The 57,355-nt window shown below is 73.5% G+C and carries 48 protein-coding genes (1 of these 48 running past the window's edge); 16 read left to right on the forward strand and 32 right to left on the reverse strand.

Going from position 1 to position 57,355, the window contains the following annotated elements; translation table 11 throughout:
- From ACFC1R_RS15755 to infC, 5 genes are all read right to left on the reverse strand, one after another.
- On the reverse strand, positions 1 to 504 hold the 5' portion of the coding sequence (locus ACFC1R_RS15755) for an ATP-binding protein (protein ID WP_375938765.1). It extends 609 nt beyond the left edge of the window; the window shows 504 of its 1,113 coding nt (coding positions 1–504); it begins with the start codon at positions 502 to 504; its stop codon lies off the left edge, out of view.
- A 143-nt stretch (positions 505 to 647) separates the two neighbouring features.
- Complete coding sequence (locus tag ACFC1R_RS15760) at positions 648 to 1,514, reverse strand: TrmH family RNA methyltransferase (protein ID WP_375938766.1); 867 nt, start codon at positions 1,512 to 1,514, stop codon at positions 648 to 650.
- 113 nt (positions 1,515 to 1,627) lie between these two features.
- On the reverse strand, positions 1,628 to 2,014 hold the full coding sequence (rplT, locus tag ACFC1R_RS15765) for a 50S ribosomal protein L20 (protein ID WP_375938768.1): 387 nt from the start codon (positions 2,012 to 2,014) through the stop codon (positions 1,628 to 1,630).
- Between the two features lie 114 nt (positions 2,015 to 2,128).
- Positions 2,129 to 2,323, reverse strand: a complete 195-nt coding sequence (gene rpmI / locus ACFC1R_RS15770; RefSeq protein WP_045302606.1) for a 50S ribosomal protein L35 — start codon at positions 2,321 to 2,323, stop codon at positions 2,129 to 2,131.
- A gap of 143 nt (positions 2,324 to 2,466) precedes the next feature.
- Positions 2,467 to 3,186 carry a translation initiation factor IF-3 gene (gene infC, locus ACFC1R_RS15775; protein WP_375938853.1) on the reverse strand — a complete coding sequence of 240 codons (720 nt, stop codon included), beginning with the start codon at positions 3,184 to 3,186 and terminating at the stop codon, positions 2,467 to 2,469.
- Positions 3,187 to 3,667: 481 nt separating this feature from the next.
- Between infC and ACFC1R_RS15780 the strand changes: the two genes are divergently transcribed.
- Positions 3,668 to 4,033, forward strand: coding sequence for a DUF1844 domain-containing protein (locus tag ACFC1R_RS15780; RefSeq protein ID WP_375938770.1), 366 nt, complete (start codon positions 3,668 to 3,670; stop codon positions 4,031 to 4,033).
- 215 nt (positions 4,034 to 4,248) lie between these two features.
- Here ACFC1R_RS15780 and ACFC1R_RS15785 read toward each other — a convergent pair whose 3' ends face one another.
- Positions 4,249 to 4,998: an SseB family protein gene (locus tag ACFC1R_RS15785; RefSeq protein WP_375938772.1), complete on the reverse strand. Its 750-nt coding sequence runs from the start codon at positions 4,996 to 4,998 to the stop codon at positions 4,249 to 4,251.
- Positions 4,999 to 5,417: 419 nt separating this feature from the next.
- Here ACFC1R_RS15785 and ACFC1R_RS15790 point away from each other — a divergent pair, with 419 nt between their 5' ends.
- Positions 5,418 to 6,641 carry an amino acid deaminase/aldolase gene (locus tag ACFC1R_RS15790; RefSeq protein ID WP_375938774.1) on the forward strand — a complete coding sequence of 408 codons (1,224 nt, stop codon included), beginning with the start codon at positions 5,418 to 5,420 and terminating at the stop codon, positions 6,639 to 6,641.
- A 104-nt stretch (positions 6,642 to 6,745) separates the two neighbouring features.
- Positions 6,746 to 7,147, forward strand: a complete 402-nt coding sequence (locus ACFC1R_RS15795; RefSeq protein ID WP_375938776.1) for a hypothetical protein — start codon at positions 6,746 to 6,748, stop codon at positions 7,145 to 7,147.
- Between the two features lie 340 nt (positions 7,148 to 7,487).
- Here ACFC1R_RS15795 and ACFC1R_RS15800 read toward each other — a convergent pair whose 3' ends face one another.
- A complete protein-coding gene (locus ACFC1R_RS15800; RefSeq protein WP_375938778.1) occupies positions 7,488 to 8,642 on the reverse strand; it encodes a DUF2510 domain-containing protein in 1,155 nt (384 codons plus the stop codon).
- Between the two features lie 187 nt (positions 8,643 to 8,829).
- Between ACFC1R_RS15800 and ACFC1R_RS15805 the strand changes: the two genes are divergently transcribed.
- From ACFC1R_RS15805 to ACFC1R_RS15820, 4 genes are all read left to right on the forward strand, one after another.
- On the forward strand, positions 8,830 to 9,567 hold the full coding sequence (locus ACFC1R_RS15805; RefSeq protein WP_375938780.1) for a gamma-glutamyl-gamma-aminobutyrate hydrolase family protein: 738 nt from the start codon (positions 8,830 to 8,832) through the stop codon (positions 9,565 to 9,567).
- Positions 9,568 to 9,764: 197 nt separating this feature from the next.
- Positions 9,765 to 10,826, forward strand: coding sequence for a cation diffusion facilitator family transporter (locus ACFC1R_RS15810; protein ID WP_375938782.1), 1,062 nt, complete (start codon positions 9,765 to 9,767; stop codon positions 10,824 to 10,826).
- A gap of 81 nt (positions 10,827 to 10,907) precedes the next feature.
- Complete coding sequence (locus tag ACFC1R_RS15815) at positions 10,908 to 11,807, forward strand: 5'-3' exonuclease H3TH domain-containing protein (protein ID WP_375938855.1); 900 nt, start codon at positions 10,908 to 10,910, stop codon at positions 11,805 to 11,807.
- A 167-nt stretch (positions 11,808 to 11,974) separates the two neighbouring features.
- Entirely contained in the window at positions 11,975 to 13,012 is a 1,038-nt protein-coding gene (locus ACFC1R_RS15820; RefSeq protein ID WP_375938784.1) for a sphingomyelin phosphodiesterase, read from the forward strand.
- A gap of 476 nt (positions 13,013 to 13,488) precedes the next feature.
- On the opposite strand, the gene ACFC1R_RS15825 is transcribed toward ACFC1R_RS15820, so the two are convergent.
- The gene (locus ACFC1R_RS15825; protein ID WP_375938786.1) at positions 13,489 to 16,356 is read right to left on the reverse strand and encodes a DEAD/DEAH box helicase; all 2,868 of its coding nucleotides are present in this window, start codon (positions 16,354 to 16,356) and stop codon (positions 13,489 to 13,491) included.
- A gap of 461 nt (positions 16,357 to 16,817) precedes the next feature.
- Here ACFC1R_RS15825 and ACFC1R_RS15830 point away from each other — a divergent pair, with 461 nt between their 5' ends.
- Positions 16,818 to 17,195 carry a hypothetical protein gene (locus ACFC1R_RS15830; RefSeq protein WP_375938788.1) on the forward strand — a complete coding sequence of 126 codons (378 nt, stop codon included), beginning with the start codon at positions 16,818 to 16,820 and terminating at the stop codon, positions 17,193 to 17,195.
- A 13-nt stretch (positions 17,196 to 17,208) separates the two neighbouring features.
- Complete coding sequence (locus ACFC1R_RS15835; RefSeq protein ID WP_375938790.1) at positions 17,209 to 17,538, forward strand: ArsR/SmtB family transcription factor; 330 nt, start codon at positions 17,209 to 17,211, stop codon at positions 17,536 to 17,538.
- A gap of 98 nt (positions 17,539 to 17,636) precedes the next feature.
- Here ACFC1R_RS15835 and ACFC1R_RS15840 read toward each other — a convergent pair whose 3' ends face one another.
- The 3 genes from ACFC1R_RS15840 to ACFC1R_RS15850 all read right to left on the reverse strand — a co-directional run bounded on the left by ACFC1R_RS15840 (position 17,637) and on the right by ACFC1R_RS15850 (position 20,647).
- On the reverse strand, positions 17,637 to 17,993 hold the full coding sequence (locus ACFC1R_RS15840; RefSeq protein ID WP_375938792.1) for a winged helix-turn-helix transcriptional regulator: 357 nt from the start codon (positions 17,991 to 17,993) through the stop codon (positions 17,637 to 17,639).
- 141 nt (positions 17,994 to 18,134) lie between these two features.
- On the reverse strand, positions 18,135 to 19,145 hold the full coding sequence (locus ACFC1R_RS15845; protein ID WP_375938857.1) for a zinc-binding alcohol dehydrogenase family protein: 1,011 nt from the start codon (positions 19,143 to 19,145) through the stop codon (positions 18,135 to 18,137).
- A 335-nt stretch (positions 19,146 to 19,480) separates the two neighbouring features.
- The gene (locus tag ACFC1R_RS15850) at positions 19,481 to 20,647 is read right to left on the reverse strand and encodes an aminotransferase class V-fold PLP-dependent enzyme (RefSeq protein WP_375938794.1); all 1,167 of its coding nucleotides are present in this window, start codon (positions 20,645 to 20,647) and stop codon (positions 19,481 to 19,483) included.
- Between the two features lie 205 nt (positions 20,648 to 20,852).
- On the opposite strand from ACFC1R_RS15850, the gene ACFC1R_RS15855 reads away from it, so the two are divergent.
- The gene (locus ACFC1R_RS15855) at positions 20,853 to 23,270 is read left to right on the forward strand and encodes an immune inhibitor A domain-containing protein (protein WP_375938796.1); all 2,418 of its coding nucleotides are present in this window, start codon (positions 20,853 to 20,855) and stop codon (positions 23,268 to 23,270) included.
- A 123-nt stretch (positions 23,271 to 23,393) separates the two neighbouring features.
- Positions 23,394 to 24,440 carry a phosphotransferase family protein gene (locus ACFC1R_RS15860; RefSeq protein ID WP_375938798.1) on the forward strand — a complete coding sequence of 349 codons (1,047 nt, stop codon included), beginning with the start codon at positions 23,394 to 23,396 and terminating at the stop codon, positions 24,438 to 24,440.
- A 37-nt stretch (positions 24,441 to 24,477) separates the two neighbouring features.
- On the opposite strand, the gene ACFC1R_RS15865 is transcribed toward ACFC1R_RS15860, so the two are convergent.
- The gene (locus ACFC1R_RS15865; RefSeq protein ID WP_375938800.1) at positions 24,478 to 25,227 is read right to left on the reverse strand and encodes a TetR family transcriptional regulator; all 750 of its coding nucleotides are present in this window, start codon (positions 25,225 to 25,227) and stop codon (positions 24,478 to 24,480) included.
- A 99-nt stretch (positions 25,228 to 25,326) separates the two neighbouring features.
- Here ACFC1R_RS15865 and ACFC1R_RS15870 point away from each other — a divergent pair, with 99 nt between their 5' ends.
- Positions 25,327 to 26,820, forward strand: coding sequence for an FAD-dependent monooxygenase (locus ACFC1R_RS15870; RefSeq protein WP_375938802.1), 1,494 nt, complete (start codon positions 25,327 to 25,329; stop codon positions 26,818 to 26,820).
- A 167-nt stretch (positions 26,821 to 26,987) separates the two neighbouring features.
- Positions 26,988 to 29,261 carry a helix-turn-helix domain-containing protein gene (locus ACFC1R_RS15875; RefSeq protein ID WP_375938804.1) on the forward strand — a complete coding sequence of 758 codons (2,274 nt, stop codon included), beginning with the start codon at positions 26,988 to 26,990 and terminating at the stop codon, positions 29,259 to 29,261.
- Between the two features lie 490 nt (positions 29,262 to 29,751).
- Here the strand turns inward: ACFC1R_RS15875 and ACFC1R_RS15880 are convergent, their stop codons facing one another.
- The 7 genes from ACFC1R_RS15880 to ACFC1R_RS15910 form a co-directional block, all read right to left on the reverse strand.
- On the reverse strand, positions 29,752 to 31,560 hold the full coding sequence (locus ACFC1R_RS15880) for a glycoside hydrolase family 36 protein (RefSeq protein ID WP_375938806.1): 1,809 nt from the start codon (positions 31,558 to 31,560) through the stop codon (positions 29,752 to 29,754).
- 114 nt (positions 31,561 to 31,674) lie between these two features.
- Entirely contained in the window at positions 31,675 to 34,062 is a 2,388-nt protein-coding gene (locus ACFC1R_RS15885) for a collagenase (RefSeq protein ID WP_375938808.1), read from the reverse strand.
- 125 nt (positions 34,063 to 34,187) lie between these two features.
- Complete coding sequence (locus ACFC1R_RS15890; RefSeq protein ID WP_375938810.1) at positions 34,188 to 35,192, reverse strand: ABC transporter ATP-binding protein; 1,005 nt, start codon at positions 35,190 to 35,192, stop codon at positions 34,188 to 34,190.
- Positions 35,192 to 36,169, reverse strand: coding sequence for an ABC transporter ATP-binding protein (locus ACFC1R_RS15895; RefSeq protein ID WP_375938812.1), 978 nt, complete (start codon positions 36,167 to 36,169; stop codon positions 35,192 to 35,194). Before ACFC1R_RS15895 ends, ACFC1R_RS15890 begins: the two co-directional genes overlap by 1 nt.
- Positions 36,166 to 37,155 (reverse strand): ABC transporter permease, encoded by a 990-nt coding sequence (locus ACFC1R_RS15900; protein ID WP_375938814.1) that lies wholly within the window; start codon positions 37,153 to 37,155, stop codon positions 36,166 to 36,168. The genes ACFC1R_RS15895 and ACFC1R_RS15900 overlap by 4 nt, the downstream gene beginning before the upstream one ends.
- A complete protein-coding gene (locus ACFC1R_RS15905) occupies positions 37,152 to 38,252 on the reverse strand; it encodes an ABC transporter permease (protein ID WP_375938816.1) in 1,101 nt (366 codons plus the stop codon). The genes ACFC1R_RS15900 and ACFC1R_RS15905 overlap by 4 nt, the downstream gene beginning before the upstream one ends.
- 15 nt (positions 38,253 to 38,267) lie before the next feature.
- Positions 38,268 to 40,007 (reverse strand): ABC transporter substrate-binding protein, encoded by a 1,740-nt coding sequence (locus tag ACFC1R_RS15910; RefSeq protein ID WP_375938818.1) that lies wholly within the window; start codon positions 40,005 to 40,007, stop codon positions 38,268 to 38,270.
- 236 nt (positions 40,008 to 40,243) lie between these two features.
- On the opposite strand from ACFC1R_RS15910, the gene ACFC1R_RS15915 reads away from it, so the two are divergent.
- A complete protein-coding gene (locus ACFC1R_RS15915) occupies positions 40,244 to 41,692 on the forward strand; it encodes an aminopeptidase P family protein (protein ID WP_375938820.1) in 1,449 nt (482 codons plus the stop codon).
- Between the two features lie 79 nt (positions 41,693 to 41,771).
- Here ACFC1R_RS15915 and ACFC1R_RS15920 read toward each other — a convergent pair whose 3' ends face one another.
- The 3 genes from ACFC1R_RS15920 to ACFC1R_RS15930 all read right to left on the reverse strand — a co-directional run bounded on the left by ACFC1R_RS15920 (position 41,772) and on the right by ACFC1R_RS15930 (position 44,923).
- On the reverse strand, positions 41,772 to 42,812 hold the full coding sequence (locus ACFC1R_RS15920) for a nitronate monooxygenase (RefSeq protein ID WP_375938822.1): 1,041 nt from the start codon (positions 42,810 to 42,812) through the stop codon (positions 41,772 to 41,774).
- 141 nt (positions 42,813 to 42,953) lie between these two features.
- Positions 42,954 to 43,586 (reverse strand): response regulator, encoded by a 633-nt coding sequence (locus tag ACFC1R_RS15925; RefSeq protein ID WP_375938824.1) that lies wholly within the window; start codon positions 43,584 to 43,586, stop codon positions 42,954 to 42,956.
- Positions 43,583 to 44,923 (reverse strand): sensor histidine kinase, encoded by a 1,341-nt coding sequence (locus tag ACFC1R_RS15930; protein WP_375938826.1) that lies wholly within the window; start codon positions 44,921 to 44,923, stop codon positions 43,583 to 43,585. The genes ACFC1R_RS15925 and ACFC1R_RS15930 overlap by 4 nt, the downstream gene beginning before the upstream one ends.
- Positions 44,924 to 45,100: 177 nt before the next feature.
- Here ACFC1R_RS15930 and ACFC1R_RS15935 point away from each other — a divergent pair, with 177 nt between their 5' ends.
- Together ACFC1R_RS15935 and ACFC1R_RS15940 are read left to right on the forward strand one after the other, a co-directional pair.
- The gene (locus ACFC1R_RS15935; protein WP_375938828.1) at positions 45,101 to 46,174 is read left to right on the forward strand and encodes an FtsX-like permease family protein; all 1,074 of its coding nucleotides are present in this window, start codon (positions 45,101 to 45,103) and stop codon (positions 46,172 to 46,174) included.
- A gap of 133 nt (positions 46,175 to 46,307) precedes the next feature.
- A complete protein-coding gene (locus ACFC1R_RS15940; RefSeq protein WP_375938830.1) occupies positions 46,308 to 47,003 on the forward strand; it encodes an ABC transporter ATP-binding protein in 696 nt (231 codons plus the stop codon).
- Positions 47,004 to 47,010: 7 nt separating this feature from the next.
- Here the strand turns inward: ACFC1R_RS15940 and ACFC1R_RS15945 are convergent, their stop codons facing one another.
- The 10 genes from ACFC1R_RS15945 to ACFC1R_RS15990 all read right to left on the reverse strand — a co-directional run bounded on the left by ACFC1R_RS15945 (position 47,011) and on the right by ACFC1R_RS15990 (position 57,225).
- Positions 47,011 to 47,619, reverse strand: a complete 609-nt coding sequence (locus ACFC1R_RS15945) for a Uma2 family endonuclease (protein ID WP_375938832.1) — start codon at positions 47,617 to 47,619, stop codon at positions 47,011 to 47,013.
- Between the two features lie 88 nt (positions 47,620 to 47,707).
- On the reverse strand, positions 47,708 to 48,418 hold the full coding sequence (locus tag ACFC1R_RS15950) for a GntR family transcriptional regulator (RefSeq protein WP_375938834.1): 711 nt from the start codon (positions 48,416 to 48,418) through the stop codon (positions 47,708 to 47,710).
- A gap of 45 nt (positions 48,419 to 48,463) precedes the next feature.
- On the reverse strand, positions 48,464 to 49,396 hold the full coding sequence (locus ACFC1R_RS15955; RefSeq protein WP_375938836.1) for an ornithine cyclodeaminase family protein: 933 nt from the start codon (positions 49,394 to 49,396) through the stop codon (positions 48,464 to 48,466).
- On the reverse strand, positions 49,393 to 50,451 hold the full coding sequence (locus ACFC1R_RS15960) for a proline racemase family protein (protein WP_375938838.1): 1,059 nt from the start codon (positions 50,449 to 50,451) through the stop codon (positions 49,393 to 49,395). Before ACFC1R_RS15960 ends, ACFC1R_RS15955 begins: the two co-directional genes overlap by 4 nt.
- Complete coding sequence (locus ACFC1R_RS15965; protein WP_375938840.1) at positions 50,448 to 51,827, reverse strand: aldehyde dehydrogenase family protein; 1,380 nt, start codon at positions 51,825 to 51,827, stop codon at positions 50,448 to 50,450. The genes ACFC1R_RS15960 and ACFC1R_RS15965 overlap by 4 nt, the downstream gene beginning before the upstream one ends.
- 134 nt (positions 51,828 to 51,961) lie before the next feature.
- Entirely contained in the window at positions 51,962 to 52,966 is a 1,005-nt protein-coding gene (locus ACFC1R_RS15970; RefSeq protein ID WP_375938842.1) for a proline racemase family protein, read from the reverse strand.
- A gap of 34 nt (positions 52,967 to 53,000) precedes the next feature.
- Positions 53,001 to 53,864 (reverse strand): dihydrodipicolinate synthase family protein, encoded by an 864-nt coding sequence (locus ACFC1R_RS15975; RefSeq protein ID WP_375938859.1) that lies wholly within the window; start codon positions 53,862 to 53,864, stop codon positions 53,001 to 53,003.
- Between the two features lie 221 nt (positions 53,865 to 54,085).
- Complete coding sequence (locus tag ACFC1R_RS15980; RefSeq protein ID WP_375938844.1) at positions 54,086 to 55,540, reverse strand: NAD(P)/FAD-dependent oxidoreductase; 1,455 nt, start codon at positions 55,538 to 55,540, stop codon at positions 54,086 to 54,088.
- Entirely contained in the window at positions 55,521 to 55,835 is a 315-nt protein-coding gene (locus ACFC1R_RS15985; protein ID WP_375938846.1) for a (2Fe-2S)-binding protein, read from the reverse strand. Before ACFC1R_RS15985 ends, ACFC1R_RS15980 begins: the two co-directional genes overlap by 20 nt.
- Positions 55,836 to 55,881: 46 nt before the next feature.
- Positions 55,882 to 57,225: an NAD(P)/FAD-dependent oxidoreductase gene (locus ACFC1R_RS15990; RefSeq protein WP_375938848.1), complete on the reverse strand. Its 1,344-nt coding sequence runs from the start codon at positions 57,223 to 57,225 to the stop codon at positions 55,882 to 55,884.
- Between the last annotated feature and the right edge of the window lie 130 nt (positions 57,226 to 57,355).

Genomic DNA, 57,355 nt, shown 5'->3' on the forward strand with positions numbered 1-57,355 from the left:
GGTCTCCAGCATCACCCGCTTCTGCCCGTCGGTGAACCGCTCCCACTTGGCCAGCAGCGTGGCGGTGAAGCCCTTGACGCTGGTGAGCGGCGAGCGCAGCTCGTGCGCGACGGTGGCGATCAGCTCGGCGTGGCTGCGTTCGGTGCGGCGGCGTGCCTCGGTGCCGCGCAGCGCGACCACCACCTGCCGGACCGGGCCGCAGGGCCGGTCGCGCACGTACCGGGCGGAGACCAGCACCTCGCGGCCGCCCGGCAGCAGCAGGTTGCGTTCGGGTTGGCCGGTGCGGATGGCCAGCCCGCCGTACGGGTCGGTCAGCTGCCACCAGCGGCGACCGTCCAGGTCCTCCAGCGGGAGCGCCTGCTCCAGCGGGGTGCCGAGGGCCGCGCGGATCCCGGTGAGCCGGGCGGCGGCCCGGTTGAAGCAGACCACCTCGCCCGCGGCGTCCGCGATCACCAAGCCGTCCGGCAGGTCGTCCGGGTTCACCTGGGACCCGCTGCCGACCATGGGCGTCCTCCCCGCTCAGAGCCTCCGGTGCCGGAGGCTGCCACGGCGGGCCCGGTCCGTGCTCCGCCGCCCGGTCCGCCGTGCGCTGGTGTCGGTGGCACTACCCACCGTGTCCGTTCCCCCACGGCCCGACCCTAGCGTCCCTACCCCTGTGCGCGACACCCTCCGGGCGAGCGCTGGGCACGAGCTGAGGCGTAGAGGCAGACGGCGGCGGCGGTGGCGAGGTTGAGGCTCTCGGCGTGCCCGTGGATGGGGACGCGCACCACCTCGTCGGCGAGTGCGCGGGTCTCCTCCGGCAGACCCCAGGCCTCGTTGCCGAACACCCAGGCGCCGGGCGCACCCAGGGTGCCCTCGTCCAGCTCCTGGTCGAGGTCGCGCTCCCCCGCGCCGTCGGCGGCCAGTACCCGCACGCCGGCCTCGCGCAGCCGGCCGACCGCCTCCTCGACCGGCACGCCGACCGCGAACGGCAGGTGGAACAGGCTGCCCACCGAGGCCCGGACGGCCTTCGGGTTGTACGGGTCCACCGAGGCGTCGGTGAGGATCACCGCGTCCGCCCCGGCCGCGTCGGCGGTCCGCAGGACGGTGCCCGCGTTCCCGGGGTCGCGCACGTGCGCGAGCACGGCGACCAGCTGCGGGCGGGCCTTCAGCACCTCCTCGAACGGGGTGTCGAGGAAGCGGCAGAGCGCGACGATGCCCTGCGGGGTCACGGTGTCGCAGATCTCGGCGATCACCTCGTCGGTGGCGGTGAGCACCGGCAGACCGGCCGCCCCGGCGGCGCCGACGATGTCAGCGTGCCGCTCGGCGGCCTCCTGGGTCAGATAGACCTCGACCACGGCGTGCTCGTCCGAGCCCGGCAGCTGCCCGTACGCGACCGCCTCCCGGACCGCCTGCGGGCCCTCGGCGAGGAAGCGGCGGTCCTTGCTGCGCTGGTTGCGCCGGGCCAGCTTGCGGGCGGCGACGACGCGCGGGGAGCGCAGGGAGGTGAGCAGGGGGGTGTCGGTGCTCTGCATGCTCTCGTTCTCTGTGGGCGGCTCTGCGGGTATGACCCTGGGAAGCACTCAGACCCGCAGGCAAGCCTGCGGGTCTGAGCGGATCAGCTACGGTGCCGAAGCTCCGGCCTGGATCAGGCGGCGACCTTGGGGGCGTTGACGTCCTCCGGCAGCGCCTTCTGGGCGACCTCGACCAGCGCGACGAACGCGACCTGGTCGTTGACGGCCAGCTCGGCCAGCATCTTGCGGTCGATCTCGACGCCGGCGGCCTTCAGACCCTGGACGAAGCGGTTGTAGGTCATGCCGTTGGCACGGGCCGCAGCGTTGATGCGCTGGATCCACAGCTGACGGAAGTCGCCCTTGCGCTTCTTACGGTCGTTGAAGTTGTAGACCAGCGAGTGGGTGACCTGCTCCTTGGCCTTGCGGTACAGGCGCGAGCGCTGGCCGCGGTAGCCGCTGGCGCGCTCCAGGATGACCCGGCGCTTCTTGTGGGCGTTGACTGCCCGCTTGACGCGTGCCACTTGATTACTCCTTGGGTTGGACCACGGACTACTTCACGTGGTCCGTCATTCGAATGGGTCGGGAAGGATCAGCTGGCCCACCGGTCCGCGGCTGCGGCCCAGGCGGGAGGGCGATCACTTGCCCAGAAGCTTCTTGATCTTCTTGGCGTCGGCCGGGGCCAGCTCGACCGTACCGGCCAGCTTGCGGGTCAGCGTCGAGGGCTTGTGCTCGAGCAGGTGGCGACGGCCGGCACGCTCGCGCAGCACCTTGCCGGAGCCGGTGATCTTGAAGCGCTTGCTGGCGCCGCTGTGGGTCTTTTGCTTCGGCATGTCGCCGTATCTCCTCGTCGGTCCGCCCACCGCCCGCGCTCCGGGGAGCGCGGGCGGCGAACTGGATGGATCACTGGTACGCAGGGCAGGCTGCCCCGGTACCTCGGTGGCCGGTCCGCCCGAACCGCCGTGAGCCCTGGGGCTCAGGCGTCCTGAGCGGCCTCGGCCGGCTGCTCGACCTCGGCGTCCTCGGCGTCGGCCTGCGCGGCCTCCGCCTCGGCAGCGGCGTTCTCGGCCTCGAGCGCAGCGTCGTCATCCGCCTCGCCGGCGTCGTTCGGACCGACGTTCCGGCCCTGACGCTCGGCCTTGCGGGCGTCCGCTGCGGCGCGGGCCTCGGCCATCGCCTCGGTCTTCTTCTTGTGCGGGCCGAGAACCATGATCATGTTACGGCCGTCCTGCTTGGCCGAGGACTCGACGAATCCCAGGTCCTGGACGTCGTTCGCGAGCCGCTGCAGCAGTCGGAAGCCCAGCTCGGGGCGGGACTGCTCACGACCGCGGAACATGATCGTGATCTTGACCTTGTCGCCCTGCTTGAGGAACCGGACGACGTGACCCTTCTTGGTGTCATAGTCGTGCGGGTCGATCTTCGGCCGGAGCTTCATCTCCTTGATGACCGTGTGCGCCTGGTTCTTGCGCGCCTCACGGGCCTTCATGGCCGACTCGTACTTGAACTTGCCGTAGTCCATGAGCTTGCACACCGGCGGCCGGGCGGTCGCCGCGACCTCGACAAGGTCAAGGTCGTACTCCTGCGCAAGCTCCAGCGCCTTGGCAAGCGGCACGATGCCGACCTGCTCGCCGCTGGGACCGACGAGTCGCACCTCGGGGACGCGAATCCGGTCGTTGATGCGGGGCTCGGTGCTGATGGGGCCTCCTCGGTTGCACCTTCTGCGATGCGGCCGTCGGACGGCGGTCGCACGTAGTGGACTCGACCACTGGGCGGGGCTTCATTCGTGCTGCGCTGCTTCGCGGTGCAAGCACCGCGGCACGAAAAAAGCCCCGCTCGGTACACAAGCGGGGCTCCACACAACCGGGAGCGGCACCCGTCTGGGACGGACGCTGCTGGCGACTTCCGGACCTTGCGGCCGGTGTCGCGGACCGGACCCTCCGACCGCGAGGCCGGACAGGTGGGAGACTTTCGCGGTTGCCCTCTCGGGCCTCCTGAGGTGGAGCCTCCTCTTGCTGGCCGGGAATCCTTGCGGGCTCCTGGCCGGTCAGTCTCGAAGCATACCAGCGTTTCGACCCCGGTACGTATTCCTGACCCGAGTCCATTCTGCTGGTCAGCGCTCCGGCGGCCCCTTGTACGCTCCCTGTGTACCTCTTCAGACCGGACGAAGTGAGCACCCCGTGAGCACCGACAGCAACCCGAACGACGAGGCCCTCGGCTTCGACGACCTCACCCGCGACATCGCCGAGGTCCCGGCCGTCGAGGTGATCACCACCGTCGCGGTGCACCTGATGAGCGCGGCCGCCGTCAAGTGCGGCCTCGCCGAGGGCGGCGACAAGGACAAGGACCTGGACGAGGCACGCAAGCTGATCACCGCGCTGGCCGGCCTGGTCACCGCCGGGGCTCCCGAGATCAGCAACTTCCACGCCGCCCCGCTGCGCGACGGGCTCCGCTCCCTGCAGCTGGCGTTCCGCGAGGCCTCCCTGGTCCCCGACGCCCCCGGCTCCGGCCCGGGCGAGAAGTTCACCGGTCCCGTCTACAGCTGACGGGCAGGCGGCCCGGCGGCGCCGGACCGGACCGCACCTCAGGGCGCGGGGAGCCGGGCCCCGGGGCGCGGGGAGTCCAGCAGACGGGTGCCCGCCCGGGCCGCCTGGCGGGCCGGGCGGCCGGTCGGCGCCGTTGCTCGGAACAGCCGAGTCGGCGCGGTCGGGCGGCGCAGTCGGTCCAGCCCCGCGCCCCGGAGTGCCGCCCCCGGGTGCCGCTACGAGACCTCGCGCTCGTACAGGGGCTGCCCGGTGGGCGTGCTGGTCGCCGGGAGCAGGGCCAGATCGAGCCCCTGGCCGAGCCTGACCCGGAGCAGGGCGTCACCGGCCAGGGCCGCGGCCAGCCGCTGCGCCAACTCCGCCACCTGCGCGTCCGGTTCGAGGGCGAGCGCCAGCACGGCGTCGGTCCCGGCGGCGGCCGAGGGGCGCAGCTCGGCGCGCAGGACTGCGGGTTCGGCGGCGAGCAGGGCCCGGACCGCCTGCCGGACCTCCGGGTCCTGCACGGGCGGCAGGTACGGACGGTTCTCCGCGACGGCCCGCAGCCGGGCACCGCTCAGCGGGTAACTGACCGGGCCCGCCGGGTCGATCAGCAGGGTGTCGGCGCGCTCGGAGTAGGCGACCATCGCGGCCTGCGGGGCAGCGACCGGGGCCGGGCGGGCGTCGGGGCGCCACCGGGCCATGGTCTCCAGCGAGGTGAAGGCCGGCAGGGCGCGGCGGCCGTCGGCGGCCTCGATCACCGGCACCGCCATGTCGCTGGTCTTCTCGTGCTTGAGCCCGTTGGCGTCGGTCTCCACCTCACCGAGCAGGGCGACGATCGGGACCATCAGCCGACTGGGCGTCAGGGCTTCGAGCACGCCGGGCTCGGCGGCCCGGTCCTCGGCCCACGCGGCCAGCGCGGCGCTGAGGCGGGGGTCGGCAGTGCCGTCGTCGTCGGCGAATCCGGGGTTCGGGATGTTCTTGCGGTCCACCCGGTCGAGCCTATGCCACCTTATGACCGCGCTGCTCGGCCGCGCTGCTCGGCCGCGCTGTCCGACCGGGCTGGAGGTGGGCAGACGGACGGGGTGGACGGGCGTGCGGGGCCCGCGAGGACTGCCCGCCGCACGGAGCGGTACCGGTGCCCGACCGACCCGGGAGCCCTCGGCGGCCCACGGGTCCCGGGGCCAACCCCGCAGCGCCGCAACCCCGCAACGCCGCAACGCCGCCGGGCGAACGCCCCGACCGGCCGGGCAACCCCCGGCGCGGGAAACCACCCGCCGCCGCTTCCCGTTTCCCGCTTCCGGCTTCCGGCTTCCGGCGAGGCCCGGCCCGGCCCGGCCCGGCCGGGGGTGTGTCCCAATGGGCTGCCGACCCCTACCCCGCGGTAGGGGCGGTGTGGCACGCTGCGCGCATGGTCAACCTCCGCGCTGCCGGACCCGTTGCCGGGACGGCCTCCGACCGGGCCCGCTACGACCGGGCCACCGCGCACCTCGATGCCCCGTTGGCCATCGTCGATCTGGCCGCCTTCGACGCCAACGCCGCCGATCTGGTGCGCCGCGCGGGCGGGAAGCCGATCCGGGTGGCGAGCAAGTCGGTGCGCTGCCGGGCCCTGCTGGAGAGGGTGTTGGCCGTCGAGGGGTTCGCCGGGATCATGAGCTTCACGCTGGCCGAGTCGGTCTGGCTGGCCGGGGCCGGTTTCGACGACGTCCTGCTCGCCTATCCGTCGGCGGACCGCGCCAACTTCGGCCTGCTGACCAGTGATCCCAAGCTGGCCGCCACCGTGACGGTCGTCCTCGACGACCCGGCGCAGCTGGATCTGATCGACGCCGCCCGCGAGGGCACCGAGGAGGTGCGGGTCTGCCTGGAGCTGGACACCGCGCTGCACCTGCTCGGCGGCCGGGTCCGGATCGGCGCCCGGCGCTCGCCGCTGCGCACCCCGCAGGCGCTCGGCGCCTTCGCCGAACTGGTCCAGCAGCGCCGGGGTTTCCGGGTGGTCGGGCTGATGGCGTACGAGGGGCACGTGGCGGGGGTCGGCGACCGGATCCAGGGGCGGCCGCTGCGGTCCCGGACGATTCAGCTGATGCAGGCGAAGGCGCGGACCGAGCTGGCCGGGCGGCGGGCGGAGACCGTGCGGCGGCTGCGACAGGTGGCGGAGCTGGAGTTCGTGAACGGCGGCGGCACCGGGAGCGTCGAGTCCACGGTGCGCGAGCGGGCCGTCACCGAGGTGGCCGCCGGGTCCGGGCTGTACGCACCGCGGCTCTTCGACAACTACCGCTCCTTCCGGGGCCGTCCGGCCGCGCTCTTCGCCCTGCCGGTGGTCCGGCGGCCCGGCGTGGGGGTGGTGACGGTGCTCGGCGGCGGCTACCCGGCCTCGGGGGCTGCGGGCGCGGACCGCTCCCCCGTCCCGCACCTGCCCGAGGGGCTGGAGTACGACCCGCAGGAGGGCGCGGGCGAGGTGCAGACCCCGCTGCTGGGTTCGGCGGCGGACGATCTGCTGATCGGCGACCGGGTCTGGTTCCGGCACGCCAAGGCGGGCGAACTGTGCGAGCGCTTCGCGGAGTTGCACCTGGTGGAGGGGGACCGGGTGGTGCGGACCGTCCCGACGTACCGGGGCGAGGGACGGACCTTCCTCTGACCCTGACCGCCGGGCCGGTCCGAGGTCGCACCTCGCCGTTCCGGGGACAGCCCTCGACGGGGTGTCCTAGGCTGGCGGGCACCTTAGGAGCGAGGGGGTGGCCGGTGGAGGCCGAGATCGCGGCACTGGCGACATCGGGGGCCACGACGCTGGTCGGCCTGATGGCGACCGAGCTGTGGACGCAGGCGCGCGGCCGCTTCGCGGCGCTGTTCGGGCGTGACCGGGCGACCGAGATCGCCGAGGAGCTGGACGAGGTCCGCGAGGACCTCCGCTCGACCGGGAACGGTACGGCCGCAGCCGCCGAGTGGGCCCGCCGGCTGCGCCGGGCGCTGGCCGCCGATCCCGAGGCAGCCGAGGAACTCCGCGACCTGCTGGCCGAGTTCGGCCCGGCGGCGGAGCCGGGTTCGGTCAGGAACGTCATCAACGGCGGCACCTACCGCGGCATCGTGGTGCAGAGCGGCCGGATCGCCAACATGACGACCCGTCAGGACATCGGGGACTCCTGACGGCTCCCGGCCCGCTCCGCGGGACGCCCCGGGAGCGACGAGGGGCGAGGGGCGACCGGCCGACACCGGCCTGCGGGACGCGGGAGCGGAGGGTGCCGCCGGACCGTGGGCGAGGCGCTGACGACGGCATGCACCGTCGCACCGAGGCCGGGACCGGGAAGGCGCCGCCGCCCGCACCGGCTCCCGCGCCGGCCGGCCGTGTGCACGGGCGCGGAAACCCCGCGACCCGGCACTCCGCGAGGGGTGTGCCGGGTCGCTCACGTGGTTCTCCGCGCCCTGGGTGCCGTGTGACCGGCACCGCGCACCGCGTACCGCGGCTGCGGGCTGCAAGCCGCGAGGGTCAGGTGCTGCTTCCCCCGGTCGCTCCGCCGCCGGGTCCGCCGGTGAAGGTGGTGATGCTGCTGACGATGGCGTCCATCTGGTCCACGGACGGGGCCTTGTCGGCGATGTCGAAACCGAGGTGGACCGAGACCAGGGACTTGCCGTCGGAGCTGGGGAAGACCACGCTCTCCACGTAGCCGTCGTTGCCCTGCGGTGCGGACACCTTCCAGCGGACCAGGTAGCCGCTGCGTCCGTTCACCGTGACGGCGCCGGACTTCAGCTCCTGGTGCCCCTTGATCGCGCCGTACGAGTCCTTGGCGGCGGTGGCGATGTCCTGTTCGGCGGCCGCCTTGGCGTCGGTGCCGTCCAGGTGACCGGTGGTCACACCGCCGAGGGAGCAGTTGTCCGTGCCGTCGGCGCAGGTGTACGAGCCGACGGTGAGGCCCGCGAAGCCGTCGCTGCTGGTGCCGCCGGTCCAGCCTGACGGGACCGGGATGCTGATGCCGTTGACCATGTCCACGGCGGCACCGCCGACCGCTCCGCCACCGTTGGCCCCGCCGCCGAGGCCGCCACCGCCACGGCCGCCGCCGAGACCACCGCCACCGCCGAGGCCACCGAGACCACCGCCGCCCCCACCGAGGCCACCGCTGCCGTCGTTGGAGCCACCGTTCGAGCCACCCTTCGAACCGGGGCCGCCGTTCAGCCCGGGGCCGCCGAAGCCCTGGCCACCGTTCCCGCCGAAGCGCTTGCCCTGCTTGCCGCCGTTCGGCTGCGCCGCGGTCGTGCTCGACCCGTGGTCCGTCAGCAGGTACGTGACGCCCGAGCCGACGGCCAGACCGGCGAGCGCCGCCACGGTCGCGGCGATCACCACCGCCTTCGGCGGCTTCCTGCGGGCGCGCGGCGGGGTGGCGCCGAAGCCGCTCCCGTACTCGGCGCCGGCCGGCGGCAGCTCGGGGTAGTGGACCGTCGGGCCGCCGGACAGCACCTCACCGACCAGCACCTGCTGGTCCGCCGAGGCTCCCGGCTGCCCGCCGGGCTGCGACTGCGACCCGGTGGCGGCCGCCGGACGGGTGGTGGCCGTCCAGCCCCGGCCGTCCCACCAGCGCTCGGGCCGGGGATCGCTGGTGACGTCCTGCGGGTCCGGGTACCACCCGGCGGGAATCTGCTCGCTCACGCTGAAGAATCTAAACGGTTCCGGATAAGTGCGATATCAGCAGAGCGCCGATTCCGAGATTTTCCGATGAGATTCCGATGAGAAATCGACAGAACGCCGCGAATGGCATATCCGACCCTACTCCCAGCAGCGGCCGGACGACCGCCCGTTGACTGCGGGTCAGCATCCGGAGCTGGAGAATCCGGTTATGACGACCAGGCCCGTGATCGGCATCACCACCCACCTCACCGAGGCGACCTGGGACAGCTGGGACAGGCAGCGCGCCGTCCTGCTGTCCGCCCGCTACCCCGCGATGGTCCAGGCCGCCGGCGGAGTCGCCCTCCTCCTCCCGCCGGACTCGCCGCAGCGCGCCCCCGAGGCACTGACCCGCCTCGACGCCCTGGTGGTCTCCGGCGGCCCCGACCTCCATCCCGCCTACTACGACGCCCGGCCGCACCCGAGGACCCGCGCCGTCGCACCGGAGCGCGACGCCTGGGAGCTGGCCCTGCTGCACGCCGCCCTGGCGGCCCGCCTGCCCCTGCTGGGCATCTGCCGGGGCATGCAGCTGCTGAACGTGGCCCTGGGCGGCACGCTGATCCAGCACCTGGACCACGTCGAGGAGCACCTGGGCAGCCCCCGGGGCTACGGGCGGCACGCGGTACGGCCGGTGCCGGGGACGCTGCTCGCCGGGCTGCTGCCGGAGGGCACGGTGTCCGTCCCGACCTACCACCACCAGGCGGTGGACCGGCTGGGCAGCGGATTGACGGTCTCCGCACACGCCGACGACGGCACCGTCGAGGCCGTCGAAGGAGGCGGCTTCACCCTGGGGGTGCAGTGGCACCCCGAGCAGGGCGAGGACCTGCGGGTGCTGCAGGCCCTGGTCGGCGCCGCCGTGGTGGCCCGGGTCCGAAGGCGGTCCGGCGAGCCGGTGCCGGCCACCGAGTGACTCCGGCCCGCCGGTCCCCACCGGGCCACTGCGACGACCTGACCACCGATACGCCGCTGACCTGCGGAAACAGTTGCGTCAACGGGAACGACAACGGTCACCAGTGCAGCCTTTGGATCTTCCTCCGATCTGGGGTTCACTTCGTGTGCGGGCCGAACGGCGGCCCCCGGCTCATGAGCGTTCGGGAGAGGACATCGATGGCCGCGCACGACCACGACCACGACCACGCGCACGACGACCACCGCCATCCGCACGCGGGTCACGGTCACTCGCACGCGGGTCACGGCGGCCACTCGCACGGGGTCGCCGCGGACGCCGACCGCCGCTGGCTGGTCAGCGCGCTGACGCTGATCGTCGTCTTCATGGCGGGCGAGGTACTGGTCGGCTTCGCCGCCGGCTCACTGGCGCTGATCTCGGACGCGGCCCACATGCTGACCGACGCCGCCTCGATCGTGCTGGCCCTGATCGCCATGCGGCTCGCCGCGCGCCCCGCCCGGGGCGGCTACACCTACGGGCTCAAGCGGGCCGAGATCCTCTCCGCCCAGGTCAACGGCGTCACCCTGCTGGTGCTGTCCGCCTGGCTGGGGTACGAGGCGATCCGGCGGCTGATCGCACCGCCCGAGGTGGCCGGCTCGCTGGTGCTGGTCACCGCACTGGTCGGGATCGTGGTCAACATCGCGGCGGCCTGGTGCATGTCGAAGGCCAACCGCTCCTCGCTCAACGTGGAGGGCGCCTTCCAGCACGTCCTCACCGACCTGTACGCGTTCATCGCGACCGCCGTCGCCGGCGCGGTGGTCCTGCTCACCGGCTTCCGCCAGGCGGACGCCATCGCCTCGCTGATCGTGGTCGCGCTGATGCTGAAGGCGGGAGTCGGCCTGGTCCGCGACTCCGCCCGGATCTTCCTGGAGGCCGCACCCGCCGGGATCGACCCCGATGCCATCGCCGACCAGCTGGTGACGTCCCCCCAGGTCGAGGAGATCCACGACCTGCACATCTGGGAGATCACCTCCGGACAGCCCGCCCTCTCCGCGCACATCCTGGTCACCCCCGGCGGCGACTGCCACGCCGTCCGCCGCGAGCTCCAGCGCCGGCTGCGCGAGGACTACCGGATCACCCACGCCACGCTCCAGGTCGACCACGTCGGCGAGGACGCCCCGCAGGAGCTGCTGCAGATCTCGCAGGCCCCCGGCCCGGTCGCGGCCGACCACTGCGCCGACTCGCACGGACCGGTCCACCGCAGCGGTCCGCACGAGCACTGACGCACCCGGCGGCCGGTCGCCGGTCCGCCGGGTCCGTCCGGGCGGTACGGCATGATCTGGAGGGTGACCGCACCGCGACTGATGCTGCTCGACACGGCGAGCCTCTACTTCCGTGCCTACTTCGGCGTGCCGGAGTCGGTGAAGTCCCCCGACGGGCAGCCCGTGAACGCCGTTCGCGGGCTGCTCGACTTCATCGCCCGCCTGGTCCAGGACCACCGCCCCGACCACCTGGTCGCCTGCATGGACGCCGACTGGCGACCGCAGTGGCGGGTGGACCTCATCCCCTCCTACAAGACCCACCGGATGGCCGAGGAGTCCACCGAGGGCGAGGAGGAGATCCCGGACACCCTCGCTCCGCAGGTACCGGTGATCGAGCAGGTGCTGGACGCGCTCGGCATCGCCCGGATCGGGGTCCCCGGCTACGAGGCGGACGACGTGATCGGCACCCTCACCGCCCGCGCCCGGGGCCCGGTGGAGATCGTCACCGGCGACCGCGACCTGTTCCAACTGGTCGATGACGCACGGGAGATCACCGTCCTCTACCCCGTGAAGGGCGTCGGCTCCGCGCAGCGGACGGACGACGCGGTGCTGCTGGAGAAGTACGGCGTGACCGGCGCCTCGTACGCCGACCTCGCCGCGCTGCGGGGCGATCCGAGCGACGGGCTGCCGGGCGTGAAGGGGGTCGGCGAGAAGACGGCCGCGCAGCTGCTGAAGGAGTACGGCGACCTGGCCGGGGTCCGGGCCGCGGCACTGGACCCGGCGTCACGGCTGACCCCGGCCCGGCGCAGGAACCTGCTGGAGGGCTCGGCCTACCTCGACGTGGCACCGAAGGTGGTGCAGGTGGCCGTCGACGTCCCGGTGCCGGACGTGGACGCGGCGCTGCCGCGCGAGCCGCTGGACCCGATGACGCTGGAGGAGCTCTCCGCGCGCTGGGGCCTGGGCGGTTCCCTGGAGCGGCTGCTCACCGTACTCGCCGGGTGAGTTGTCCACTCCCAAGCGGCGGAGTTGGCCAGACACGTTTCCGCCACAGAATGATCGGTTGGCGTTCCCCTGCCGGTACCCGTGGGTAGCTAGCGTCTCCCCCTGTCATGCCCGCGGCCGCACCAGGCGGCCGCGGGCCCGGGGTTGACCCACCCTCAGGAGAACGCATGATCTCGCGTCGTTCGGCCGCCACGCTCACCTCCCTGGCGGCCGCGGCCATGCTGCTCGGCACCACCGCCACCAGCCAGCCGGCGGCCGCCGCCGGCACCGGTACGACCCTCTCGGTGTTCGCCTGGAACGTCGACCTCGGCACCCCGGTCGTGGACAGCACGCAGAACGAGCAGGCCGCCCGGCGGACCCCGGTGATCGAGTCGATCGTCCGCAAGCACGACGCCGACGTGGTGATCCTGGACGAGAACTTCAACAACACCTCGACCGCCGACATCACCGGCAAGCTGGCGGACCTCTACCCGTACCGCACCCCGGTGGTCGGCCAGACCTGCTCGGGCGGCGGCTGGACCGGCATCAGCGGGAACTGCTCCAACTCGCTCTTCGTGATCAACGGCGGCACGATGATCCTCTCGAAGTACCCGATCACCGCCCAGTACGCGCACGTCTTCAGCAACTCCACCTACGGCACCTGGGACTACCACGCCAACAAGGGCGCGGCGATGGTCCAGGTCGCCAAGGGCGGCGTCAAGAGCTGGGTGGTCGGCACCCACCTGCAGGCCGACGAGTCGGACGTCTCCACCGACACCACCCAGTCCACCCGGCTCGGCCAGCTCTCCGAGATCCGTTCCTGGGTGAACGGCATCGCCGGCACCACGGCGCCCGTGCTGATCGGCGGGGACCTCAACGTGGAGTACCAGCACGGCCAGTCGCGCGGCGACTTCGCCAACGCCCAGGACGCGGCGGGCGGTGTCCTCGGCACCCCGGCCACCGACCCGAACCGGACCTGGAACACCATGGACTGCTCGGTCTCCGCCTGGTGCCAGTACATGGCGGGCGTGGAGACCTTCCCGAAGGACTACCGGGACGACCTCGACTACCTCGGCTACCTCAACGCCCCCGGCCGGCCGACCCCGCTCGCCCTGCCGAACGTCCAGGTCGACTTCGACCCGCAGGCGGGCTGGAGCGCCGGCCAGCTGGACACCAACGCACCGAGCGACCACTACCCGGTCGAGGCCGCCTTCCAGCTGAACTGAGCCGTCGCCGTCCGCTCCGGCCCCGGGACCCGCACCCGGCGGCCGGAGCCGCGTCGGCTCCCGGCCGGGTCGGCGGGCGAGGAGGCGCAGGACGGCCGGAGGTCGTCGGGTCACCGCACCGCGTCCGTTCGGAGCAGTGCCGGACACGTACGGGCGGTCTCCGCCCGGCCCGCGAAAAGCGCCCGGACGGCGGGATCGGGAAATTCCGGCCCGGGACGGCCGCGCTGCGCCTCGGGCGGGGCGGAGAAATCGGCGACCGGGACGGCGACCGGGGAATTCCGGGCCGTAATGTCCGTCCGCCGGCCGATGTCCGGCTGTGTCGGGGACGGACGCCGGGGAGCCGGCCGGCCGGTCCGGCGACCGCCGGAGCCGTGGCCCGCCCTGCTGCGGGTCCGCACCTCCCACCGCCCCTCGCCGCCGCACGGCTCCGCCCCCGCCGGACGCGCCGGCGGGGGCGGAGCCACGGTGGGCGGCCGTCAGCCCACGGACGAGTACGCGATGATGCCGCGCCGCAGCCCGTCGACCGCCTTGCGGGCGGTGGTGCGCAGCTGGGCGTCCTCGCCCGCCGCGTCCTGGATCTGGCCGAGCACGTCGATCAGCTGCTTGGTCCAGCGGACGAAGTCGCCGGCCGGCATGTCGGCGTCGCGGAGCACCGAGTCCAGGTTGTGGCCGAGCGCCCAGCGGTAGGCGACCCAGGCGAAGCCCAGGTCGGGTTCGCGCTGGCCGACGCCCTCGGCGGTGTTGATCCGGTGCTGCTCCTCCAGGGCGTCCAGGTGGCCCCAGATCCGGATCATGCGGCCGAGTGCCTCCTTGGTGCTCCCCTCGGGGACCCGGGGGGCCATCGCGTCGTCGGCCTGGCGGGCCTCGTACACCAACGCCGAGGCGCAGGCGGCGAGTTCGGCGGCGCCGAGGTCCTTCCAGACGCCCTCGCGGATGCACTCGGAGGCGAGCAGGTCGAGCTCGCCGTAGAGGCGGCCCAGGCGCTTGCCGTCGGCGGTGACGGTGTCGCCGCTGAGGTAGCCGAGGTCGGTGAGCAGGCCGCAGACCCGGTCGAAGGTGCGGGCGATGGTGTGGGTGCGGGAACGCATCTTGCGCTCCAGGACCTCGGTGTCGCGGTGCAGCCGGTGGTAGCGCTCGGACCAACGGGCGTGGTCCTCGCGCTCGTCGCAGCCGTGGCAGGGGTGCCGGCGCAGCTCGGTGCGCAGCCGGGTGATCTCGGGGTCGTCGGCGGCTGCGGCGCGGCCCTTGCGGAACCGCTCGGGCTCCAGGTGGCCGGCCTTGGTGCGCAGCGCGGAGGCGAGGTCGCGCCGGGACTGCGGGCTGCGCGCGTTGAAGGACTTGGGGATCCGCATCCGCTCGACGGCGGTGACCGGGTACGGGAAGTCGATCATCGCGAGCCGCTTGACCTGCCGCTCGGCGGTGAGCACCACCGGGCGCGGGCCGTCCTGGTAGTCGGGGTGGCGGCTGGTGCGCGGCGAGCGGCTGACCGGGGGCAGGCCGGGGTCGAGGACCAGGGCGAGCCCGGCGAACTTGCCGGTCGGCACGTGGATGACGTCGCCCGGCTTGAGCTGCTCGATCGCCTCGACGGCGGCGGCCCGGCGCTGGCTGGTGCCCTCGCGGGAGAGCTCGTTCTCACGGTCCTTGAGGGCCCTGCGCAGGCCCATGTACTCCTCGAAGTCGCCGAGGTGACAGGTCATCGACTCGCGGTAGCCGTCCAGCCCCTCCTCGTTGCGCTGGACCTGGCGGGCGATGCCGACCACCGAGCGGTCGGCCTGGAACTGTGCGAAGGAGGTCTCCAGCAGCTCGCGCGAGCGGTGCCGTCCGAACTGGCCGACCAGGTTGACGGCCATGTTGTAGGAGGGGCGGAAGGAGGACTTCAGCGGGTAGGTGCGGGTGCCGGCGAGGCCCGCGAGTGCCTCCGGGTCGATGCCGCGCTGCCAGAGCACCACGGCGTGGCCCTCGACGTCGATGCCGCGCCGCCCGGCCCGGCCGGTGAGCTGGGTGTACTCGCCGGGGGTGATGTCGGCGTGGGTCTCGCCGTTCCACTTGACCAGCTTCTCCATGACCACCGAGCGGGCGGGCATGTTGATGCCGAGCGCGAGCGTCTCGGTGGCGAAGACCGCCTTGACCAGGCCCTTGACGAAGAGCTCCTCGACGACCTCCTTGAACCGGGGCAGCATGCCGGCGTGGTGGGCGGCGATGCCGCGCTCCAGGCCGTCGAGCCACTCGAAGTAGCCGAGGACGTGCAGGTCCTCGTCGGGGATGTCGGCGCAGCGCTCCTCGACGATCTCCCGGACCCGGGCCCGGTCGCTGTCGCGGTTGAGGCGGAGTCCGGAGGCGAGGCACTGGTTGACGGCGGCCTCGCAGCCGGCCCGGCTGAAGATGAAGGTGATCGCGGGCAGCAGGCCCTCGGCGTCCAGCCGTTCGATGACGTCCACCCGGCCCGGGGTCCAGACCCGGCCGGGCCGGCCGTTCGGCATCGAGCGGCCGCGGCCCCGGGCGAACCGGTCGCGCGGGTTGCGGTCCTGTTCGGAACGGGCGAGGCGGACGAGTTCGGGGTTGACGGCCTTGGCCGGGTTGCGCGGGGCGTCCTTGGGCCGGCCGTCGCGGTCCGGGCTGGCGAACAGGTCGTACATCCGGTTGCCGGCCATGACGTGCTGCCAGAGCGGCACGGGGCGGTGCTCGGAGACGATGACCTTGGTGCCGCCGCGCACGGTGTCCAGCCAGTCGCCGAACTCCTCGGCGTTGGAGACGGTGGCGGAGAGCGAGACCAGGGTGACCGACTCGGGGAGGTGGATGATCACCTCTTCCCAGACGGCGCCGCGGAAGCGGTCGGCGAGGTAGTGCACCTCGTCCATGACCACGTAGCCGAGGCCGTCGAGGGTCTGCGAGCCCGCGTAGAGCATGTTGCGCAGCACCTCGGTGGTCATCACCACGATCGGCGCGTCACCGTTGACGGAGTTGTCGCCGGTGAGCAGGCCGACCTTGGCGGCGCCGTAGCGCTTGACCAGGTCGCCGAACTTCTGGTTCGACAGGGCCTTGATCGGCGTGGTGTAGAAGCACTTGCGGCCGGCCTGCAGGGCCAGGTGGACGGCGAACTCGCCGACGATGGTCTTGCCGGAGCCGGTCGGGGCCGCGACCAGGACGCCGGTGCCCTCCTCCAGGGCCCGGCAGGCCTCGATCTGGAAGGGGTCGAGCGGGAAGTCGTACAGCTGCTGGAACCCGTGGAGGGCGGTGGCCTGCTCCTTGGCGCGGCGGCGGAAGGCCGCGTACGCCTCGGCGGGGCTGAGCTGCTCGGTGTCCGCGGGCGGGATGTCCGGGTGCGGGGGCATGGCGCTGTTCATCGGCGTCACCTCTTCTTCCCGTGGGACTGCTTCGTCCCGTGGGGCCGGTGGGGCCCGTACGGGCGGGACGGGGGTGCAGACGGCGACGCCTGCGGCTGCGGGGCCGGGCCGACCTGGGGCGGCGGTGGGGCGCAGCGGGTGTGGTTGATGTGGTGATCGAGCATCTCAGCCTGAGATTACCCGTCGGGAGTGCCATCGATAGCACTGTTTTCCACCACCGCACCTCGGCGCAGCGGCGCGCGACCCGATGCGAGCGGACATGCGCGGGGAGTCACCGATCAATCGAATTCGCAGTTGCAGATGTCTTCAATCAGTCAACTTCGCCCAGTGCTTCCGACTGCTTCCGATCGTATTCGATCGCTTCCGGTCATCCGCCGTGCACACGAGAGCAGCTCCCTACAGTCGGACCTCCGAGCCCACCGACAAGAGGAGCGGGCTCGTCCGCAACGGAAGGAACCGCGATGAGCAGTCTGGACAGCGCACTCAAGGAAGCCATGACCATCGAAGGTGCGATCGGTGTGGCACTGGTCGACTACGGCAGCGGCATGGCCCTGGGCACACTCGGCGACGGTGGTGCCGAACTCGACCTCAACGTGGCCGCCGCCGGGAACACCGACCTGGTCCGCGCCAAGATGCGGACGATGGAGATGCTCGGCCTGCACGACAACGACATCGAGGACATCCTGATCAGCCTGACCAGCCAGTACCACCTGATCAGGCCGCTCACCACGGCCACCGGCCGGGGCCTGTTCCTCTATCTGGCGCTCAGCCGCAGCCGGTCCAACCTGGCGATGGCCAGGCACCAGCTGCGGCGCATCGAGGCCGGGCTCGAGGTCTGAGAGGGAGCACCGCGTGCCGGTACCGCTGCACCAAGCCAAGGCCGAGTTCTTCCGGATGCTCGGTCACCCGGTCCGGATCCGGGTACTGGAACTGCTCCAGGCCGGCCCGATGCCGGTCCGCGACCTGCTGACGGCGCTGGACATCGAACCGTCCAACCTCTCCCAGCAGCTCGCCCAGCTGCGCCGCTACGGACTGGTGACGGCCACCCGGGAGGGCTCCACGGTGGTGTACGCCCTGGCCGGGGCGGACGTGGCCGAGCTGCTGCGGGCGGCCCGGCGGATCCTCACCGAACTGCTCGCCGACCAGGGCACCCTGCTCGCCGAACTCCGCGCGGCGGACTGAGCCGCCGAAGCACCGTCCGGGCCCCCGGCCTCCCCGCCCCCGTCGGCCCCGTCGGCCTGTTCAACCCCTCGGCCCCGTCGGCTCCTTGTCGGCTCCGGTCAGCCGATCAGGTCGAGGTGCTGCTCGACCCACTCCCGCAGGCCGGAGAGCGGCCGGGCCACGCTGTGACCGAGGTCGGTGAGCTCGTACTCCACGTGCAGCGGCACGGCCGGGTAGACGGTGCGCGAGAGGAACCCCGCGTCCTCCAGCCGCCGGAGCGTCTGGGTGAGGACCTTCGGGCTCACGCCCTCCAGGTGGCGCTGGAGTTCGCCGAACCGGCGGGGGCCGGTTTCGAGTGCCCCGATGGCCAGTGCGGACCACTTGTTGGCGAGCAGGTCGAGCAGCGGACGGCAGGGGCACTGGGCCGCGTACACGTCGTGCTTGTCGTGGCGGCCGGTTGCGCAGATCACCGACACGGCGGGTCTCCCGGGGTTGGCTCGGTACTTCCCGTGCGGCACTTCGCACACGGTACTTCCCTCTGGGAAGCAGGATGCCACAGAGGCCGCGTGGCCCGGCTCCGGCCCTGCTGCCCGGGCGGACCGGCAGCCCGGGCGGGATCAGAATCCGGTCAGGGTGACCTTGCCGATCGCGGTGCCCGCCTCCATGATCTCGTGCGCCCGGCGCAGGTTGGCGGCGTTCACCGGGCCGAGGTCCCGGGTGGCCGTGGTGGTCAGGACGCCCCGGTCCACCAGCCGGGCGACCTGGGCCAGGATGTGGTGCTGCCGGTGCCGGTCCGGTGTCCGGAACAGCGAGCGGGTGAACATGAACTCCCAGTGGAAGGAGACGCTCTTCGACTTGAGCACGCCGATGTCGAGTGAGTCGAAGTCGTCGATCGAGACGATCTGGCCGAAGGGGTTGAGCACCTCGGCGTAGGCCGCGAGGTGCTGCACGGTACCGGCCGTGCCGAAGACGTAGTCGACGCCGCCCGGCGCCGCCTCGGCCAACTGCGGTGCCAGCGGCCGCCGGTGGTCGACGATCCGGTGGGCGCCCATCCGGCGGGCGAACTCGGCGCTCTCCGGCCGGGAGGCGGTGCCGACCACGTCGAGGCCGGTGAGCGTCCGCGCCAGCTGGACGACCATCGAGCCGACGCCGCCCGCAGCGGCGGTCACCAGCAGCGTCCCCGTCCGCTCCAGCCCGCCGTTGCGCAGGCCGAGGCGTTCGAACAGCCCCTCCCAGGCGGTGAGAGCGGTCAGCGGAAGGGCCGCCGCCTCGGCGAAGGACAGCGTGGCGGGCTTGGGGCCCACGATCCGCTCGTCCACGGCGTGGAAGCGGGAGTTGGCCCCGGGGCGGTCGAGCGCACCGGCGTAGTAGACCTCGTCGCCGACCTCGAACAGCTCCACCTCGGCACCGACGGCGACCACGGTGCCCGCCGCGTCCCAGCCGAGCACCTTCAGCTCCCCGGCCGGGTCGGCGTTCTGCCGCACCTTGTGGTCGACCGGGTTCACCGCGACGGCCTCCACCCGGACGAGCAGATCGCGCGGGCCCGGCTCGGGCACCGGCAGCTCGACGTCCAGCAGGCTCTCGGCGTCGTCGATCGGCAGGCTCCTGCGGTACGCGACCGCACGCATCGTCGCGCTCCGGCTGGCGGTCGCATCCTGGTTGTCACTCACAGCAGTCACCTTCGGTCGGCTCATCGGCAGGCTCGCAGCGGGTCCGGACATCGGTCCACGACGCCCGGGCCCGCTGGATCCGACGCTACGACCCACCCCGTGGTTACCCGCAAGGGAAGCTACTACCCGTTGGGAAGCATGGAGGTGGAGCCCCTTTTCGCGCGACACAGGGCGGCAGCCTCGCCACACGGCGACAGCCGTCGGCCACCGGTGCCGACCTCCCGGGCGCCGGCCCTCAGGTACCGGCCCTCAGGTACCAGCCCCCAGGCACCGGCCCTCGGGCGCCAAGGCCCTCAGGCGCGCAGCAGTGCGCCGATCCCGTCCGCCAGCCGACGGTACTCCCCGGCGCAGTTGTAGACCTGGGCGCTGATCCGCAGCACCCCGCCGCCCGGCCACGGACGCACCGCCACCCGGGCACCGAGGCGCTCACGGATCGACGCCATCAGTTCCCTGACGCCCTGCTCGGTCTCGGCGCAGCCGGACGGCAGGCGTACCGCGCGCATGGCCAGACCCGGCATCGCCGGCAGCTCGCACAGCCCGGCCCGTTCCACCAACAGGCGCCCGCCGTAGGCGGCGAGGGCCTCGTTGTGGGCGCGCACCCGCTCGGCGCCGAGCCGTTGCAGCAGGGCGAACCCGGCCGGCGCGGCCAGCCAGGGGGTGTAGTCGCAGGTGCCGCGCCACTCGACGTGGCCGGGGAAGCCCCGGTCGTGCTCCCAGGAGAGCACCAGCGGCCGGATCCGCTCCAGCCACGGGGCGCGGACCGCCAGGACGGCGGTGGCGCGCGGAGTGAAGGCCCACTTGTGCAGGTTGCCCACCCAGAAGTCCGCGCCGCCCGCCGCACCGCCGAGGTCCACCGGGAGCTGGCCGGGCGCGTGCGCGGCGTCCACCACGGTGACGATCCCGCGTTCGGCCAGCGCGGCGAGCAGTCCCGGGCCGGCGATCTCGCGGGCGGTGGGCGAGGTGACCAGGTCGAGCACGGCGATCCTGGTGCGTTCGCCGACGGCGGCCAGTACCCGTTCGGCCACGCCGTCCGCGTCCGGGGTCCCGAGCGGGATCCGGGCGGTGCACACCTTGGCCCCGGTCTCGGCGGCGCGGCGTTCCACGGCCCGGACGACGGCGCCGTAGCCGTGGTCGGTGACCAGGATCTCGTCGCCCTCGGCGAGCGGGATCGAGTCGAGGACCACCGCGATGCCCTCGGTGACGTTGGTGAGCAGCGCCAGCCGATCGGGGTGGGCGCCGAGCGCGTCGGCGATCCGGGCGCGGGAGCGGCCGATCCGGTCGGGCAGTCCGCCGAAGAAGCCGTCCGGGTCCTGCTCCTGTTCGACCCGCAGCCGCGCCTGGGTCCGCTGGACGGGGAGCGGTACGGCCCCGAACGAGCCGTGGTTGAGGTGGGCGACGGCCGGGTCGAGGCTGAACAGGTCCTTGACTCCCGGCATCGGGACGGGCGGTACCTCGGTCACGGCTTCACCAACTCCACTGTCGCCACTGACGATGTGCCACGCGCTCGCGGTCGGCGCGGTACTCATACCCGGGCGCACCGGTGATCCCACCGAACTCGCCCCCTCGCACTCTTCCATGTGAACGATGACATGTGAAATATTACCTCGCGCCGCTCAAGCAACCACCCCTCTCCCTCCAACTCCCCGTCCGGAAAGGACCGGTCAGTTGCGCAGACTGTCCGCAGCCCTCGCGGCTGCGCTGACCACCGGCGCCATAGCCGCCACCCTCCTCGGCGCCCCCGCCCAGGCAGCGACCGCCCACACGGCAGCCACTCAGGCCGCCACCACACAGACCGTCGGCGCACAGGCAGCCGCCACCCGGCCGTCGTTGACGGATCCTCAGGAGACCGACGGCCGCGAAGGGCCGCAACCCCCGCTGGTCCCGCAGGAGCGCGAGCGCCAGGCGCTGCGCGCCAAGGCGCTGGAGCAGCTCAACCAGGGCACCGTGGCCAGGACTTCCCAGGGCCTCGCCCCGGCCAGGGTGAAGGTCGGCAACGACTACGTCCAACTCGCCCAGCAGCGCAAGGACAAGGTCTTCGTCATCCTCGCGCAGTTCGGCGACCAGGTCGACGACACCACGCTCTACAACGGCCAGGTGCGCTACGGCGGCACCCCCGGACCCCGGCACGACCGGATCCCGAAGCCCACCGGCAGCGACACCCACACGCTGTGGACCAAGGACTTCGACCGCTCCTACTACCAGAAGATGTTCTTCGACGACACACCCGGCGCGGTCTCCCTGCGCAACTACTACCGCATCCAGTCCTCGGGCCGGTACGACGTCGACGGCACGGTCAGCGACTGGGTCACCGTCCCGTACAACGAGGCGCGTTACGGCAGCAACAAGGGCCCGCAGGGCAGCGGCGCGTGGACGCAGGCGCAGGAGTTCGTTCGCGACGCGGTCAAGGCCTGGTACGACGGCGAGATCGCCAAGGGCCGCTCGGTGGCCGACATCAAGGCACAACTGGCCCAGTACGACGTCCAGGACCGCTACAACCACAACAAGGACGGCAACTTCGACCAGCCCGACGGCTACCTCGACAACGTGATCGTGGTGCACGCGGGCGTGGACGAGACCTGGGGCGGCGGCGCCCAGGGCTCCGACGCCCTGTGGGCGCACCGGAGTTGGGCCTTCCCCGACCCGACCGGCCAAACCGGGCCGGTCGGCGACCGGATCGGCGGCGTCCCGGTCGGCGACACCGGCCTCTACGTCTACGACTACGTCCAGGCGGGCGAGAACAGCGGCGTCGGCCTGTTCGCCCACGAGTACGGCCACAACCTCGGCCTGCCCGACCTGTACCCGACCACCGGCGGCGACAACAGCGTCAACTTCTGGTCACTGATGTCCTCCGGCTCCTACCTGGGCAAGGGCCGGAACACCACCGGCGCCTACCCCGGTGACCTGGACGCCTGGAGCAAACTCCAGTTCGGCTGGCTCAACTACGACGAGGCACAGGCCGCGACCCGTTCCTCGCACGCCCTCGGCGTCAGCAGCTACAACACCGACCAGGCGCAGGCGGTGCTCGTCCACCTGCCCCCGAGCCGGACCACCACCGAACTCGCCGACCCGGCCGAGGGCGGCTCGCAGTGGTGGAGCGACACCGGCGACAACCTCGACAACTCCCTCGCCCGCACGGTGGACCTGACCGGCAGGACCGGCACCGCCGCACTGGACGCGGCAGCCTGGTACGACACCGAGAAGGACTACGACTTCCTCACCGTCGAAGCCTCCACCGACCAGGGCCGGACCTGGAAGCCGCTGGGCGGCAGCGTGGACGGCGCGCCGATCGGCAACACCACCGCCGGTACCCCCGGCCTCAGCGGCACTTCGGGCACCTGGGTGCAGCTGCACGTCCCGCTGGACGCCTACCTCGGCAGCCAGGTCCGACTGCGCTTCCACGTCACCTCGGACGGCAACACCCACGGCAAGGGCGTCCTGGTCGACGCGGTGCGGATCAGCGCGGGCGGCGAGCAGCTCTTCGCCGACGGCGCCGAGCACGGCAACCAGGGCTGGACGGCCACCGGCTTCACCATCGTCACCGGGAAGGACGCGGTCAAGGACCACCCCCGGGCGTACCTGGTGGAGAACCGCCGCTACGTCGGCTACGGCGCCTTCCTGAAGACCGGTCCGTACAACTTCGGCTTCAGCGGCGTCGCCGGCAAGCAGGACGTCATCGACACCTACCCCTACCAGGAGGGGGTGCTGATCTGGCTCTGGGACACCGCCTACAGCGACAACAACACCCAGGACCACCTGGGCGGCGGTCTGATCCTGCCGATCGACGCCCACCCGAAGCCGATCCGCTTCGGCGACGGGAGCCTGGTCAACGCCCGCGCCCAGACCTTCGACGCGACCTTCTCGCGGCAGCCCACCACCGCCTTCGACCTGCACAAGGGGGGCATCGCCGGCACCGTCACCAGCGAGCCGGCGGTGCCGGTCTTCAACGACCACACCGGCGTCTACACCGACCCGGCCACCCCGCAGCTCGGCGTGCACGTCCCCGACACCAACACCACGATCGAGGTGGTCCGCGAGACCCGGGGCGGCCTGCTGACCACCGTCCGGGTCGGCCCGGCCTCCTGACCCCGGCCACCTCACCCGGCTCCCCGACCTGTTGACTGATGCCCCGGTCCCGTCGCCCGTCGCCCGACGCGCGGCGGGGCCGGGGCGTTTCGCCCGCCACCGCGCAGGACTGTGAGGAGAGAGATGACCGAACCCTGGAGCCGGACCCTCAGCTGGGTGCGGCAGCACCTGGAACCCGGCGAGGAGATCCTCGGCGCCGAACGACTGACCGGCGGATGGACCTCGACCATGCGCCGGATCCACCTGCAAGGCCCTGGCGGAGAAAGGACGTTGGTGCTGCGCTCGTTCGTCCGGCCGTTCTACCGCAAGCACGCGGACGGGCTGCTGCGCCGGGAGGCCGGGGTGCTGCGCCTGCTCGACCGGCCCGACGACCGGCCCGTTCCGGCCGCCCGGCTGGTGGCGGTGGACCCCGCCGGCGAGCACTGCGACCACCCCTCGCTGCTGATGACGCTGCTGCCGGGTTCGGTGCGGCTGGCGGAGGACTCGGCGGCCGCCCGGATCCCGCTGCTGGCAGGCCAGTTGGTGCGGATCCACCGCACCGCCGTCACTGCGCAGAACAGGCCGCGCGCGTACCAGGCGTGGACGAGTCCCGAGTCGGTCCGGGTACCGGCGGCGACCGGCCGGCCGGAGCTGTGGCGGCAGGCCGTCGAGGCGATCCGGCAGCCCGCTCCCCCGTTCCGGGGCTGCTTCCTGCACCGGGACTTCCATCCGGGCAACGTGCTGTTCACGGGCGGGAACAGCGACGCGGGTGCGGGCGCAGGAGAGGGCGCGGACACCGGAGGGGGTGCGGGCGCGGGCGGGAGCGGCGGCCGGAGCACGCGCGACGGCGGGAGCACGCGCGGCGGTGCGCTGCGGATCAGCGGCGTGGTGGACTGGGTCGAAACCTCCTGGGGCCCGGCCGAGTTGGACCTCGCCCACTGCTCCACCGCGCTCGCACTGCTGCACGGCGTCGACACGGCGGCGGAGCTGGAGAAGGAGTACCGGGCGGCCGGCGGACAGCTGGGCGAGCACCAGCGGTACTGGCGGCTGCTGGACGCCCTGGCCTTCGCCCCGGACGCGGAGAAGGTCGCCGTCCCCTGGCGTGAACTCGGCCGGACCGACCTGACCTCCGAGGTGCTGCAGCACCGGCTGGAGCACTACCTCGCCACCGTGCTGGAGCAGTACCGCTGAGGCGGAGCACCGCAGACGGGAGCCGGCCGGACCCGGCTCAGTAGCCGTACGCCGCCGCACCCGAGCCCAGCAGCGAGAAGGCCGTCTCGGCGTCGGCGACCGCCCGGGCGGCGGCCTCGGGCAGCGGCGTACCGGCGGCCACCCGGGCCCAGTTGGCGTAGGCCAGGGTCTGGTGCACCGCGAGGTACTGGGCCGCCACCAGGCGGGCCGTCAGCCCCGGCGCTCCGCCGTCCGCTCCCTCGGCCACTCCGCCGCGCGCCCGGCCAGCCGTCGTCTCGGCGGTCTCAGCGACCTCGGCCGTCTCGGCCGTCTCGGCTGCCTCCGCCGCCTCCGCCGCCTCCGCCGTCTCGGCCAGCGCGGCGGCCAGCGCCTCGGTGTCGGCGGCGACGTAGTCGAGCAGGTGCGAGGAGAGGCTGGGCGTCCCGTAGACCAGGCGGCGGAAGGCCAGCGCCTCGGGCTCCGCGCACAGGCCGGTGACCGGGTTGCGCTCGGCCAGCAGGTCGAGGTAGTGCCGCCGCAGGGCCGCCAGCGGGGAGACCCCAGCCGCCCGGGCCCGCACCACCCGGCCCGCCTCGCCCCGGTGGTCGGCGATCTGGTGCAGGACCAGCTCCTCCTTGCTGGCGAAGTACCGGAACAGCGTGGGCTTGGAGACCTCGGCCGCCGCCGCGATCTCGGCCACCGAGACCTTCTCGAACCCTCTGGCCAGGAAGAGCCTGATCGCGACGTCGGCGATCGTCTGACGGGTGCGTTCCTTCTTGATGGTCCGCAGACCTCCGGGCTCGTTCATGCGAACATCATAACCCCGGAACATTTTTTACCGGGTTGCATATTTTCCTCGGTTGCGTTTTGATGGCCGCATCGACGTTTCAGGGAGGGAGCAGCAACCATGTCCACCGTGCTGATCGTGGGGGCCGGGCCGACCGGCCTCACACTGGCGTGCAGTCTGGCCAGGCAGGGCGTCGGCGTCCGGATCATCGAGAGGTCGCCGGGGTTCCAGACCGGCTCCCGCGGCAAGGGGCTCAACCCGCGCAGCCTGGAGGTGCTGGCCGACCTCGGCGCCGCCGAGCGGCTGCTGGGGGCGGGGTGCAGCCGCGCGGTGTTCCGCAAGTACTTCGACGGCGAGTTCGTCGCCGACACCGATCCCCACGAGGGCGTCCGCCCGAGGCCCGACGTCCCGTACGAGCGGGGCCTGCTCCTCCCGCAGACCAGGGTGGAGCAGGCTCTGCGAGAAGTCCTCGCCGGGTACGGGGTCGAGGTCGAATTCGGCGCCGAGCTGGCCGGGTTCGAGCAGGGCGAGGAGAGCGTCACCGCGCGGCTCACGAGCGGTGAGGTGATCGTCGCGGACTACCTGGTGGGCTGCGACGGCGGGCGCAGCACGATCCGCAAGCGGCTCGGCATCGCCTTCGAGGGGTCCAGTGATCCGGAGACCGCGATGGTCGTCGGCGACGTCGAACTGGACGGGCTGGACCGCGGCTACTGGCACCAGTGGTTCGGTGCGAAGGGTGCCCTGCTGCTCTACCCGTTCGAGGGCAGCGACAGCTGGCAGTTCCAGGCCAACCCGGAACTGGACCGGGACGGGCGGGTGGTCGAGCCCTCGCTGGAGAGCTTCCAGCGCATCGTCGAGCTGCACACCGGCCGCACCGACCTGCGGGTGCGCAGCACCAGTTGGCTCTCCACCTGGCGGGTCAACGTCCGGATGGCCGAGCGCTACCGGGTCGGCCGGATACTGCTCGCCGGGGACGCCGCGCACGTCCAGCCGATCGCGGGCGGTCTCGGGATGAACACCGGCATCCAGGACGCCTGGAACCTCGGCTGGAAGCTGGCCTACGTCCTCACCGGCCAGGCCGGCCCCGGACTGATCGACAGCTACCAGGAGGAGCGGCTGCCGGTCGCCGCCCGGACGTTGGACATCACCACCGCCGCGATGATCGAGGTCGTCGAGCGCTCCCGCACGCCCGGTGTCGGTTTGGAGGTGGTCCGCTCCGACGACACCACCGGGCTCGCCGTCCACTACCGCTGGAGCACGCTGGCGGCGGACGGCCTGGACGGCGGACCGCAGCCCGGCGACCGGGCCCCGGACGCCCCGCTGGCCGACGACGAGGGCCGGGCCGTCCGCCTCTTCGAGCTGTTCGCGGGCAGCCACTTCACCCTGCTCTCCTTCGGCCGCCCGGTACCGCAACTCGACGGCCCGGTGGTGGGTTTCGCGATCGACGCGGGCCCCGGTTCGCTGCAGGACCGGGACGGGCACGCCCGCCGCGCGTACGGGGTCGAGGGCGAGGCGCTGGTCCTGGTCCGGCCGGACAACCACGTCGCGCTGACGGCGCGGGCAGAGGAGGTGGAGGCCGTCCGGCACTACCTGAGCCGGCTGCGCGCGCTCTGACCCCGGCGGGATCCTCCGCCCGCTCTCCTGACCTGCAGTCAGCACGTGCGGCGGCTCGGACCCGACCGGCTCCGTACGATCGGGGCGGGTCACCGGGGGGTTCGGGTCGTTCGGGTAGCAGCGGGCGGACAGATCTCGCGGACAGTTGCGGTGAGCAGGGAGGACAAGTGCCCACAGTCGGTTCGCTGGTCGGGATGGCGGAGCTGGCACTGGAGTTCGTGGCGGGTGCCGCCGAGCGCGGCGCGGGCAGGGCGGTGGTCGGCGTGGCCTGTGCCGACCCCGCGAGCTTCGCGGACGTCACAAACGTCATGGAGGTCACGGACGTCACAGACGTCATGGAGGTCACGGACCCGGCAGAGGTCACAGGCGCCACGCATGCCACGGGATCCGCAGATCTCGCGGGGTCCAGCGGCGTCCTGGGACCCGGAGGAGCTCCGGACTCCGCAGGCCGCACGGACTCCTTGGCCAGAACGGACTCCGCACGCGGCACGGACGTCGCCGAGTTCGCCGAGTTCGCGGAGTTCGCCGAGAAGCTGGTCCGGATCGAGCTCGGGCCGGGCGGCGGCTGGGCCGAGGAGCCGCACGGCGCGGCCCGGGTGATGAGCCGGCTCGCCGCTGTCCGGGTGGCGGCGCTGGCCGTCCCCGCCGAGCGGCCCGGCGAGGTGCCGGCCGCCCTGGCCGGGGCGGCCGCGCGGCACGGCGTGGTCCTGCTGACGGTCTCCCCCGGGACCTCCTGGCTGCAGCTCGCGCAGGTGATCGGCGAGGAGCGGCTGCGCGAGACCCGGGAGCAGCTCGTCGATCTGGAGCAACTCCTCACGCTGGTCCGGGAGCAGGGCCCGCAGGACAGCCGCGCGGAACGGCTGGTCGGCTGGCTGGCCAGGACGGTCGGCGGCGCGGTCACGCTGACCGGCACGCGCTCCGGTCCCGACCGGATCGCCGCTCCCCCCGAGGCGCCGCAGCTGCTGGCCGGTGCCCGCCGGACGGCCGAGGAGGTGGCGCAGGGCCGGCTCGCCTCGGCCTCGATCGACGACGGCGGCGGCGGCGGTCTGCGGATCCGGCTGACCGCGATCGGCCGACAGCGCCCGTTCCCCGTCCTGACGGTCGGCCGGACCACGCCCTTCGACGCCCGCAGCCGTGCCCTGATCACGCACGCGGCCGAGCTGCTGGCGCCGATCCTCCGGCTCAGGGAGGCGGGGGCGGACCGCGACCGGTTGGACGAGGTCGCGGCGGCGCTGCGGGTGGCGGTGTTCCAGCTGCTGATGGGCGGTGAGGTGACGCTGGCCCAGCGGACGGCCGAGGGCCTGTCCCGAGGGCTGCTGGACGCGGAGACCGCCCGGGTGTACGTGCTGGAGGGTCCCGCCGCCGAACGTGACCGACTGGCGCGGGAGTGCGCGGCGGCGACCGAGGGGAAGGCGCTGGTGGTCCGCTGTCCGGCCTACGACCAGCACCTGATCGTCGTGGCCCCGCTGAAGGACGCCGGGCCGGCCGACCACCGGCAGGACGCCGCAGCCGCCGGCCCGGCTCCCGGCCCCGGGAGCGGCGTCGAGAGCCGCCGCGAGAACTGCCCCGGGAGCCGCCCCGGGGACGGCTGGGACGCGGTGGGCACGACACTGCGGGGTTTCGTCGCCCGCCACCCCGAGCGGTGCCTGGGCGGCAGCGCGCCGCTCCCGCTCGCCCAGACGGCCGGCTCGTACGGCGACGCGGCCCGCGCCCTCGCGGTGGCCCGGCTGCAACCGGACCGCTCGGCGCTGTACGCGGCGGAGAGCCGGCTCGTCCAGGCCCTCGACCCCGGCACGGCGGCCGTCTGGGCGGGCGGGCTGCTGCGCCCGCTGCACGCGCTGTCGTACGCGAGCCTGGACCAGATGCTCGGCACGCTGCACCTCGGCCTGGAGTTCCCGGCAACCAGCGCCGCCAAGATCCTCGGGGTCAGTCGCAACACCGTCCGCGCCCGCCTCGACCGGGCGGCCGGGCTGCTCGGCCTGGACCTCGGCGGGCTGCGCGGGCGGACGGTGCTCCACCTGGCCCTGCAGGCCTGTTCGGTGGCCGGTCCGGACGGGCTCTGCCGCACCTCGCCCCGCCCGGATCCGCAGCGGCCCGTGCGGCTCGTGGACGTCCTCTCCGGCGCGGGCGCCCGGACCTGGGCCGAGGGCCTGCTGCGGCGCCTCGCCGAGGACGGCCGCGATCTGCGCGGCACACTGCTGACCTGGCTGACCGCGGACGCGAGCGTGGAGCGGAGCGCCCGACAGCTCGACCTGCACCCGCAGACCGTGCGCGAGCACCTGCGCAGCGCGGAGCGGCTGCTGCAGCGTCAACTGCTCTCGGGCGGCGGCGGGGTGTACGAGACGGCCTTGGCCTTCGCCGTCCTGGGCGAGCTGGAGTTCGCCGAGCCGGCCGGCCTCCCGGGCAGCCCTCCTCCGCCGGAGGCGTCAGCTCCGGCCTGACGCGGTCACCGAGTCGCGGCAGCTCACAGCGGTGGACCGTGCACCGGTGACGGTTCGCGGCCGTTCAACCGTGCACCGGTGCGGTACCGCCGGACGGGGCATCCGTCCTAGAGTCGCCGCATCGGCCGCACGGGGGGCGGCCGATGCGAACTCACCAGGCGGGTGACCCGCTGCTGCTGCGACCTCGGTCGCCGACCCCGCCTGGTGGCAGAGGTGCCCACCAGGTGCCGCCCGACCCCGGATCGTGTGGCGCACCTGGTGGGCCACGGGCCGGCCCGGGCCGACGGTCCCCCACCCTCCGCCCCGGGCCGGCGGTCCCCCACCCTCCGGCCCGGGGCGGATGCGTCCCCGCGGGATCGGCCGGGTGGGCCGCGCACCGGACCGCCCACCGCCCTTACGCCACACCCCACTCACCGCCCCGCACCTCACACGCCGCTCATCCCCCCCGCGCGCACGCACCGGACCGCTCACCCTGCCCCACCGCCCCGCGCTACGGGAGCACCCGCAGGGTCAGCAGCCCGCCCAGGGGCACCCGCAGCGCCAGCTCCCCCGCGTCCGGCTGCGGCTTTGACCGGCTGACGGTGGCGCCGCGGCAGTCCTGGACCAGGGCGGCCAGGCGGCCGGGCGGGCGGTCGAAGGTGAGGCGGACCAGGGGGTCGGGGTCCGCGTTGGCCACCAGCAGCAGCGACCAGTCGCCGGTGACCGGGACCGGGACGGGCGCGTACCGGCCGAAGGCGAGTGCCGAGCCGTGCCGGGCCTCGATCAGCGGATAGCCCGACTCGGGCCGGTGCGGGCGGAACCCGCCGCGTTGCAGCAGGTCGACGTGGTCGCGCAGGACGGTGAGCCAGAAGCGCAGCACGGCCAGTTGCTCGGGCCGCTGGGCACCGAGGTCCACCGAGACCTGCGGGGTGGCGAAGAGCGCGGACAGCAGCAGGACGGCGATCTGTTCGGGCTGCTCCTCGGGGTGCCAGGTCAGCGGGTCCGCATGGACGGCCAGCGGTCCCGCGGTGAGCCGGAGGTCGGCGATCCGGCTGCGGTTCTCGGCGGGGCTGTGCGGGCAGTCGGCGGCCCGGACCATGGTGGCGAACGGACGGAGGGCGGGGCTGACGTAGTCCTGCCGGTGCTCGACCAGCACCCCGGGGCGCGCGGCGCGCAGCCGGCGGTCCAGCGCGGCGAGCAGCCGGTGCACCCCCTCCGCGACCGTCGCGCAGTCGGCCTCCGGCGATCCCTCGGTGATGGCCGGCCGGGCGAAGGTGTCGATGAAGTCGATCTTCAGGCCGTCCACCCCGTACTGCTCGACCGCCGCGGCGAGCCGCTCGACCTGGTGCCCGCGCACGGTGGCGCTGCGCGGGTCGGCCACCGAGGTCCCCAGTTGCGGCAGGTGGGAGAGCGTGTGTCCGGCGAGCTCGGCGGCCGCGGTACTGCGGTCGCCGACGAACGGAAGGGCGTGCCAGAGAAGGTAGTTGAGGCCGAGGGAGCGGACCTTCGCGACGTGGGCGGCGAAGTCGGGGAACCCGGTCGGGGCCGGCCGCCAGTCGCCGGTGGTGGCGTAGGAGCGGGTGGACTCGTCGGTCTGCCAGCCGTCGTCCACGATCAGTGAGCGGAACCCGAGGGGTCGGGCCAGTGCGGCGAGCCGCTCGACCTCGGCGGCGTCCATCGCCAGGTGCAGCGCGTACCAGGTGCAGAAGACCGGCTCGAACGCGGCGTCCGGGACGGTGACTTCGGGCAGTCGGCCGGCCCACCAGGACGAGCAGTCCCGCACGGTGTCGGCGAAGTGACGCCGTGTCAGGTCGAGCCGGAGCGAGAGCTCCGGTCCCTCGTGCTCGACCCACCAGCTGAACTCGCCGCTCTCCTCCACCACCCCCTCGCCGATGGCGACCGGCCGTACCACCTCGCCGACCGCGAAGGTGCAGAGCGCGGTGCTGCCGCCGACCAGGCTGCCCACCGGAGCGCCCTTGGACAGCGAGGCGGTCCGGGGCGCCAGCCAGGACGGCGGCAGCCAGCGCGGGCCGGTGTCCGGGGTCCAGTACGCGCTCGCGCCGGTGCACGGGAGCCGCCACTCGATCCTGACCCGCAGCGGCGCTCCGCCGTCCGGCTCGCCGCCACGGACCCGGAGGAGAACGACCCCGGGTGGCTCCTGTGCGGTGGCGGTGACGGCGACCGACCGACCGCCGACGGCCGTCGCCCGCACCCGCAGCCCCGGTACGGCGAGCCCGGTGTCCACCTCCCGGGTCGTCTCGGTGCGCCCGGACGCGGGGGCGCTGCCGTCCCAGCTGAGCGGGGTCGGGTTCTGGCTCACGGGGTGACGTCCTCTCGCAGCGGTGCACGGAACGGGAGATGGAGCAGGAAGGGTGGGCCCGGTCGGGCGCGGCCCGTCAAACGGCTCTCCGCCGCGGCCCGACCGGGGGATCGGTCACCGGCGGAGCGGACCCTCGCAGGTGTAGTCGGCGGTCCCGGCCCGTCCGTTGCTCCAGGGCTCGACCTTGCCGAAGTAGCAGTTCATGTCGTCCAGGTTGTTGGCGACGCCCTTCGTCCGCTGGAGGATGAAGTAGTCGACCGTGTCGGACATGTCCTTGAACACCCGGTCCGGGTTGCCGGAGTCGGAGAGGTTGGCGGTGATCCGGCCGGTGCAGACGAAGCGCATCGGCTTGTTGTTCCAGTCCCCGTTGTCCTTGCAACTGGGCGTCGCGGAGGTCGCCCTGGCGAAGGCCCGCTGCACCTCGGACGGCAGGGCGTACCTCAGCGAGCCGTTGGCGGTGAAGGAGGTGCTGGGGACGTAGAGGTTGGCCAGGTTCTTGATCTGGGCGTCCAGGAAGGCGCTGTACTCGGCGTTCAGCGCGGCGTCGTTCGAGACCTTGTCCCGCCACCCCTCGAAGCCCGCCGGGTCGTCGGCCCGCTGGTAGCCGTACATCTCGCGGATCAGCGAGGGGTGCTTCTGCCAGAGGAACTCGAAGAACGTCCCGGCGTAGTTGTAGAAGTGGAACGCCGGGGTGTCGTCGTACTTGGCGTGGATGAGCTCCTTGACGGTCATCCGGGGGATGCCCGCCGCCTCGTCCTGGGCCAGCTTGGCGACCAGCGACTTGCGTACCAGGATGCCCTGGTCCCGGGTGGAGCCGTCGAAGAACTCGGCCGTTCCCTCGTCCATCGCGGTGGTCATGTCGTCGTGGTACCAGCGCTCGTCGCCGAAGTAACCGGGCACCGCCCAGCGGCCGTTGAGGTAGTGGGTGTACTCGTGCCGGAACAGCTCCTCCAGGGTGAGGGTGGAGTCCTGCGGCACCCGGCGCTGGTACGTGTAGAAGGTGGCGCCGTTCTCGATGTAGATGCCGCCGTTGTTGGTGCTCATGCCGGTGAGCAGCGGGTGGTAGACCTCGTAGTCGGCGCGCGAGGCGTAGAGGTGGATGTGCAGCGTGGAGTTGACGTCGCCGGCGAGCGGGACGTCGGTGCCCAGGACGCGGAAGTACTGGGTCTTCACCTGCTTGCTGGCGTAGTACATCTGGTCGACGGTGGCCTTGTCGAGGGCGGTGTGCACCTCGATCGCGCCGTTGTCGTACCGGTAGGTGTTCGGGAAGAGCCGGGCCTCGATCTGGTCGGTGCAGACGTCGAACCGGGCGCACACGCCGTAGGTGTTGGCCCAGCCGACCACCTTGACCCACGGGTCGGAGAACTCGCCGAAGGTGGACTTGGTGAGGTCGAGCAGCGCGCCGAGGTCGGCGGTGACCGCGGACTTGAGCGGGGCTATCTGGCCGAAGCGGCCGTACTCGGCGACGGCGTCGCGGGCCAGCCAGGCGTTGGCGGTGCCCTTGAGGTATCCGGCGCTCGCGAAGGAGCGGAACACCGCGCGGTAGTCGGCGTCGGCGGCGACGGCCGCCGTGAAGGGCTGGTCCTGGTTGTAGATGCCCAGGTAGTTGACGTTCAGTGCGGAGAGCGCGGCGCCGCCCCAGGCGCTGCTGCCGGCCAGCGCGGTGCCGGGGCCGAAGACGCCCAGGATCCGCTTCACCAGGCCGAGGTTGCCCTGGCGCAGGCCGGTGCTGCCGGCCACGATGCCCAGCTCGCGCATGGTGTGGCCGGCCACGTCGCCGGCGTCGAAGGCGTGCGGGCCCGCGGTGTAGGCGGTGATCGCCTGCTGGATGGCGGCTGCGGTCCGGGCGTCGGTGACGTCGATCTCGGTGTGGGTCCAGTCGTGGTAGACCACGGCGTGCAGGAAGGTCCACATTTCGTACAGGTGCGCCGAGTCACTGCCGTCGTCGGTGGCGGCCGCCGCGGTGATCCGGTCGGCGACGGCCTGGACGTGGGCCTTGTCCATGGTGGTGGCGAAGCGGGCGTCCCAGGTCCACAGGATGCCGTTGAGACAGCCGTCGGCACTGACCGCCGGGTCGCCGAGGAAGTCCACCAGCTGCGCTGGGCCGAGGCCGGTCAGGCCGTCCACGGTGCAGGGCACCCCGGCCGCGGTACGGGCCACGGCGGCGCGCGGGGCGGGGGTGAGGTCGGCGGCGGTGGGGGCCGGACGGCCGACCTGGGCGGGCAGCGCGCCGGGGATCCTCGCCGGGCCGAGCGAACCGCCGCCGGGGGCGGGGGCGGCCGTGCCGGTCTTGGCCACGGCGGTACCGAGGTGGTCCACGTCGTCGTACGCGGTGGGGTCGGGCACCCGGGCGGTCCGCGGTGCCGCGGCCGTGGGAGCGGCCGCGGTACGGGTGGCGGACGCCGGGGTGAGGGCCTGTGCGGTCTGGACGGCCGGCAGCGTGAGGGAGGCTGCTACGGCCGCGGCGAGCAGAACCCGGCGGGTGGCGTGGGTGGTTGGCACCTGTGCTCCTGTGGGGGTGGAGGACGTGGGGGGGTGGAGCTGCGCTCCGGTGCGCCGTCGGGCACACCCGGGGCCGTACCGCCGCCCGGCGGCGGCGGTACGGCGGCGGGAGGGTCCGGCGGGGGTCAGACCTCGGGGAAGTGGCAGGCCGCCTGGCGGGTGCCGTCGGGTGCGGTGAGCCGCAGCAGCGGCGGCTCGCTCCGGCAGAGCTCCCGCGCCTTGGGGCAGCGCGGGTGGAAGGTGCAGCCGCTCGGCGGGTCCGCGGGGCTGGGCGGGTCGCCGAGCAGGACGATCCGCTCGCGGGCCCGCTCGGCGGCCGGTTCGGGCAGCGGCACGGCGGAGAGCAGCGCTCTGGTGTACGGGTGGGCGGGGTTGCCGTACACCTGGTGCCGCTCGCCGATCTCGACGATCCGGCCGAGGTACATCACCGCGACCCGGTGACTGATGTGCCTGACCACGGCCAGGTCGTGCGCGATGAAGACGTACGCCACGCCGAGTTCGCGCTGCAGCCGTTCCAGCAGGCCGACGATCTGGGCCTGGATGGAGACGTCGAGCGCGGACACCGGCTCGTCGGCGACGACCAGTTCGGGCCGGGTGGCCAGTGCGCGGGCGATGCCGATCCGCTGGGCCTGGCCGCCGGAGAACTGGTGCGGATAGCGGTCCAGGTGCTCGGGCGCGAGGCCCACCAGGCCGACCAGGTCGCGGACCTCCCGGCGGATGGCCTGCGCCGACTCCCCCTGTGCCCGCAGTGGTGCGGCGATGATCTGCCGGACGGTCTGCCGGGGGTTCAGCGAGGCGAACGGGTCCTGGAAGATCATCTGCAACTTGCTGCGCAGCGGCCGCAGTTCGCGCTGCCCGGTGCGGGTGATGTCCCGCCCCCGGAAGGCGACCCGGCCGGCCGTCGGGTCGAGCAGCCGGACCAGCATGCGCCCGGTGGTGGACTTCCCACAACCCGATTCGCCGACCAGTCCGAGCGTCTCGCCGGGGTGCACGTCGAAGCTGACTCCGTCCACGGCCCGGACGCCGGCTCGCCGGCGCAGCGAGCCGCGTGGAACGGGGAAGGTCATGCCGAGGTCCCTGACCTCCAGCAGGGCCTCTGGCGGCCCGGGGTGGGACGGGGCAGTGCTCATCAGGTCGTCACCTCGTCGAGTGCGCAGGCGTTGTGGTGGCCCTCGGCGACGACGCGCAAGCGCGGCCGGTCCGCCGTGCACAGCGGCGACCTGCGTTCGGCGTACACCGCGCAGCGGGGGTGGAAGGCGCAGCCGGGCGGTGGGGCGAGCGGGGAGGGCGGGCTGCCGGGGATGGCGCGCAGCGGCTCCCCCTCGGGCGCGTCCAGCCGGGGCAGCGAGTCGAGCAGGCCGCGGGTGTAGGGGTGCCGGGGCGCGGTGAACAGCCGGTCGGCGGGGGCCTGTTCGGCTGCCGAGCCGCCGTACATCACCAGTACCTCGTCGGCGATCCGGGCGATCACGCCCAGGTCGTGGGTGATCAGGACCAGACCGAGCCCGCGCGCCTGCTGCTGTCCGGCCAGCAGGTCGAGCACCTGGGCCTGGACGGTGACGTCGAGGGCGGTGGTCGGCTCGTCGGCGATGATCAGGTCGGGTTCGCAGGAGAGCGCGAGTGCGATCATCGCCCGCTGGCGCATGCCGCCGGAGAACTGGTGCGGGTGTTCCCGCGCCCGGCGGGCCGGGTCGGGGATCCCGACGTCGCCCAGTACCTCCACCGCGCGGGCCCGGGCGGCCTTCCGGCTGCCGCCGTGGTGCTCGCGGTACGCCTCGGCGATCTGGTCGCCGATGGTGAAGTACGGGTGCAGTGCGGTGAGCGCGTCCTGGAAGACCATGGCGATCCGCCGTCCGCGCAGCCTGCGCACGCTCTCCTCGGGCGCGCCGATCAGTTCGGTGCCGTCGAAGCGGACGGAACCGGTGACCGTGGCACCCCGGTGCAGTCCCATCACGGCCAGCGAGGTGACGGACTTGCCCGACCCGGACTCCCCGACGATCCCGAGCGTCCGCCCCCGTTCGACGGTGAGGTCGACGCCCCGCACCACCCGTACCGGGCCCTCGGCGGTGTCGAACTCCACTGCCAGGTCCCTGACTTCCAGAAGACTCACGTCAGCCTCGCCCTCGGGTCGATCCAGGCGTAGACGAGGTCCACGACCAGGTTGGAGGTCACGATGAAGAAGGAGGCGAGCAGCGTGATCCCCATGATCACCGGCTGGTCGGCCTTGTTGAGCGAGTCCGCGAAGAGCTTGCCGACCCCGGGGAGGCTGAACAGCGACTCGGTGATCAGCGCTCCGGCCAGCAGTCCGCCGAGGTCCATGCCGAGCATGGTCGCGACCGGTGTGAGCGCGGGTCGCAGCCCGTGCCGGCCGACCACCCGCCGCTCCCGCAGCCCCTTGGCCCTGGCGGTCCTGACGTACGGCTCGGCCATCGTCTCGATCACCGAGTTCCTGGTCATCCGGGCGTAGATGGCGGCGAACGTCAGCGCCAGCGTGATCCACGGCAGGATCAGGTTGCGGATCCAGCCCACCGGGTCCTCGCCGAACGCGATGTACCGGGGGTAGGGCATCAGCCCGAGCACGGTGACCACCACGTACAGCAGGAGCATCGCCGTGAAGTACACCGGCAGCGCGGCGATTCCGATGGTGGCGACCATCACCGTCCGGTCCACCCAGGTGTTGCGGCGCAGTGCGGAGAGCAGGCCCGCCGAGAGGCCGAGCAGCAGCCAGAGCACGGCCGCGCCGAGGGCGAGCGAGGCGCTGGCCGGCAGCCGGTCGAGCATCAGGTTCCAGACCGGCTGCCCGCTCTGGAAGGAGTAACCGAAGCACGGGAACCCGCAGTGCACGGCGTACTGACCGCTGCCGAGCGTCTGCCCGGCGAAGATCCCGAGCACGTACCGGCCGAACTGGACGGCCAACGGGTCGTCCAGCCCCATCTGCTGACGGACCATCACGATCCGGTCGGCCGAGCAGTCCTTGCCGCAGAACTGCGCGGCCGGGTCGCTGGGCAGCAGGTAGAAGACGGCGAAGGTGAGCGCGCAGATCACCAGCAGGGTGCCGGCGATGCCGAGCAGGCGCCGCAGCAGGAAGCCCGTCATGCCGCCCCGCCCTTCGGGTCGAGGGCGTCGCGCAGTGCGTCGCCGAGCAGGGTGAAGGCGAGCACGATCAGGAACAGGCAGGCGCTGGGGAGGACGAAGAACATCGGGTCGGCCTTGTAGTAGAGCACCGAGTCCGAGATCATCTGGCCCCAACTCGGCGTCGGCGGGCGGACTCCCACCCCGAGGAAGGTGAGCGCCGCCTCCGTCCCGATCAGGCCGGGGATGGCCAGCGTGACGTACACGACGATGGTGCCGGTGAGGTTGGGCAGGATCTCGGTGAGCAGGATCCGGCTGCTGGAGGTGCCGCAGGCGCGGGCCGCCTCGACGTACTCGCGGTGTCTGAGCGAGAGCGTCTGGCCGCGGACCACCCGGGCGATGTACGGCCAGCCGAAGGCGCCCAGCACCCCGATCAGCAGCAGGACGCGGTTGACGTCGCGGGCCACCGAGAGCAGCGCGATCATGAAGATCAGGCTGGGGAAGGACATCATCACGTCCATGAACCGGCTGATCACGGTGTCGGTCCGGCCGCCGAAGTACCCGGCGGTGGCACCGAGCGCGACGCCGATCAGGGTGATCAGCAGCGCGGCACTGAGGGCCACCAGCAGGCTGATCCGGGCGCCGTAGAGCAGCCGGGCGAAGATGTCGCGGCCGAGCATCGGTTCGACGCCGAGCCAGTGCTGCGGGCTCATGCCGCCGAGGGAGCCCCTGGGGAGGCCGCCGAGGTAGGAGTCGACCGCCCGCTTGTCGGTGTCGGCGGGGCCGTGGCCGCTGATCGCGGTGAGGACGGGGGCGAGCAGCGCCGCCAGGACGAAGAAGACGATGATGCCGAGTCCGGCCAGCGCGACCTTGCGGCGGCGCAGCCGCTGCCAGGCCAGGCGCGCGGGCGAGGCGGGGGCCTCGGCCGCTGCGGCGTCGGTGCCTGCGGCGTCGGTGGCCGTGGCCGTGGCTTCGGCAGCCGTGGCTTCGGTGACTGCGACTGCGGCAGCCGCTGTCCGGGCCGCTGCGGCGTCGGCGCCTGCGGCGCCGGTGGCCGTGGCTTCGGCGGCTGCGGCCGGGTGGCCGGCGGAGCGGCCGCGTGGCGTGGGCGGAGCGTTCATGGCGTCGGCTCCTGACTACTTGACGGACTTCAGGCCGATGACGGCGTAGTCGAGCTGCCCGGACCAGACGGGATGGGCGAACGCCCCGGCGATGTTGGAGCCGACCAGTACCGGCTTCTTCTGCCAGACCAGCGGGACGGCGGGCGACTTGTCCATGATCTTCGCGTCCAGGGCGAGCCAGGCCTGGTCCGCCTGCTTCAGGTCGGTGAGGGTGGCGATCCGGTCGAGTTCGGCGTTGACCCCGGGGTCGTCGAAGCGGGTGATGTCGCCCTGGTTGCCCTTGTCCTTGATGGTCCGCCCGTCGAAGATCATCGGCAGGAAGGTGGCGGCCGACGGGCAGTCGGGGCACCAGCCGCCGATCGACAGGCCGGGCTGCTTGTCCTTGTCGCCGACGATCGAGGCGACGGCGGTCGGGTCCACGGTGGTGATGGTGACGTTGATGCCGAGCTTCTTCAGGGCCGCCTGGATCGCCTCGGCCTGCTGCCGGCCGCCGGTGGAGGTGAGCAGCTCGGTCGAGAAGCCGTTGCCGAACCCGGCCTCGGTGAGCAGCGACTTGGCCTTCGCCTGGTCCCCGGCGGGCGGGATCCTGAAGTGGTCCACCGGTGTCCCCCCGGTCAGCGCCGGGGGCAGGTAGGTGGTGGCGACGTCGGTGAACGCCGGGCCGCCCATGGTGTCGGCGAAGGCCTCCTTGTCCACCGCGTACTGCATGGCGAGCCGGACCTCGGCGTTGTCGAACGGCGCCTTGGTGGTGTTCATGTCCAGCTTGGTGGTGCACCCGGCGTTCTCGCTGACCAGTCGCTTCTTGACGGCCGGAGCGGTCAGCACGTCACTGATCTTGGCGGGCACCAGGTCGATGTAGGAGACGGCGTCGCGGTCGTCGCCCTGGTCGGCGATCAGCCGGTCGGCGACTCCGGTGCCCTTGAGGGTCTGGTCCACCACGATCCGGTCCGGGTACGCCTTGCGGACCGGGTCGGTCTTCTCGTCCCAGTAGGTGTTGCGGACCAGCACCATGCGCTTGCCCCGGTCGTACGACTCGATCTTGTACGGGCCGGAGGAGACCGGGTGGTTGCTGTAGTTGACGCCGGTCTCCTTCGCCCGGGGGACGGGCGCGAAGGTCGGCAGGGTGACGGTGTAGCCGAACTCGGCGACCGGGCGCTTGAGGTGGAAGACGATGGTCTTGTCGTCGGGCACCTCGATCGCCTCCTTGCCCAGGCGTTCGCCCTTCAGCGGACCCTGGTAGCCGGCCGGGGCGTTGAGGTAGACCCGCGCGTAGTCGGGGCCGCCGGGGAGCTCGGGGGAGAACGAGCGCTCGACGTTGTACTTGATGTCATCGGCGACGATCGGGGTGCCGTCCTCGTACTTGAGGCCGTCCTTGAGGTGGAAGGTCCAGGTCCTGGCGCCGTCGCTGGGGGTGCCGAGGTCGGTGGCGAGGTCCGGTTCGATCTTCAGGCCCTCGGCTCCGGGCGCCGCCTTGAAGGTGGTGAGCGTGCGGTAGAGCATCCGCACGCCGACGTCCATGACCGGCATGGTCCAGTTACGGGCGGGGTCGAGCTGGTCGAAGTCCACGTTGGACAGGACGTCGAGCGTCCCGCCCCTGACCGGCGTACCGCCGATGATGCCGTCGCCCTCGGTGGTGACGCCCTGTCGGCCCTCGTCCGCTCCACCACCGGTGCCGGTACTGCTGCACGCCCCGAGGCCGAGGGTGAGTGCCGCCGCGATCGCCGCCGCGAGGGCGGTATGGGTACGCCTGGTCATGTGCAACTCCGCAGTGGGGGGCCGTCGTTGCGGCCTGATTGACCCCGGCGGCTGGTCCGGGGCCACCCTCGGAGGCGACCGTTGGGTCTGGCAGCTCCGGGATGTGACCCGTAACATAGTAATGTGAAATTGCACAGGCAAGAGGCTGTTCGGCCCGTTACCGAGCCGTGTCCTGACTGTCTGTCAACTCATCGTCCGTGCAGGCCAATCTCCGCAGTTCAGAAGGGATCGCCGCGGTGACCACCGACCAACGGCCCAACACCGGCAGCCACGACCTCCCCGTCACCCCCGCCCTCGACGCCTTCATGGGCACCGGCTGGGCCGCGACACCGCTCCCCGCCGACCGGAGAGCGGCCGGACACCACCTCACCCCGGGCCGCCGCGCCCGGCTCGCCGCCGCCTTCCCCGGTGAGCGACTGATCGTCCCCGCAGGGCAGTTGAAGGTGCGCAGCAACGACTGCGACTACCGCTTCCGCCCGCACAGCGCCTACGCCTGGCTCACCGGCCTGACCGGCGAGGACCAGGTCGGGCACGTCCTGGTCCTCGAAGCCGACGGCGAGGCCGTGCTCTACCTGCGCCCGCGCTCCCCGCGCGGCGGCCCCGGCCCGTACGGCACCGAGTTCTACCGCGACCGCCGCTACGGGGAGTTCTGGGTCGGCCGCCGCCCCGACCTGGCCGAGGCCGAGCAGCTCACCGGCATCCGCACCGCCCACCTGGACGACCTCGCCAAGCTGCTGGCGGACGGACGGCCGAGGACCCGCCTGCTCGCCGGGGTCGATCCGCAGCTGGACACGGCCCTCGGCCGTCCCGCGGGCCCCGAGGACGCCGCGCTCGCGGCCACCCTCTCCGAACTGCGCCTGGTCAAGGACCAGTGGGAGGTCCAGCAGCTCCAGCTCTCCGTCGACCACACCACCAGCGGCTTCGAGGACGTCGTCCGCGCCCTGCCCACCGCCCTGCGCCACGGCCGGGGCGAGCGGTGGCTGGAAGGAACGTTCAACCTGCGCGCCCGCGCCGAGGGCAACGGCACCGGCTACGACACCATCGTCGCCTCCGGCGCCCACGCCTGCGTCCTGCACTGGATCCGCAACGACGGCCCGCTGGACCCCACCCGGCTGCTGCTCCTGGACGCGGGTGTGGAGACCGACACCCTCTACACCGCCGACATCACCCGCACCCTCCCGCTCGGCGGCACCTTCTCCCCCGTCCAACGGGACGTCTACCAACTGGTCCTGGCCGCCCAGGACGCCGCCATCGCCACCCTCCGGCCCGGCGCCAGCTTCCGCGACTTCCACCGAGCCGGCATGCGGGTGATCGCCGAGGGGCTGGCCGAGTGGGGCGTCCTGCGGGTGTCCGCCGAGGAGGCCCTGCACGAGGACTCCGGCCTCTACCGCCGCTACACCCTCTGCAGCAGCGGCCACATGCTCGGCCTGGACGTCCACGACTGCGCGAAGGCCCGGGCCGAGACCTACCTCGACGGCGTCCTGGAGGAGGGCATGGTCCTCACCGTCGAACCCGGCCTCTACCTCCAGCCGGACGACGAAACCCTCCCGCTCGAACTGCGCGGCATCGGCGTCCGCATCGAGGACGACCTGGTGATCACCGCCGACGGCGCCCGCCTGATGTCCGGCGCCCTGCCCCGCACAGTGCCCGCCATCGAGGACTGGATGGGCAGCCTGCTCGCCTGACAACCGCCGGCCCCGGGCCGACCGGTACGGCCGGCCGGGGTGCCGCGGGCGACGGTGCCCCGGCCGTCCCGCGCGCGGGCTACCGCGCGCCCGCCGCCCGCGCCGCCGCCCACAGCTCCCGGGTGATCTGCGCCGCCGGACCGCTGCGGGCCAGGGCGTGGGCGGTACCGGCCCACAGGTGCATCCCGTCGAGGTCGGCACGGGCGGTGGCCGCGGCCCGCAACGGAAGCGTCAGGTGGTGGACCTCGGGATAGGCGGCCGGCGCGTACGGCTCGTGGCGGTCGATGAAGGCGTTGCGCAGACCGCGCGCCGGACGGCCGGTGAAGGCCCTGGTCACGACGGTCTCGGCGAAGCGCTCGTCCACCAGCGCCGCCCGGTACGCGGCGCCCGCACCGGACTCGTCGCTGCGCAGGAACGCCGTCCCCAGCTGCACCGCCACCGCACCGGCCGCCAGGGCGGCGGCGATCGCCGCGCCGTCGCCCAGCCCGCCGGCCGCGATCAGCCGCAGCCCGGTCTCGCTGCCCACCTGTGCCAGCAGTTCGAGCAGCGGCGTCTCCCCCGGCCGGGCGTCCGCCCGGTGGGTGGCCCGGTGACCGCCGGCCTCCGGGCCCTGCACGGCCAGCACGTCCAGGCCCGACTCGGCGGCCGCACGGGCTTCTTCGACCGAGGTCACGGTACCGACCTGGACGCTCCCCACCGCCCGCAGGGCCGCCGCCTCCGCCGCGCCCGGGAGCCCGAAGGTGTACGAGACCACCGGAACCGGGTCGGCCAGCAGGGCCTCGATCTTGGCGTCCCAGTCGTCCCGGTCGGGCGCGATCCGCTCGGGCAGCTCGACACCGAACCGCTCGGCCTCCGGGCGCAGCCGCTCCCGGTACGCCGCCACGGCCACCGGGTCGGACGGCCCGGCCGGCACGAACAGGTTCATCCCGAACGGACTGTCGCTCAACTCCCTCACCCGGCGCACCTGCTCGGCCATCGCCCCGGCCGTCAGGTACCCCGCCGCCAGGAATCCCAGCCCGCCGGCTCCGGCCACTGCCGCCACCAGCTCGGGCGTCGACGCCCCACCCGCCATCGGCGCAGCCACCACCGGAACCGCAAGCCGTCCCCACACAGTCGCCACCGCCACCGTCTCCCTCGCCCGACACGCGTGCCACCTCACCCTACGCGCGGCCCGCCCCGCCCCGAGTGGTCCCCGCACCGAACCGCCCGGGCCGCCCTCGACCGGCCGGACGGACCGGGCGGACCAGGCGGACCGGACGGATCAGGCCGGACGGATCAGGCCGCTCGACAGCCCCGCTGCGACGGCACTCGTACGGCTGTCGACCCCCAACTTGTCGTAGATGTGCACCAGATGAGTCTTGACCGTGGCCTCGCTGATGAACAGGCGCTTGGAGATCTGCCGGTTGGCCAGGCCCTCGGCGAGGAGCTGGAGGATCTCCGCCTCGCGCGGGGAGAGGGTCGGACGGCCGGCCCGGACCCGGCCGAGCAGCCGGGCGGCGACCGGCGGGGCGAGGACGGTCTCACCCCGCGCGGCCGCGTGGACGGCTACCGCCACCTCCTCCGGCGGGGCGTCCTTGAGCAGGTAGCCGGTGGCCCCGGCCTCGACGGCGGCGAGGATGTCGGCATCGGTGCTGTAGGTGGTCAGGATGAGGACGGCCGGCGGGTCGGGCAGCGCGGTGATCCGCCGGGTCGCCTCGACGCCGTGCATGCCGCTGCCCATCTGGAGGTCCATCAGCACCACGTCGGGACGGACCTCCAGGGACTCCAGCAGCCGCAGCGCCTCCGCCCCCTCGGCCGCCTCGCCCACGGCGGTCACCCCGGGCAGGTCGTCCACCATCGCGCGCAGCCCGCGCCGGACCACCGGGTGGTCGTCCACCAGCAGGACCCGGATCACCTCGTCACCTCCGCCCGCACGCCGCCCCGGTCGTCCCGCACGCTGCCCCGCACGCCGTCCCGGTCGTCCCGCACGCTGCCCCGGTCGCCGTACAGATCTCCCCGCGCGCCGTCCATGCCGCTCAGCACGCTCTCCGCCGTCCCGATCGCCTGCAGCGGCAGCGCGACGGCGACGGCGGTGCCCTCCCCCGGCGCCGACTCCACCGTCAGACTGCCGCCGAGCGCGGCGATCCGCTCGCGCATGCCGTGCAGGCCGAAGGTGGGCCGTCCGGCGTCGGGCCGGGAGTGCGGGTCGAAGCCGACCCCGTCGTCGAAGACGTCCAGGGTCACCTCGTCGTCGAGGTAGCTGAGGGTCACGGCGATCCGTCCCGCCGCCGCGTGCCGGACCGCGTTCGCCAGCGCCTCCTGGGTGAGCCGGAGCAGCGCCACCTCGGCCTCGACCGGCAGCGGGTACGGATCGCCGTCGAGGCGGAGTTCGGCGCCCGCGCCACCGGCCAGGCGGCGCAGCGCCTCGGTGAGGGTGGCGTCGTCGAGCGCGGGCGGGGTGAGCGCCTGCACGAAGCGGCGGGCCTCGGTGAGGTTGGCGGAGGCGGTCCGCCCGACCTCGCCGATCCGCTCGGCCGCGGTCGCGGTGTCACCGGGCAGCGCCGACTCCGCCGAGCGGGCCAGCAGCACGATGCTGGACAGGCCCTGCGCCAGCGTGTCGTGGATCTCCCTGGCCAGGCGCTGCCGTTCGGCGAGGCGCCCGGCCTCGCGCTGGCTGGCGGCGAGCTCGTCCCGGGCCCGGACCAGGTCGTCGATCAGCCGCTGCCGCTCCCGGCTCTCCCGGTAGAGCGCGGCGTACCCGTACGCGGTGAGCAGCGCGACGGCCACGCCGGCCAGCGGTCCGAGCACCTTGGCGGTGGTCAGCCCGCCGGCCGTGGTCGCCTGGGCCGCGATCACGATCCCGGTGAGCGCGGCGACGGCCGCCAGGGCCCAGCGAACGGGCATCAGGTGCAGGCAGACGAAGTACAGCGGGAACGCGAGGTAGCAGAACTCGGGGTGCAGCAGGGTGAGCACCACCCAGAGCAGCAGGACGGCGGCCGTCCAGGCGCCCGCCCACCACCGGGTCCGCCGCACCCGCTCGGCGACCCCGCCGGCGGCGTACACGGCGGCCAGCAGGACGGCGGTGGCCAGTCCCCACGTGCCGAGGCCCCCGGTGAACACGCCCCGGGCGGCCAGGACACCCAGAAGGGTGAAGAACAGCCCGTGCAGGGCGAGGTTCGTCAGCCGCAGGGCCGGGGTGTTGGCAGCATGGCCGGGCCCCTCCGGTGCTGGTGGCGGTGCGTCTTGGGTCACGCCTCCCGAGGGTACGGGGTGGGCCCGGGCGGCCCGTCCGCCGCGGCATCAACCGTTCGATGTATTTCGGGGTGCACCGCCCGCAGGGGGCGAGTCCCGTTCCTCTCCCCGATGCACCGGGCGGGTCCGCGCCGACAAGGTGGAGGCGTACTCACCCCCCAGCCCGGGAAGGTCCCCGTGTTCGTCGCACTGCGTGACATCCGCTTCGCCAAGGGCCGCTTCGCCTTGATGGGCGCGGTGGTGACCCTGATAACCACTCTGGTCGTCTTCCTCTACGGCCTGACCGGCGGGCTGGCCTCCGCGGCGTCCTCGGCCGTCGCCGGGCTCCCGGCCGACCGGATCGTGTTCGGTGCCCCGGCCGGTGCCGCGCCGACGGTGTCGTTCAGCAACAGCACCGTCTCGCCCGCCCAGGCCGCCGCCTTCGCGAGCGCACCCGGGGTGGTGTCGGCGCGGCCGCTCGGGCTGTCGATGACCCGGCTGACGACGAGCGCGGCGGCCGCCACGGTGAGCGTGCTGGGGGCGGACGCCGGGCTGCTGCCGCCGCTGAAGTCCGGCACGGCCCCGGCGGACGGCCAGCTGGCGGTGGGCAGCGAGACCGCGGCGCTCTACCACCTGGTGCTCGGCGGGCAGGTGCAGGTCGGCCCGGAGAAGCTGACCGTCTCGGCGATCACCGAGCAGCGCTCGTACTCGCACGCGCCGACGGTCTGGACCACCGTGCCCACCTGGGAGCGGCTGAGCGGCCAGAGCCGGCCGATCGCACTCGCCCTCAGCACCTCCTCCGGCGCCGATCCCGGCTCGCTGGACAGCGCCCAGGGGACGAAGACGGTGACGGTCGCCGACTCGCTGACCGGCATCAACGGCTTCGACGCCGAGCAGGGCAGCCTGCAGATGATCCAGGGCTTCCTGTTCGTGGTGAGCGCCCTGGTGGTCGGGGCGTTCTTCACGGTGTGGACGGTGCAGCGCAAGCCGGACATCGCCGTGCTCAAGGCGGTCGGCGCGAGCAGTGGCTACCTGGTGCGGGACGCGCTGGCGCAGGCGGCGGCGGTCCTGGTCGGCGGAGCGCTGCTGGGCGGGTCGGCCGGTGCGGTGGGCGGGGTGTTCGCCTCCGAGTCGGTGCCGTTCGACGTGAGCGTGCCGGGTGTGGCCGTGCCGGTGACGGTGATGGTGCTGCTCGGTCTGGTCGGTGCGGTGCTGGCGGTCCGCCGGATCACCGCCGTCGACCCGCTGGCCGCGCTCGGCGCCAACCGCTGAACCCGACCACCCGACCGACTGCCCGACCGGCTGCCCGGCTGCCCGGCTGCCCGGCTGCCCGGCAGCTCGTCCGTCCGCCAGACCGCCCGCCCAACCGCCAGACCGTCCGCCCGACCCACCTGGAGTGACCCTGATGACGCTCTCCGCCGTCCAGACCCGTACCGGCCTCGCGCTGCGCGAGGTGACCCTGACCTACCCCGACGGCGAGAGCCGGCTGACCGCGCTGGACCGGGTCACCCTGGAGGTCGCCCCGGGCGAGTTCACGGCCGTCGCCGGGCCCTCCGGCTCGGGCAAGTCCAGCCTGCTGGCGGTGGCGGCGACCCTGCTGCGCCCGGACAGCGGGCAGGTCCTGCTGGACGGCCAGGACGCGGGCGCACTGGCCGAGCGCGCCCGGACGGCGCTGCGCCGCGAGCGGCTGGGGATCGTCTTCCAGCAGTCCAACCTGCTGGCCTCGCTGACGGCGGTCGAACAACTGCTGGTCCTGGAGTCGGTCCGCGGCGGCCGCCCCGCGGCGGCCCGGCAGCGCGCCGAGGACCTGCTCGCCTCGGTCGGCCTGGACGGGGCCAAGCAGCAGCGCCGCCCGCACCAGCTCTCCGGCGGCGAGCGCCAGCGCGTCAACATCGCCCGCGCCCTGTTCGGTAGCCCCTCGGTGCTGCTGGTGGACGAGCCGACCTCGGCCCTCGACCACGAACGCGGCAGCCAGATCGTCGACCTGCTGGCCGAGATCACCCGCACCCACCGGACGGCGACCGTCATGGTCACCCACGACCGCGACCTGCTGGGCCGCGTCGACCGGGTGCTGGAGATGCAGGACGGCCGGCTGCGCTGAGCGGCGGCTACTTCTCGGGACCGAGGACGCTGTCCACGAACAGCGTCACCTCGGCGCCGATCGACTCCGGCAGCTCGAACGACTGGCCCGGGTGATGTACGGCACGGACTCGGTACTCGCCGTCGCGCGGGTCGGTGAGCACCATCACCCTGCGGTTCTTCCGGTCCGCGATCAGACACACCGGGACCCCGGCTCCGGCGTACGCGGCAGGCTTCTTCTTGAGATCGTCGCTCAGATTCGAGGAGGTGACCTCCAGAACCAGCCGGAAGATCGCGGGATCGTAGCAGTTGAACTCGACGAGATGGTCACGGAAATCCGCATCGACCACGGCAAGATCCGGGATCGCGTAGTCGGACGGACCCTCCGGCAGCCACAGCCCGACAGCCTGGAGCACCTTTGTCCGCTCGCCGTGGAGGCCTGCGGCCAGGAACGGGATCATGACATCGGTAAGAGCACTCGCATGAGAGCCACTGGCGGGCGGCGACACGGTGATCTCACTCCCGATGATCTCGACCCGATGCCCGGGAAACCGGTCGAGGATCGCGTCAGCGAGTTCGAGCAGCGTCGGCTCTGACGAGTGCGCTTCGTAGGGGTGCTCAACTGCTGCGGCGGACATGGATTCTCCCGGCTGCCGATGTCAAGTGCCATCATCGTAGAGCGCCGTCCGCCGACCGGCCCGAGGGCCGAGGACTCACCCGGACGGGTCAGCGCGTGCCGAGCCGGAGGGCCGGGCGCTGCTCGGCGGCCTCCGCCTGGCCGGCCGCCCAGAGCGAGCGGACGTGACCGAGGTGGTCGGCCATGCACTGCTCGGCGCCCTCGGCATCGCCGGAGATCATCAGGTCCAGGAGCTCCAGGTGCTCCTCGGCGGAGGAGACCAGCTCGCCGCGCTGGTCCAGCCGGGTCAGGCCGTAGAGGCGGGAGCGCTTGCGCAGGTCGCCGACGACCTCGACCAGCCGGGCGTTGCCGGCCAGGCCGAGCAGGTCGAGGTGGAAGCGGCGGTCGGCCTCCAGGTAGCCGATCAGGTCGTGCTCGCGGGCGGCCGCGACGATGGCCTCGGCCTCGGGCCGCAGGGCCTCCAGCTGTTCGGCGGTGGCGGTGCGGGTGACCCGGCCGACGGTGGGGACCTCGATCAGGGCGCGGATCTCGGTGAAGTCGTCCAGGTCGCCCTCGGTCAGCTCGGTGACCCGGAAGCCCTTGTTGCGGACGGCCTCCACCAGACCCTCGCGGGCGAGGTCCAGCATCGCCTCGCGCACCGGCGTCGCGGAGACGCCGAAGTCGGCGGCCAGCGCGGGAGCCGAGTAGACGACGCCGGGGCGCAGCTCACCGGAGATCAGTGCGGCCCGCAGGGCATGGGCGACCTGGTCGCGCAGCCGCTCCTGGACCGAGATGAGCGCGCGGGGCTTGAGGTCGGCCATGGTGTTCCTCCGGTGGTTTGCAGGAAACCATTGTACAATGTCACGTTACGTTGATCCTGGGACGCTCCCCCGCGCCAGGTGGGCCTCGTACTGCGCCGCCGCCACCGCGAGGTCCTGCCAGGCCATCCCCACGCCCTTGAAGAACCGTGGCCGGTCACCGGGCACAACTGCCGTGCCGTTCACCAGTTCTGACAGGTTAGCAAGTGGCTCGCCGGCCGTGACGGCCCCGGCGGCGAGCGGGATCACCAGATCGCCCGCCTCGCGCAGCGCGACGGCCCGCGCCTCCACGTAGCGCGCCGAGCGGACCACCAGGGCGGTGTCCACCTCCCTCGCGTCGGGCCGGTGCGAGCCGACGGCCGCGACCGCCGCGTGCGCAGGCACCAGGCGCCCGTCGAAGAGCGGACTGTGCGCGGTGGTGCAGCAGACCACCAGGTCGGCGTCGGCCACCGCCTCCGGGGTCCCGACCCGGGCGGTGAGGCCGAGCATCCGGGCGTGCGCGGCCAGCGCCTCGGCGGGGGCGGCGCTGCGGGCGACGACGGTGACCCCGGTCAGCGGGCGGACGGCGCGCAGCGCTTCCAGGTGCCCGTACGCCTGTGGCCCGGCGCCGAACAGCACCAGGTGTCCGGCCTCGGGCGCCGCGAGCCGTCGCATGGCCAGCGCGGTGACGGCGGGTGTGCGCAGGGCGGTGAGGGCGGCGCCGTCGAGCAGCGCGAGCGGTTGCAGGGTGGGACCGTCCAGCAGGAGGTAGCTGCCGGTGATCCGGGGCAGGCCGCGCCCGGGGTTGGTGGGGACGACACCGGCGGCCTTCACGCCCGCGTACCGGCCGTCGGCGGCCGGCATCAGCAGCAACTCGCCCGCCGGCAGGGGGACGTGGGCCCTGGGTGGGCAGAGTTCGGGGTTGAGCCCGCCGAGCAGGGCGTCCGCCAGGGCGGCGACGGCCTGCGCGGGCGTCAGGTCGAGCGGGAGCGTCGGGGTCACAGCAGGAAGCCCGTTCCGAGCGTGTCGTCCTCGTCGAGCAGGAAGCGGTGCTCGCCGGTGCGGTGGGTGGCGCCGGTGATCTCGGTGAGTACGCCGTCGCGGTGCGCACCGACCAGGCGGCCGGTGAAGACGGTGCCGATGACGGACTCGTGCCGCAGTTCCTCGCCGGCCGCCAGCCCGCCGTCGGCGGCGAGCAGGGCGAGCCGGGCGGAACTGCCGGAGCCGCACGGGGAACGGTCGACCTGGCCGTCGGCGAAGACGGTGACACTGCGCTGGTTCCGGCCCGCCGGGCCGTCGGGCAGTTCCTGGTACAGGGTCACCCCGTAGACGCCGGACAGCCGGGGGTCGACAGGGTGGCGGGCGGCGGGCTCCGCGGCGAGCGCGGCGCGGATCTCCCGCCCGGCCGCGGTGAGTTCGGGCAGTTGCGCGGCGACGACGTCGAGCCCGAGGTCGGCGGCGCGGACGGAGGCGTAGCAGGCGCCCGCGTGCACCAGGTCGACCGCGACCCGCCCGCGCGAGGTGGCCACCGGCAGCCCGCGGGCGGTGATCCGGGCCGGGACGTTGCGGAACGACACCGCGGTGGTCCGGCCGCCGCTGCGGTGGACGGCCGCGGTGACCCGGCCGGACGGGACGTCGATCCGGACCAGGGCGGTGCCGTCCTCGGGTGCGGCGACCAGTCCGCAGTCCACGGCCCAGGCGCCGAGCGCGATGGTCCCGTGGCCGCAGGCCGTCGAGTAGCCGTCCTTGTGCCAGAAGAGCACGCCGAGCTGGGCCCCGTCGTCGTCGGGCGGGACGAGGAAGCCCCCGTACATCCCGGCGTGGCCGCGCGGTTCACGGCTGAGCAGCTGCCGGATGCGCTCCAGTGCGCTCGGCCGCGGCGAGGTCGCACTGCCGCCCGCGCCGATCGCCACCGCCCGCCGCTCGGCGACCGAGTCCCCGGGGACGGGCGGCAGTCCGGCGCGGACGATCCGGAACGGCTCCCCGGCCGTGTGGTAGTCGACCGCCTCGACGACCACACGGCCGCCCGGCGGCGCCTGCCCGGCCGGGGCGCTCACCGCGCCGCCCCGGCCGGCAGCAATGTGACCGTACGGCTGGCGGTGAAGAAGTCCAGCACCGCCTGCCCCTGCTCCCGCGCTCCGTGGCTCGCCGACTTCGTGCCGCCGAACGGCAGGTGGAAGTCGACACCGCTGGACGGTGCGTTGACCCGGATCATGCCGGCGTCCAGCCGGTCGGCGGCGGCCAGGGCGGCGTCCAGGTCCCGGGTGTGCACCGAGGTGGCCAGGCTGTGCCGGGTGCCGTTGGCCAGCGCGACCGCCTCGTCCAGGTCGGCGGCGGGCAGCAGGACGGCCACCGGCCCGAAGAACTCCTCGGCCAGCAGCGGGTGTTCGGCCGGAACTCCGGCGAGCAGGGTCGGTTCGACGAACCAGCCGGGGCGGTCCACCCGAGCGCCGCCGGTCAGCACCTCGGCCCCGGCCGCCCGGGCGGAGTCGATCGCGCCGGTCAGCCTGGCCAGCGCGGCCTCGCTGATCACCGGCCCGCAGACCGTCGCCGGATCGCCCGGATCACCGGCCGGGGTGGCGCCCAGCGCCTTGACCAGGGCCTCGGCCAGCGGCTCGTACGCGGTGCCGACGGCGATCACCCGGCTGGTGGCGGTGCACTTCTGGCCCGCGTAGCCGGCGATGGCGGCGGCGAGGTGGGCAGCAGCCTGACCGAGGTCCGCGTCGGGCAGGACGACGGCCGCGTTCAGACCGCCCATCTCCGCCTGGACGGGGATGCCACGCCCGGTGGCGGCCGCGACCACGGCCTGCCCGACCGCGGTCGACCCGGTGAAGGAGACCACATCGGCCGCCGCGACCAGCGCACCGCCCTCCGCCGCGCCGCCGGGCACGACCGTCAGCACGCTCTCCGGCAGGCCGGCCAGTTCCGCCAGGCGCAGCGCGCAGGCCGTGCCCTCCGGTGCGGGCTTGAGCACCACCGTGTTGCCGACGGCCAGCGCGGGCGCGGCCTTCCAGGTGGGAATGGCCAGCGGGAAGTTCCACGGGGTGATCAGCCCGGCCACCCCGTACGGACGGCGCCGGGTGAGCAACAGCCCCTCCCCGGCCGCCGGTTCGTGCGCGGCGCCCGAAGGCGCGTACGGGGCCTGGGCGTAGTAGCGCCAGATCGCGGCGGTCCTGGCGACCTCGCCCCTGGCCTCGGCGAGCGGCTTGCCGACCTCCCGGACGATCAGCGCGGCCAGCTCGTCGGCGTGCGCCTCGACCGCCCCGGCGGCATGGGTGAGGGCGGCCGACCGCGCGGCCGACCCGGCGGCCCGCCACGCGGGCTGGGCCGCGCGCGCCCGCTCGACGGCGGCGGCGGCGCCGGCCGCCCCCACCGTCTCGACGCGGACCACCAGGTCGCCCGGATCAGCGGGGTTGTGGGAACTGACTGTCACAACAGAGCCTTCCACTAGTACTGGAGGTCGCCCCTCGGGGCGCGGGGGACCGCACACCGCCCCGGCCGGCCGCCCGTCACCCGCGGCCCGATCGTCTGCCCGGCCGCGGGGCGGCCCGTGGCCCCCAAGGGAGTTCAGAGCAGGAACCCCGCCGGAAACGGGTCGCTCGGATCGAGGAAGTACTGCGCGGTGCCGGTGATCCAGGCCCGCCCCGTGACGGTCGGGACGACGGCGGGACGGCCCGCCACCTCGGTCTCCTCGACCAGGCGTCCGGTGAAGCGGGTGCCGATGAAGGACTCGTTGACGAAGTCCCGGCCGAGCGGGAGTTCACCGCGGGCGTGCAGCTGGGCCATCCGCGCCGAGGTGCCGGTGCCGCACGGCGAGCGGTCGAACCACCCGGGGTGGATGGCCATCGCGTGCCGTGAGCGCTCGGCATTCGAACCGGGCGCGAGCAACTGCACGTGGTGGCAGCCGTGGATCCCCGGGTCCTCGGGGTGCACCGGCCGGTCGTCGCCCGCGTTGACGGCGGCCATCACCGCGAGCCCGGCGTCCAGGATCTCCTGCTTGCGGGCCCGCTCGAACGGCAGCCCGAGCTCGGCGAGCGGCAGGATGGCGTAGAAGTTGCCACCGTACGCGAGGTCGTACGCCACCGTGCCGTAGCCGGGCACGTCCACCTTCCGCCCCAGCGCCACCGAGAACGACGGGACGTTGCGGATGGTGACCGCCGTCGCGACCCCGTCCCGCACCTGGACCTCGGCCTCCACCAAGCCGGCCGGGGTGTCGAGGCGGACGGTGGTGACCGGCTCCACCACCGGCACCATTCCCGTCTCGACCAGCACGGTGGCCACCCCGATGGTGCCGTGCCCGCACATCGGCAGCAGCCCCGAGACCTCGATGTAGAGCACCCCGAAGTCGGCGTCCGGCCGGGTGGGCGGCTGCAGGATCGCGCCGCTCATCGCGGCGTGGCCGCGCGGCTCGTACATCAGCAGGGTCCGGAAGTGGTCCAGGTGCTGCTGGAAGTGGATCCGGCGTTCGGCCATGGTGGCGCCGGGGATGGTGCCGAACCCACCGGTGATCACCCGGGTCGGCATGCCCTCGGTGTGCGAGTCGACGGCATGGAAGACGTGGCGGCTGCGCATTCGGTGCTCCCTTCACATCACGGCTGACGGCGCGTCAGTTCAGGCCCTCGGCGACGGCCTTCTCGGTCGCGGCCCGGACGGCCGCCTCGATCTCCGGCGCCAGCGGCAGGCGCGGCGGACGGGTGCGGCCGCCGGGGCGTCCGACGATGTCCATGGACAGCTTGATGGCCTGGACGAACTCGGTCCTGGAGTCCCAGCGCAGCAGCGGGTGCAGTGCCCGGTAGAGCGGCAGGGCGGCCGCCAGGTCACCGGCGACGGCGGCCCGGAACAGTCGGGCGCTCGCCTGCGGCAGCGCGTTCGGGTAGCCGGCGATCCAGCCGACGGCACCGGCCAGCGCCAGCTCCAGCAGCACGTCGTCGGCGCCGATCAGCAGGTCCAGGCCGGGCGCCAGCTCGGCGATCTCGTACGCCCGGCGGACGTCGCCGCTGAACTCCTTGACCGCCACGATCGAGCCCTCGCCGTGCAGCCGGGCGAGCAGTTCGGGGACCAGGTCCACCTTGGTGTCGTACGGGTTGTTGTAGGCCACGACCGGCACACCGACCCGCGCCACCTCGGCGTAGTGGGCGCGCACGGCGTCCGCTTCGGCACGGAAGGCGTTCGGCGGCAGCAGCAGGACCGAACCCGCGCCGGCCTCGGCGGCCTGCTCGGCCCAGCGGCACGACTCGGCACTGCCGTACGCGGCAACGCCGGGCATCACCCGCGAGCCGTCGCCCGCCGCCTCGACGGCGGTGGTGACCACACGGGCGCGCTCCTGGTCGGTGAGGGTCTGGTACTCGCCGAGCGATCCGTTGGGGACGACACCGTCGCAGCCGGAGTCGATCAGCCAGCGGACGTGCTCGGCGTAGGCGTCGTAGTCGACGGAGAGGTCTTCGCGCAGCGGCAGGGCGGTGGCGACCATGATGCCGCGCCAGGGACGGGCGGGCTCGTGCAGTGCGAGAGACACGGGGCAACAGCTCCCTAGTAGTGAGGTGTGACATTTTATATGCGGCCCAAGTTGGTCACAAGGGCTTTCGTGCAGGCGGTCGGGGCCTCGGGGACGAGGACCTGCGCGCGTCGGCCGTGCACGGCGGCATCGAGCGCCCCGCCCGCCGGCTCCCGGCCGGACGGGGCACCCGGGGCTCAGGACGGTTCGAGGCCGGCCAGCTGCGAGAGCGGCACCGGACAGGCCAGCGGACGGCTGTCCGCCCGAGCCGGACCGCCCCCCGACAGACAGGCCACCGCGGGTCCGCACATCCGGCCCTGGCACCAGCCCATCCCGGCCCTGGTGAGCAGCTTGACGGTACGGGCGTCCGTCGCACCGAGCTCCGTCACCGCCTCCCGGATCCGCGCGGCCGGCACCTCCTCGCAGCGGCACACCTCGGTGTCGGGGCGCAGCCACTGCGGCCAGCCGGGACCCGGCCGGTGCGCGGCCGCCATCAGCTCGGCGAACGCCCGCCGGCGCCGCCGGAAGGCCCGCAGTGCGGCCGGCACCGGTCGGCCGGCGATCACCATCGCCGCCGACTCTCCCTCGGCGACGGCCAGATCGGCACCTCCGACGCCGCAGGTCTCACCGGCCGCCCACAGTCCGGGCAGGCTGGTCCGCAGTCCGTCGTCCACGGCCAGCGCGACCGTGCCGTCGGGGGCCGGGCGGGTCCTGGCACCGAGCTCGGTGGCCAGCTCGATCTGCGGCACCAGGCCGTGTCCGACCGCCAGCGCGTCGCAGGCGATCCGCCGCGCGGTGCCGGGGACCGGGCGCCAGTCGCGGTCCAGCCGGGCCACCGTCACGGCCGTCACCCGGTCGGTGCCGTGCGCCTCGACCACCGCGCTGCCACGCCGCAGCCGTACGCCGTGCCGGAGCAGGGTCACACCGTGCCCGGCGCCCTCGACCAGCTTCGCCGGGTTGACGGCCAGCGTGGACAGGCCCCGGGCGTAGTGCAGACAGTCGGTCGCCTCGACCACGGCGGGGACGTCGGCCCCGGCGCTCACCAGCGAGGAGGCGGCGGCCAGCAGCAGCGGGCCGCTGCCCGCCACCACGATCCGCCGGCCGGGCAGCACCAGGCCGGACTTCAGCATCGCCTGCGCACCGCCCGCCGTCACCACACCCGGCAGAGTCCAGCCGGGGAAGGGCAGTTGGCGCTCGTAGGCGCCGGTGGCGAGCAGCACCGACCGCGCCCGGACGACCGTGCGCCCGGCGGCTTCGGTCCGCTCCGGCCCGAGGGTGGCGTGCAGTCGCCAGGTCTCGCCGCGCTCCATCGTCCAGATGTGGTGGCCGGTCAGGTAGTCGAGGCGCCCTGCGTCGGTGTGCGCCTTGAGCCGGCCGGCGAGCCGGGTGAAGGCGGCCCAGCCGTGGTGCAGCCGCTCCGGCCGGGCAGCGCCCAGGCCGGGCGCCGGATGCCGGTAGTACTGCCCGCCGGGCCGGGGGCCCGCGTCCACCAGCGCACAGCGCAGCCCCAGCTCGGCGGCGGTCACGGCGGCGGCCAACCCGGCCGGCCCGGCCCCGACCACGGCCAGGTCGTAGACCTCGCCTCCCCCGGCCGGGCCCACCGGCCCGGACGACTGGGGGGACTCGGGCGACTCAGACTGCGAGGTCGGCACGGCCGTGGCCCTCCTGGGTGGTGACGATGTCGCCGGGCCGCGCGGGCAGCAGGCAGGTGCGCTGGTTGGGACGTCCGTTCACGGTGGCCAGACAGTCGAAGCAGACACCGATCCCGCAGAACGCCCCGCGCGGTCGGCCGCCGACCCGAGTGGTCCGCCAGGCCAGGATGCCCTGCGCCCAGAGCACGGCGGCAATGCTCCGGCCCGGGAGCGCGGGAAGCTCCCGACCGTCGAACTCGATGGTGTACGCGGCCGCCGGCTGCGCCCCGACCAACTCGGCAGGGGTCCGGTGCATGCTGCTTCCTCCACTCCTCGACGAGGTTCTCGACGGGCTACCCGAATCAGTCACGCCACTCCCCTTGCCCCGAACCCGAACCCCGCCCGGCCCTGGCGTCCGACCCCGGCCCTCGCCCCGACCGCCGCCCCGAAGCCGTCCCCGGTCCGGCCTCCTGCCCGTGCCCCGGTTCCGGCCCGGGGCCCGAACCCGTTCCCACTCCGGCCCCCTGCCCCGGCCCGCTGTCCGGCACCGCAGCGAAGCGGTCGGCCCGGAACGGGGTCAGGTCCAGCTCCGGCCGCTCGCCGACCAGCTGACGGCTGATCAGCAGCCCGGTGGCGGGCGCCAGTCCGATGCCCGCACCCTCGTGACCGCAGGCGTGGTAGAGACCGGGCAGCCGGGGGTCGGCCCCGATCGCGGGCAGGTGGTCCGGCAGGTACGGACGGAAGCCCCGGTACGCCCGCTGGACGGTGACCCCGGCGAGCACCGGGAACAGCGCGGCGGCCTGGCTCGCGAGCCTCCGCAGCACCTCGACCGAGAGCGTCCGGTCGAACCCGACCCGCTCCCGGCTGGCGCCGATCAGCACCGGCCCGGCCGGCGTCCCCTCGACCACGGCGGAGGTCTGCAGTCCGGCCGATCCGCTGGCGACGTCCGCGACGTAGTCGGCGGCGTACACCTTGTGCCGGACGATCCTCGGCAGCGGCTCGGTGACCAGGACGAAACCGCGCCTGGGCAGCACGGGCAGCGCCACCCCGGCGAGTTCGGCCAGTGCGCCGCCCCAGGTGCCGGCGGCGTTGACGACGGCGGGGGCGCCGATCCGCCCCCGGTCGGTGGTGACACCGAGCACGGATCCGTCGCGGCCGGTACGGACGGCGGTCACCGTCTCGCCCAGGCGCACCTCGGCCCCGGCCAGGCGGGCCGCCCGCAGCAGCCGGGCGGCCGCCAGGGCGGGCTGCACCTGGGCGTCCTGGGGGTAGTGGAAGCCGCCGGCCGACCCGGGAGCCAGGTGCGGCTCCAGCTCGTGCAGGCGGTCACCCGCGATCTCGTCCGCCGTGACTCCGGCAGCCCGCTGCGCGGCGGCGAAGGCGCGCAGCGCGTCCGCCTCGGGCTCGCCCGAGGCGACCACCAGGCCGCCCTTGGGCTCGTACTCGATCGCCTCGCCGAGCCCCTCCCCGGATTCGGCGAGCTCGCGCCAGAGCCGGGTGGAGAGCAGGGCGAGGTCGAGTTCGGGGCCCGGCCCCTTGTCCGAAACCAGCAGGTTGCCCTCGCCGGCGCCGGTGGTGCCGCCCGCGACCGGACCACGGTCGACCACGGCGACGGAGAGTCCGGCCAGCGTGGCGTAGTACGCGCAGGCGGCACCGACGACTCCGGCGCCGACCACCACGACGTCATGGGGGGATCTGGTGAGCACCTCAGTAATATGTCACATGGCTTACGCCTTGCCAAGGGTACGCAAAAACAACAGGCCGCGAACCGGACCCGGCCCGGGACCGGTCACCCCCAGCAGGAAACACGGCGGGGAGAACGGCAGGGAACCAGGA

The organism is Kitasatospora sp. NPDC056138 (assembly GCF_042264695.1).
Taxonomy (GTDB): domain Bacteria; phylum Actinomycetota; class Actinomycetes; order Streptomycetales; family Streptomycetaceae; genus Kitasatospora.

What these genes read in the sequence shown, in the direction of transcription:
- ACFC1R_RS15815 (WP_375938855.1), top strand. Translation starts at nt 10,908, where the DNA reads ATGCTGCTCGACACGGCGAGCCTCTACTTCCGTGCCTACTTCGGCGTG.
- ACFC1R_RS15900 (WP_375938814.1), bottom strand. Translation starts at nt 37,155, where the DNA reads ATGACGGGCTTCCTGCTGCGGCGCCTGCTCGGCATCGCCGGCACCCTG.
- ACFC1R_RS15805 (WP_375938780.1), top strand. Translation starts at nt 8,830, where the DNA reads ATGACGACCAGGCCCGTGATCGGCATCACCACCCACCTCACCGAGGCG.
- ACFC1R_RS15760 (WP_375938766.1), bottom strand. Translation starts at nt 1,514, where the DNA reads ATGCAGAGCACCGACACCCCCCTGCTCACCTCCCTGCGCTCCCCGCGC.
- ACFC1R_RS15865 (WP_375938800.1), bottom strand. Translation starts at nt 25,227, where the DNA reads ATGAACGAGCCCGGAGGTCTGCGGACCATCAAGAAGGAACGCACCCGT.
- ACFC1R_RS15825 (WP_375938786.1), bottom strand. Translation starts at nt 16,356, where the DNA reads ATGAACAGCGCCATGCCCCCGCACCCGGACATCCCGCCCGCGGACACC.
- ACFC1R_RS15860 (WP_375938798.1), top strand. Translation starts at nt 23,394, where the DNA reads ATGACCGAACCCTGGAGCCGGACCCTCAGCTGGGTGCGGCAGCACCTG.
- ACFC1R_RS15810 (WP_375938782.1), top strand. Translation starts at nt 9,765, where the DNA reads ATGGCCGCGCACGACCACGACCACGACCACGCGCACGACGACCACCGC.
- ACFC1R_RS15820 (WP_375938784.1), top strand. Translation starts at nt 11,975, where the DNA reads ATGATCTCGCGTCGTTCGGCCGCCACGCTCACCTCCCTGGCGGCCGCG.
- ACFC1R_RS15905 (WP_375938816.1), bottom strand. Translation starts at nt 38,252, where the DNA reads ATGAACGCTCCGCCCACGCCACGCGGCCGCTCCGCCGGCCACCCGGCC.
- ACFC1R_RS15950 (WP_375938834.1), bottom strand. Translation starts at nt 48,418, where the DNA reads ATGGCCGACCTCAAGCCCCGCGCGCTCATCTCGGTCCAGGAGCGGCTG.
- ACFC1R_RS15890 (WP_375938810.1), bottom strand. Translation starts at nt 35,192, where the DNA reads ATGAGCACTGCCCCGTCCCACCCCGGGCCGCCAGAGGCCCTGCTGGAG.
- rpmI (WP_045302606.1), bottom strand. Translation starts at nt 2,323, where the DNA reads ATGCCGAAGCAAAAGACCCACAGCGGCGCCAGCAAGCGCTTCAAGATC.
- ACFC1R_RS15790 (WP_375938774.1), top strand. Translation starts at nt 5,418, where the DNA reads ATGGTCAACCTCCGCGCTGCCGGACCCGTTGCCGGGACGGCCTCCGAC.
- ACFC1R_RS15945 (WP_375938832.1), bottom strand. Translation starts at nt 47,619, where the DNA reads ATGTCCGCCGCAGCAGTTGAGCACCCCTACGAAGCGCACTCGTCAGAG.
- ACFC1R_RS15845 (WP_375938857.1), bottom strand. Translation starts at nt 19,145, where the DNA reads ATGCGTGCGGTCGCGTACCGCAGGAGCCTGCCGATCGACGACGCCGAG.
- ACFC1R_RS15975 (WP_375938859.1), bottom strand. Translation starts at nt 53,864, where the DNA reads ATGGTCGCCACCGCCCTGCCGCTGCGCGAAGACCTCTCCGTCGACTAC.
- ACFC1R_RS15970 (WP_375938842.1), bottom strand. Translation starts at nt 52,966, where the DNA reads ATGCGCAGCCGCCACGTCTTCCATGCCGTCGACTCGCACACCGAGGGC.
- ACFC1R_RS15985 (WP_375938846.1), bottom strand. Translation starts at nt 55,835, where the DNA reads ATGCACCGGACCCCTGCCGAGTTGGTCGGGGCGCAGCCGGCGGCCGCG.
- ACFC1R_RS15940 (WP_375938830.1), top strand. Translation starts at nt 46,308, where the DNA reads ATGACGCTCTCCGCCGTCCAGACCCGTACCGGCCTCGCGCTGCGCGAG.
- ACFC1R_RS15830 (WP_375938788.1), top strand. Translation starts at nt 16,818, where the DNA reads ATGAGCAGTCTGGACAGCGCACTCAAGGAAGCCATGACCATCGAAGGT.
- ACFC1R_RS15870 (WP_375938802.1), top strand. Translation starts at nt 25,327, where the DNA reads ATGTCCACCGTGCTGATCGTGGGGGCCGGGCCGACCGGCCTCACACTG.
- ACFC1R_RS15910 (WP_375938818.1), bottom strand. Translation starts at nt 40,007, where the DNA reads ATGACCAGGCGTACCCATACCGCCCTCGCGGCGGCGATCGCGGCGGCA.